The sequence below is a fragment of the Pseudonocardia asaccharolytica DSM 44247 = NBRC 16224 genome (assembly GCF_000423625.1).
GTDB classification, from domain to species: domain Bacteria; phylum Actinomycetota; class Actinomycetes; order Mycobacteriales; family Pseudonocardiaceae; genus Pseudonocardia; species Pseudonocardia asaccharolytica.
Map to the genome: position 1 here is coordinate 53,629 of NZ_AUII01000013.1, position 55,581 is coordinate 109,209.

58 protein-coding genes, 1 tRNA gene and 3 pseudogenes (1 of these 62 only partly in view) are annotated in these 55,581 nt (G+C 71.6%); 27 read left to right on the forward strand and 35 right to left on the reverse strand.

The genetic code is table 11. The features are described 5' to 3' along the window. Nucleotides 1-19 precede the first annotated feature (19 nt). The 4 genes from G567_RS0115370 (at nt 20) to G567_RS0115390 (ending at nt 1,671) form a co-directional block, all read left to right on the forward strand. Nucleotides 20-247: a hypothetical protein gene (locus G567_RS0115370; protein WP_028930685.1), complete on the forward strand. Its 228-nt coding sequence runs from the start codon at nt 20-22 to the stop codon at nt 245-247. Nucleotides 248-347: 100 nt separating this feature from the next. Next, nucleotides 348-530 (forward strand): hypothetical protein, encoded by a 183-nt coding sequence (locus G567_RS0115380; protein WP_028930686.1) that lies wholly within the window; start codon nt 348-350, stop codon nt 528-530. Then, on the forward strand, nt 527-1,414 hold the full coding sequence (locus tag G567_RS32200; protein ID WP_051233127.1) for a hypothetical protein: 888 nt from the start codon (nt 527-529) through the stop codon (nt 1,412-1,414). The genes G567_RS0115380 and G567_RS32200 overlap by 4 nt, the downstream gene beginning before the upstream one ends. 5 nt (nt 1,415-1,419) lie before the next feature. After that, nucleotides 1,420-1,671 carry a hypothetical protein gene (locus tag G567_RS0115390; protein ID WP_037057421.1) on the forward strand — a complete coding sequence of 84 codons (252 nt, stop codon included), beginning with the start codon at nt 1,420-1,422 and terminating at the stop codon, nt 1,669-1,671. Nucleotides 1,672-1,751: 80 nt separating this feature from the next. On the opposite strand, the gene G567_RS32205 is transcribed toward G567_RS0115390, so the two are convergent. From G567_RS32205 to G567_RS0115470, 16 genes are all read right to left on the reverse strand, one after another. Next, entirely contained in the window at nt 1,752-2,471 is a 720-nt protein-coding gene (locus tag G567_RS32205; RefSeq protein WP_051233128.1) for a DUF732 domain-containing protein, read from the reverse strand. A 77-nt stretch (nt 2,472-2,548) separates the two neighbouring features. Further along, nucleotides 2,549-2,761, reverse strand: coding sequence for a hypothetical protein (locus tag G567_RS35545; RefSeq protein WP_211223941.1), 213 nt, complete (start codon nt 2,759-2,761; stop codon nt 2,549-2,551). A gap of 64 nt (nt 2,762-2,825) precedes the next feature. Next, a complete protein-coding gene (locus G567_RS29150; protein WP_147200996.1) occupies nt 2,826-4,982 on the reverse strand; it encodes a UbiA prenyltransferase family protein in 2,157 nt (718 codons plus the stop codon). Next, nucleotides 4,979-5,296: a hypothetical protein gene (locus G567_RS0115410; RefSeq protein WP_028930690.1), complete on the reverse strand. Its 318-nt coding sequence runs from the start codon at nt 5,294-5,296 to the stop codon at nt 4,979-4,981. The genes G567_RS29150 and G567_RS0115410 overlap by 4 nt, the downstream gene beginning before the upstream one ends. After that, nucleotides 5,293-5,937: a DUF2637 domain-containing protein gene (locus tag G567_RS32210; protein ID WP_147200997.1), complete on the reverse strand. Its 645-nt coding sequence runs from the start codon at nt 5,935-5,937 to the stop codon at nt 5,293-5,295. The genes G567_RS0115410 and G567_RS32210 overlap by 4 nt, the downstream gene beginning before the upstream one ends. Then, nucleotides 5,934-6,158, reverse strand: a complete 225-nt coding sequence (locus G567_RS0115420; RefSeq protein ID WP_147200998.1) for a hypothetical protein — start codon at nt 6,156-6,158, stop codon at nt 5,934-5,936. Before G567_RS0115420 ends, G567_RS32210 begins: the two co-directional genes overlap by 4 nt. A gap of 48 nt (nt 6,159-6,206) precedes the next feature. Beyond that, the gene (locus tag G567_RS0115425) at nt 6,207-6,461 is read right to left on the reverse strand and encodes a hypothetical protein (protein ID WP_028930692.1); all 255 of its coding nucleotides are present in this window, start codon (nt 6,459-6,461) and stop codon (nt 6,207-6,209) included. A gap of 188 nt (nt 6,462-6,649) precedes the next feature. Beyond that, nucleotides 6,650-6,724 (reverse strand) — tRNA-Ile (locus tag G567_RS0115430). A gap of 206 nt (nt 6,725-6,930) precedes the next feature. Continuing rightward, nucleotides 6,931-7,365: an SRPBCC family protein gene (locus G567_RS0115435; protein ID WP_028930693.1), complete on the reverse strand. Its 435-nt coding sequence runs from the start codon at nt 7,363-7,365 to the stop codon at nt 6,931-6,933. 13 nt (nt 7,366-7,378) lie between these two features. Beyond that, entirely contained in the window at nt 7,379-8,212 is an 834-nt protein-coding gene (locus G567_RS0115440) for a phosphoenolpyruvate hydrolase family protein (RefSeq protein WP_037057391.1), read from the reverse strand. After that, entirely contained in the window at nt 8,209-9,399 is a 1,191-nt protein-coding gene (locus G567_RS0115445; RefSeq protein WP_028930695.1) for a Tm-1-like ATP-binding domain-containing protein, read from the reverse strand. The genes G567_RS0115440 and G567_RS0115445 overlap by 4 nt, the downstream gene beginning before the upstream one ends. Nucleotides 9,400-9,451: 52 nt before the next feature. Further along, nucleotides 9,452-9,724: a DUF1876 domain-containing protein gene (locus tag G567_RS0115450; RefSeq protein ID WP_028930696.1), complete on the reverse strand. Its 273-nt coding sequence runs from the start codon at nt 9,722-9,724 to the stop codon at nt 9,452-9,454. A gap of 104 nt (nt 9,725-9,828) precedes the next feature. Then, nucleotides 9,829-10,335, reverse strand: a complete 507-nt coding sequence (locus G567_RS0115455; protein ID WP_028930697.1) for a hypothetical protein — start codon at nt 10,333-10,335, stop codon at nt 9,829-9,831. Then, nucleotides 10,332-11,366 carry an ABC transporter substrate-binding protein gene (locus G567_RS0115460; protein ID WP_028930698.1) on the reverse strand — a complete coding sequence of 345 codons (1,035 nt, stop codon included), beginning with the start codon at nt 11,364-11,366 and terminating at the stop codon, nt 10,332-10,334. Before G567_RS0115460 ends, G567_RS0115455 begins: the two co-directional genes overlap by 4 nt. 40 nt (nt 11,367-11,406) lie before the next feature. Further along, the gene (locus tag G567_RS29160) at nt 11,407-12,255 is read right to left on the reverse strand and encodes an ABC transporter ATP-binding protein (protein WP_245585663.1); all 849 of its coding nucleotides are present in this window, start codon (nt 12,253-12,255) and stop codon (nt 11,407-11,409) included. Continuing rightward, nucleotides 12,252-13,238 carry a FecCD family ABC transporter permease gene (locus G567_RS0115470; protein WP_028930699.1) on the reverse strand — a complete coding sequence of 329 codons (987 nt, stop codon included), beginning with the start codon at nt 13,236-13,238 and terminating at the stop codon, nt 12,252-12,254. The genes G567_RS29160 and G567_RS0115470 overlap by 4 nt, the downstream gene beginning before the upstream one ends. Before the next feature lie 204 nt (nt 13,239-13,442). Here G567_RS0115470 and G567_RS0115475 point away from each other — a divergent pair, with 204 nt between their 5' ends. Continuing rightward, the gene (locus G567_RS0115475) at nt 13,443-13,781 is read left to right on the forward strand and encodes a hypothetical protein (protein WP_147200999.1); all 339 of its coding nucleotides are present in this window, start codon (nt 13,443-13,445) and stop codon (nt 13,779-13,781) included. Between the two features lie 6 nt (nt 13,782-13,787). On the opposite strand, the gene G567_RS29165 is transcribed toward G567_RS0115475, so the two are convergent. The 4 genes from G567_RS29165 to G567_RS0115495 are packed head-to-tail and all read right to left on the reverse strand — an operon-like array spanning nt 13,788 to nt 16,719. Then, nucleotides 13,788-14,342 carry a PadR family transcriptional regulator gene (locus G567_RS29165; protein ID WP_051233134.1) on the reverse strand — a complete coding sequence of 185 codons (555 nt, stop codon included), beginning with the start codon at nt 14,340-14,342 and terminating at the stop codon, nt 13,788-13,790. Nucleotides 14,343-14,389: 47 nt separating this feature from the next. Then, nucleotides 14,390-15,688, reverse strand: coding sequence for a PPE domain-containing protein (locus tag G567_RS34310; protein WP_028930701.1), 1,299 nt, complete (start codon nt 15,686-15,688; stop codon nt 14,390-14,392). A 21-nt stretch (nt 15,689-15,709) separates the two neighbouring features. Next, nucleotides 15,710-16,306, reverse strand: a complete 597-nt coding sequence (locus tag G567_RS0115490; RefSeq protein ID WP_028930702.1) for a DUF3558 domain-containing protein — start codon at nt 16,304-16,306, stop codon at nt 15,710-15,712. Continuing rightward, nucleotides 16,303-16,719, reverse strand: a complete 417-nt coding sequence (locus G567_RS0115495; RefSeq protein ID WP_028930703.1) for a PE domain-containing protein — start codon at nt 16,717-16,719, stop codon at nt 16,303-16,305. Before G567_RS0115495 ends, G567_RS0115490 begins: the two co-directional genes overlap by 4 nt. Before the next feature lie 115 nt (nt 16,720-16,834). Between G567_RS0115495 and G567_RS0115500 the strand changes: the two genes are divergently transcribed. From G567_RS0115500 to G567_RS36245, 4 genes and pseudogenes are all read left to right on the forward strand, one after another. Continuing rightward, nucleotides 16,835-17,470: a PadR family transcriptional regulator gene (locus tag G567_RS0115500; protein ID WP_028930704.1), complete on the forward strand. Its 636-nt coding sequence runs from the start codon at nt 16,835-16,837 to the stop codon at nt 17,468-17,470. Nucleotides 17,471-17,682: 212 nt separating this feature from the next. Next, nucleotides 17,683-17,910 (forward strand): annotated as a pseudogene (locus tag G567_RS36870) (ATP-binding cassette domain-containing protein); the annotation flags it as partial. 58 nt (nt 17,911-17,968) lie between these two features. Next, on the forward strand, nt 17,969-18,469 hold the full coding sequence (locus G567_RS36875) for an ATP-binding protein DrrA1-3 family domain-containing protein (RefSeq protein WP_307724131.1): 501 nt from the start codon (nt 17,969-17,971) through the stop codon (nt 18,467-18,469). Further along, entirely contained in the window at nt 18,466-19,215 is a 750-nt protein-coding gene (locus G567_RS36245; protein ID WP_051233136.1) for an ABC transporter permease, read from the forward strand. Before G567_RS36875 ends, G567_RS36245 begins: the two co-directional genes overlap by 4 nt. Before the next feature lie 533 nt (nt 19,216-19,748). Here the strand turns inward: G567_RS36245 and G567_RS36880 are convergent. Next, nucleotides 19,749-20,000, reverse strand: a pseudogene (locus G567_RS36880) (hypothetical protein); the annotation flags it as partial. Nucleotides 20,001-20,069: 69 nt separating this feature from the next. Between G567_RS36880 and G567_RS29190 the strand changes: the two are divergent. Genes G567_RS29190 through G567_RS0115530 form a run of 3 tightly spaced genes read left to right on the forward strand, consistent with a single transcriptional unit; the run spans nt 20,070 to nt 23,296 of the window. Continuing rightward, on the forward strand, nt 20,070-21,080 hold the full coding sequence (locus tag G567_RS29190) for an ROK family protein (protein WP_051233138.1): 1,011 nt from the start codon (nt 20,070-20,072) through the stop codon (nt 21,078-21,080). Between the two features lie 9 nt (nt 21,081-21,089). Beyond that, entirely contained in the window at nt 21,090-22,730 is a 1,641-nt protein-coding gene (locus G567_RS0115525) for an alkaline phosphatase D family protein (RefSeq protein ID WP_037057393.1), read from the forward strand. A gap of 53 nt (nt 22,731-22,783) precedes the next feature. Beyond that, complete coding sequence (locus tag G567_RS0115530) at nt 22,784-23,296, forward strand: GNAT family N-acetyltransferase (protein WP_245585664.1); 513 nt, start codon at nt 22,784-22,786, stop codon at nt 23,294-23,296. Here the strand turns inward: G567_RS0115530 and G567_RS0115535 are convergent. Then, nucleotides 23,286-24,014 carry a TetR/AcrR family transcriptional regulator gene (locus G567_RS0115535; protein ID WP_028930707.1) on the reverse strand — a complete coding sequence of 243 codons (729 nt, stop codon included), beginning with the start codon at nt 24,012-24,014 and terminating at the stop codon, nt 23,286-23,288. The two genes, G567_RS0115530 and G567_RS0115535, sit on opposite strands and share 11 nt — an antisense overlap. A 79-nt stretch (nt 24,015-24,093) precedes the next feature. On the opposite strand from G567_RS0115535, the gene G567_RS0115540 reads away from it, so the two are divergent. Further along, nucleotides 24,094-25,539 (forward strand): MFS transporter, encoded by a 1,446-nt coding sequence (locus G567_RS0115540; RefSeq protein WP_028930708.1) that lies wholly within the window; start codon nt 24,094-24,096, stop codon nt 25,537-25,539. Nucleotides 25,540-25,565: 26 nt separating this feature from the next. On the opposite strand, the gene G567_RS0115545 is transcribed toward G567_RS0115540, so the two are convergent. Continuing rightward, nucleotides 25,566-26,333 (reverse strand): maleylpyruvate isomerase family mycothiol-dependent enzyme, encoded by a 768-nt coding sequence (locus tag G567_RS0115545; protein WP_028930709.1) that lies wholly within the window; start codon nt 26,331-26,333, stop codon nt 25,566-25,568. Nucleotides 26,334-26,384: 51 nt separating this feature from the next. On the opposite strand from G567_RS0115545, the gene G567_RS0115550 reads away from it, so the two are divergent. From G567_RS0115550 to G567_RS29195, 4 genes are all read left to right on the forward strand, one after another. Then, the gene (locus G567_RS0115550; protein ID WP_028930710.1) at nt 26,385-26,648 is read left to right on the forward strand and encodes a hypothetical protein; all 264 of its coding nucleotides are present in this window, start codon (nt 26,385-26,387) and stop codon (nt 26,646-26,648) included. 137 nt (nt 26,649-26,785) lie between these two features. Continuing rightward, nucleotides 26,786-30,031, forward strand: a complete 3,246-nt coding sequence (icmF, locus tag G567_RS0115555; RefSeq protein ID WP_028930711.1) for a fused isobutyryl-CoA mutase/GTPase IcmF — start codon at nt 26,786-26,788, stop codon at nt 30,029-30,031. Between the two features lie 205 nt (nt 30,032-30,236). After that, nucleotides 30,237-30,962 carry a helical backbone metal receptor gene (locus G567_RS0115560; RefSeq protein ID WP_028930712.1) on the forward strand — a complete coding sequence of 242 codons (726 nt, stop codon included), beginning with the start codon at nt 30,237-30,239 and terminating at the stop codon, nt 30,960-30,962. Then, the gene (locus G567_RS29195; protein WP_037057396.1) at nt 30,959-32,005 is read left to right on the forward strand and encodes an enoyl-CoA hydratase/isomerase family protein; all 1,047 of its coding nucleotides are present in this window, start codon (nt 30,959-30,961) and stop codon (nt 32,003-32,005) included. Before G567_RS0115560 ends, G567_RS29195 begins: the two co-directional genes overlap by 4 nt. Before the next feature lie 7 nt (nt 32,006-32,012). Here the strand turns inward: G567_RS29195 and G567_RS0115570 are convergent, their stop codons facing one another. Beyond that, the gene (locus G567_RS0115570; RefSeq protein WP_028930713.1) at nt 32,013-32,585 is read right to left on the reverse strand and encodes an HdeD family acid-resistance protein; all 573 of its coding nucleotides are present in this window, start codon (nt 32,583-32,585) and stop codon (nt 32,013-32,015) included. 152 nt (nt 32,586-32,737) lie between these two features. Here G567_RS0115570 and G567_RS0115575 point away from each other — a divergent pair, with 152 nt between their 5' ends. Further along, nucleotides 32,738-33,082, forward strand: a complete 345-nt coding sequence (locus G567_RS0115575; protein WP_028930714.1) for a DUF3140 domain-containing protein — start codon at nt 32,738-32,740, stop codon at nt 33,080-33,082. Nucleotides 33,083-33,117: 35 nt separating this feature from the next. On the opposite strand, the gene G567_RS0115580 is transcribed toward G567_RS0115575, so the two are convergent. After that, nucleotides 33,118-34,011, reverse strand: a complete 894-nt coding sequence (locus tag G567_RS0115580) for an alpha/beta hydrolase (RefSeq protein ID WP_028930715.1) — start codon at nt 34,009-34,011, stop codon at nt 33,118-33,120. A 144-nt stretch (nt 34,012-34,155) separates the two neighbouring features. On the opposite strand from G567_RS0115580, the gene G567_RS0115585 reads away from it, so the two are divergent. From G567_RS0115585 to G567_RS0115600, 4 genes are read left to right on the forward strand one after another with little or no spacing between them, the layout of a single operon-like run. Further along, nucleotides 34,156-34,809, forward strand: a complete 654-nt coding sequence (locus G567_RS0115585) for a DUF1326 domain-containing protein (RefSeq protein ID WP_028930716.1) — start codon at nt 34,156-34,158, stop codon at nt 34,807-34,809. Further along, nucleotides 34,806-35,633 (forward strand): DUF2182 domain-containing protein, encoded by an 828-nt coding sequence (locus G567_RS0115590; RefSeq protein ID WP_028930717.1) that lies wholly within the window; start codon nt 34,806-34,808, stop codon nt 35,631-35,633. Before G567_RS0115585 ends, G567_RS0115590 begins: the two co-directional genes overlap by 4 nt. 39 nt (nt 35,634-35,672) lie before the next feature. Beyond that, nucleotides 35,673-36,131, forward strand: coding sequence for an NUDIX hydrolase (locus tag G567_RS0115595; RefSeq protein ID WP_028930718.1), 459 nt, complete (start codon nt 35,673-35,675; stop codon nt 36,129-36,131). Nucleotides 36,132-36,184: 53 nt separating this feature from the next. Continuing rightward, nucleotides 36,185-36,715 carry a MarR family winged helix-turn-helix transcriptional regulator gene (locus G567_RS0115600; RefSeq protein ID WP_028930719.1) on the forward strand — a complete coding sequence of 177 codons (531 nt, stop codon included), beginning with the start codon at nt 36,185-36,187 and terminating at the stop codon, nt 36,713-36,715. A gap of 13 nt (nt 36,716-36,728) precedes the next feature. Here the strand turns inward: G567_RS0115600 and G567_RS0115605 are convergent, their stop codons facing one another. The 5 genes from G567_RS0115605 to G567_RS0115625 all read right to left on the reverse strand — a co-directional run bounded on the left by G567_RS0115605 (nt 36,729) and on the right by G567_RS0115625 (nt 41,382). Next, on the reverse strand, nt 36,729-37,580 hold the full coding sequence (locus tag G567_RS0115605; RefSeq protein WP_028930720.1) for a class I SAM-dependent methyltransferase: 852 nt from the start codon (nt 37,578-37,580) through the stop codon (nt 36,729-36,731). Between the two features lie 124 nt (nt 37,581-37,704). Continuing rightward, on the reverse strand, nt 37,705-38,943 hold the full coding sequence (locus G567_RS0115610) for an NAD(P)/FAD-dependent oxidoreductase (protein ID WP_028930721.1): 1,239 nt from the start codon (nt 38,941-38,943) through the stop codon (nt 37,705-37,707). Nucleotides 38,944-39,061: 118 nt separating this feature from the next. Then, nucleotides 39,062-39,724: a GTP cyclohydrolase I FolE gene (gene folE, locus G567_RS0115615; RefSeq protein ID WP_037057398.1), complete on the reverse strand. Its 663-nt coding sequence runs from the start codon at nt 39,722-39,724 to the stop codon at nt 39,062-39,064. A gap of 58 nt (nt 39,725-39,782) precedes the next feature. Continuing rightward, nucleotides 39,783-40,496, reverse strand: coding sequence for a helix-turn-helix transcriptional regulator (locus G567_RS0115620; RefSeq protein WP_028930723.1), 714 nt, complete (start codon nt 40,494-40,496; stop codon nt 39,783-39,785). A gap of 67 nt (nt 40,497-40,563) precedes the next feature. After that, nucleotides 40,564-41,382, reverse strand: coding sequence for a LuxR C-terminal-related transcriptional regulator (locus tag G567_RS0115625; RefSeq protein ID WP_161631708.1), 819 nt, complete (start codon nt 41,380-41,382; stop codon nt 40,564-40,566). A 234-nt stretch (nt 41,383-41,616) separates the two neighbouring features. On the opposite strand from G567_RS0115625, the gene G567_RS29200 reads away from it, so the two are divergent. Beyond that, nucleotides 41,617-42,966, forward strand: coding sequence for an MFS transporter (locus tag G567_RS29200; protein ID WP_051233140.1), 1,350 nt, complete (start codon nt 41,617-41,619; stop codon nt 42,964-42,966). Between the two features lie 238 nt (nt 42,967-43,204). Here G567_RS29200 and G567_RS0115635 read toward each other — a convergent pair whose 3' ends face one another. The 5 genes and pseudogenes from G567_RS0115635 to G567_RS29205 form a co-directional block, all read right to left on the reverse strand. Further along, nucleotides 43,205-44,341 (reverse strand): glycerate kinase, encoded by a 1,137-nt coding sequence (locus tag G567_RS0115635; RefSeq protein ID WP_028930725.1) that lies wholly within the window; start codon nt 44,339-44,341, stop codon nt 43,205-43,207. Nucleotides 44,342-44,357: 16 nt separating this feature from the next. Next, nucleotides 44,358-44,777 carry a P-loop NTPase gene (locus G567_RS0115640; RefSeq protein ID WP_028930726.1) on the reverse strand — a complete coding sequence of 140 codons (420 nt, stop codon included), beginning with the start codon at nt 44,775-44,777 and terminating at the stop codon, nt 44,358-44,360. Between the two features lie 177 nt (nt 44,778-44,954). Beyond that, nucleotides 44,955-47,885, reverse strand: coding sequence for a molybdopterin-dependent oxidoreductase (locus tag G567_RS0115645; RefSeq protein ID WP_037057399.1), 2,931 nt, complete (start codon nt 47,883-47,885; stop codon nt 44,955-44,957). Nucleotides 47,886-47,940: 55 nt separating this feature from the next. Next, nucleotides 47,941-49,248 (reverse strand): 4Fe-4S dicluster domain-containing protein, encoded by a 1,308-nt coding sequence (locus G567_RS0115650; protein ID WP_245585665.1) that lies wholly within the window; start codon nt 49,246-49,248, stop codon nt 47,941-47,943. Nucleotides 49,249-49,991: 743 nt separating this feature from the next. Further along, nucleotides 49,992-50,562 (reverse strand): annotated as a pseudogene (locus tag G567_RS29205) (HARBI1 family protein); the annotation flags it as partial. A gap of 565 nt (nt 50,563-51,127) precedes the next feature. Here G567_RS29205 and G567_RS0115660 point away from each other — a divergent pair. From G567_RS0115660 to G567_RS0115675, 4 genes are all read left to right on the forward strand, one after another. Beyond that, the gene (locus G567_RS0115660) at nt 51,128-52,654 is read left to right on the forward strand and encodes a glycine hydroxymethyltransferase (protein ID WP_037057401.1); all 1,527 of its coding nucleotides are present in this window, start codon (nt 51,128-51,130) and stop codon (nt 52,652-52,654) included. A gap of 2 nt (nt 52,655-52,656) precedes the next feature. Then, nucleotides 52,657-53,262: a phosphoenolpyruvate carboxylase gene (locus G567_RS0115665; RefSeq protein ID WP_084796170.1), complete on the forward strand. Its 606-nt coding sequence runs from the start codon at nt 52,657-52,659 to the stop codon at nt 53,260-53,262. Nucleotides 53,263-53,481: 219 nt separating this feature from the next. After that, a complete protein-coding gene (locus tag G567_RS29210) occupies nt 53,482-54,630 on the forward strand; it encodes a pyridoxal-phosphate-dependent aminotransferase family protein (protein ID WP_211223942.1) in 1,149 nt (382 codons plus the stop codon). A gap of 41 nt (nt 54,631-54,671) precedes the next feature. After that, on the forward strand, nt 54,672-55,581 hold the 5' portion of the coding sequence (locus G567_RS0115675; RefSeq protein WP_028930731.1) for an HpcH/HpaI aldolase/citrate lyase family protein. It continues 41 nt past the right edge of the window; 910 of the gene's 951 nt are visible here — the first part of the coding sequence; it begins with the start codon at nt 54,672-54,674; the stop codon falls past the right edge of the window.

Sequence of the window (55,581 nt, forward strand, 5' to 3'; positions counted from 1 at the left end):
GGACTGATGTGGGTGTCGGATGCGGGTGAGGTACGGGCGGCTGCACGCGACGCTGCTGGTGCTCGGCGGGATGGCCCTGGCCGGCTACGAGGCGGTCGCGGTACCGGAGCCGAGGATGGCGATCCTCGGCCTGGCCGCGGCGATGATGGGGCTTCCGGGTGCGGTGCTGGGGGACCGGCTGATGGCACGGATCCTCGGCGGACAGAAACCGGAGCCGAGCCCGGACCAGAAGCCGGAGGCACCGTGATCGCGCGGGCAGCACGCATGCTGGGCTGCTACCCGATCACCAGCGTGTACGTCGCGCTGTGCACCCTGCTGGTGCTGGCGCTCGCGCAGGGCTGGCTCGGATGACCGCGGCCGAGCCGACCGCGTTCCCCGGCGGCTGGCTGGCCGAGGCCGAGCGGCAGTGGACGCGGCGGGAGACCGCGCTGCGCGCCGCGCTCGACGAGCTCGCGCTGTGGCGGGCACTGGCGCCGCTGCTGCCCTACGCCGTGCCGGTCCCGCGCCGACGACCGCGGAGGCTGCGGTGAGCGCCGTCGACTCCCTCGCGGCGTGGGGCATCCTGCGCGCACCCGAGGTGGCCGCCATCGCCGCCGGGGTCGGTCTCGAGCTCGCGGCCGCGGCGACGCTGCTGGAGAAAGAGAGTGCGGGCGGCCGCAACGTGTGGGGCCACGACAGTGTGTCCACCGGCGGCTACTACGAGAAGGGTGGCCCGGTCACCCGCGAGAACTACACCGCCTGGAAACCGCACCGCGGCCGTCTCGGGTCGCAGGGTGTGGGCCCGTGCCAGCTGACCTGGCCCGGCTACCAGGACCAGGCCGACCGGGCCGGCGGCTGCTGGGACCCGCTGGTCAGCATGCGCGTCGGGTTCGCCGTGCTGGCCGGGCACATCGGCCGCCACGGGCTGCGCGACGGGTTCCGCCGCTACAACGGCAGCGGGCCCGCAGCCGAGCGCTACGCCGACGACGCCATGGCCAAGCTCGCGAAGTGGCGCGACCGGCTCGGCACCCACCACCCATCCCCGGCCCCTCGAGGAGGTCCGCTCATGGCCCTGTCCGACGCCGAGCAAGGCGAGCTGCTCGCGCTGGTGCGCACCCTGCACCACCAGCTGTACGCCGGCGAAGGCGACCCCGCCACCGGCCGCGCCGGCTGGCGCACCTGGGCCGGTGGCACCGACGAGACGCTGACGGTCGTCGACTACCTGCGCCGGGCCAACGTCGAGACCCGCCAGCTCCACCCGAACTTGATCAGCCTGCACCAGAAGGTGGATCGGCTCACGGCGCGGGAGACAGACCGGGCGACGCCGCCGGCGGGGCCTGGCGGCGGGGCGCCGGTGGATCTGGACGCGCTCGCCGCCCGGGTGGTCGAGCTGCTCGCGCAGCGGCTCGCACAGTCCAACAACCAAGAGAGGTGATCGAGATGGGTGAGCATTCCTGGGTGGGCGACGACGCCCCCGACCACGCCCCGCCGGCGGTGGTGGAGGCCAAGGTGTGGGCGTCGACGCTGGTCACGCTCGCCGCGAGCGTGGGGGTGGCGCTGCTCAACGCGGTGCAGGACCAGCCGACGTTGCTGGGCGGGCTCCCGCCGTGGCTACAGACGCTGCTGCTGGCGCTGGTGCCGCCACTGCTGGCGTTCGTGGCCGGCTACGCCAAGCGCTCCAACCGCGTCTGAGAGCCTGAGTCGGTCCGCTCCCCAGCAGGGCACAGCGCCCCTCACCCGCTCCCCCCAACGGCGAGGGGCGCTGTTCCGTGTCAACTGGCCTTCGACCAGGTGCAGCCGCCGTTGGTCTTGAAGTACTTCCCATTCTTCAACGTCACGACGCCGGGCCCGGAGATGTTGTCGTTGTGGTCGATCCCCGACAGGCTCCCGCTGCCGTCCGAGACCTCGAAGTAGCACGAGCCCCCCACTCCCGGGCCCGGCGTCTTGTACTTGCCCGGCGCCATGTCTGGGCCGACCTCGTAGATTCCGTCCGAGACCGACGTCCGCGGACCCGCCGCGGCCGCAGCGGTCGGCTCCGGCGTCCACGCGACCGCCGGAGCCGTCGAGAAGGACCTCTCCGGGCAGTACGAGCGCTCCGCAGCAGCCACCAGAACCTCGGCCACCTGTGGCCCGAACTTCGTCGTCCCCATCGCCCCGACGAGGACCTCACGAGTGACCCCAGGGGTACCGATCGCATCGCACATGCGCCGCCCGAGCTCGATGATCTCGCTATGCGGCATGTCCGTGCTCAGCCCCGGCGTGTCGAGCACGTCCCGGAGGAACCGCTGCCCCGGGTCGGTCGGCGTCCACGGCGGCGGGAACGTCGGCGACGCCGCCGGTGAGGCCGATGGCGCCGCGGCACCGGTGGTCCGCAGCAGCGTGCCCGCGGTCGCCGCCGCGGCGAGCACAGCGATGACGGCGAGCCCGATCAGCCACGGCTTGCGACGCGCCGGGCGGCGCGGCTGGTCGGGGGCAGGGTCAGACGACATCATGGCGCTCCGAACGGTTCAGGGCGGGTATCTGATCGTCGCGCGTCGGGTATGTCGTGTTACGACCCGTGACCGGATCGTCACCAGGGGGGCCGCACCGCCTCGTACGCGCGCCGGCCCCACCGGACCATCTGCCCGTCGCCTCCACACCGCCCGCAGTCGCGATAGCTGCGGGTGATCGGCGACCGCCACCGGCCGCTGCCCGAACACCAGTGGCAGCGTCGGTACGGCCAGACCACGCACTCGATCGCGTACAGGCCGAGCGCGACGACGGCGACGACCCACCACGTCACGACGGGCAACCGAGGTTGACGCCCGGCAACCCGCGCCGGCAACCGCGTGACCTGCGGATACGGCTCATTCGTCCTCCAGGTTGCCGGGATCGCCCGCGTTGCCGTCGTCGTGTTTCCGCAGGTCGGCGGCCCGGACCCCGCTCGTCGTGCGCCCGGCAACCTTGACCTTTCGGACCTGCACGCCGCGGTTGCGCAGCCGCTTGCCCAGCTCGTCAACGTCCAGGCCGGCGTACTCCGGGCGCAGCTCGCCGAGCCACTCGACCAGCTCGACGAGGTGCGCGGTCGGTCGGCTGCGGTCGGCGAGCACGCGCTCGACATCGGCCACCTCGTCGAGCACCACGAACACCGGCTCGTCGTCAGCGGCGGCGCCGGTGAGCATCCCGACGCCTGCGCGGAGCGCCCGCGCCCGTAGCGCCACCTCGTTCGCGGCCGGCGCGTCCAGCCCGTACACCGAGCGCACGATGCGCGGGGCCGCCCCGTCGGCCTTGAGGTAGCCGATGCCCTTGTCGTCGAGGTCGAACATCGTGGCGTCGATGCCGCGCTTGTAGCTCCCGGTGCCGAGGATCCGGTCGTTGGGTTCGTGCCCCTCCAGCTTCATCGCGAATCGGATCACGGCGTTGTTCGCGATCGAGGTGGGGATCGTCGCGTCGTTCACCTGCTGCGTGGCGAGCAGCACGATGATGCCGAGCGCCGGGCCCAGCTTGACCAGCTCGGTGACGCCGGACCGCAGTTCCTGCCGGATGGCCTTGTGGTCCCTGTTGCCGTCGTCGCCGTAGGAGAAGTACGACTGCGTCTCGTCGATGCCTACGACGATCGGTCCGAGGTCGAGGTCGGGTCGGGCGCGCACAAGCTCGGCGGTCACCTTCGACTCCGGGCACTGGTCGAACGGCAGCGCGTCGATGATATCCGCGCGGCGGCCCAGCTCCTTGCGGAGCCAGCGCACCGTGTCGAGGACCTGCGCGATCTGCTCGGGCCGGTCCGGGCGGGCGCCCCGCAGGTAGACGTGGGCGAAGTGCGCGCACGCCGACAGGTCGCCGGTGCCCTTCCCGTCGAGCGCGATGACCTTGGCGGTGACGTCGAGGCCAGCGATGAGCAGCAACTGGCGCAGCACGAACGTCTTTCCGATGCGCGGCACCGCGCCAATGATCATGTTGCTGTAGGCGAGGGTGACTCCGACCCACGCGCCACGCTGGTCGGTGAACGCCGGGACGGGCGCGAACAGGTCGACCTCGCCGCGGCGACGCAGCGGCCACGGCTCCTGCGTCGCCGACGCAAGCGGTTGGTCCGACACGAACAGGGCCAAGTGTCCGGGGTGGCGCGTGCCGACGGCGGGCCAGACCGTGCCGAGCTCGCGGCGCAGGGCGGCGGCGAACTCCTCCCGCTTGCCCTGCACGAACGAGGCGGGCACGGCGGGCGGCAGCTCCAGGTCGACCTGCACGCCGGGGCCGTGGCGGTGCGGGTCGGTGAGCAGGCGGATGGAGTCGGGTTCGCGCATCTTCGAGTTGCCCAGCGTGCACAGCGCCTCGGTGACCATCGGCGCCGTCAGCGGCGGCACGCGGCCACCCTCCGCGACCCCGGGCAGGGTGACGAGTGGGCGGGCGCGCGGGCGGCCCACCCAGCCGAGCACCAGCACCGCCACCGCCCCGGCCAGCCACCACAGCCATCCGGGCGGCACCGGGACCGTGGTCGCCAGCCACGGCGTCGCCAGGTAGGCCAGCAGCGCCAGTCCACCGGCGGCGACCAGCTCGGCGAGCCCGCGCCCGGGGATCAGCTTCACCGTCCACACGAACACCAGCCCGGCGAGCAGCACCCCGAGCGCGCGCGGCGCGGTCCAGGCCAGCACCACTCCCAACACCGCCAGGACGGCCGTGCCGTTGACCATCAGCCGGGCGGTCAGGTTCGCGGAGCGGGCCCGGGAGACGCGCTCGTAGTCGGCGGACTCGCGGGCGCCGGCGTGGTGGGCGCGCAGCTGCGCCGTGTCGTGGTCGCGCAGGTAGCGGGCCCACGCCGCGGTGATGCGGGCGAGCCCGCGGGGGGACCAGGCGAGCAGCAGCGCCACGCTGGCCGGCACCTGGCGCGCCACCCGCCATGCCGTCCAGGCCTGGCGGCGCGTCACCACGGCGGCGCGGACCCGCACGTTGGTCAGGGTCGCGGTGACCCGCTGCCGGGCCGGTGGTCGCACGGTCACCAGCTCGGACTCGGGGCGGCGCGCCACGGTCACCGCACCCACCCCCGCCCGACCGGCGGGAGAACCTCACCGTCGACCACCACCGGCGGGCGCACGGCCCCGACCGGGAGCGACCCGGCGGCATGGACGTGCCGGACGGTCACCACATGCTCGTGGCGCACCACCACCACGACCGGTCCGCCGGGCGCGACGGGCGCGGCCTGCCGGTCGTGGTCCCGGACCGCGAGCCCGGTCCCGACCGGTCCGCGGTGCGGGTGCCGGCACCGCCCCCGGCCCCAGATCAGCGCCACCGGCACGGCGAGCGACGCCCACCCGCCGAACGCGGCGAGGACCTCACCCGGGGTCACGACGCCACCCGGTCGCGCAGGCGGGCGAGCAGCTGCCGCGCCTCGTGCTCGGTGATCTCCAGCTCGCGCGCGATACGCCGCCGGCCGGCACCCTCGGCCACCAGCGCGGCCGCGCGCCCGTCCACGTCGTCTCCCGCCTGCTCGCCCGCGGGTGGCACCACCGCCAGCGGCCGGGCGGTCGCGGGCGCGACGTCGAGCGTGGCCCCCGGCTCGGCGGTCTCCTCGGCGGCGGCGACGTCCACCGGCCGGGGCGACCCGCGCCCGACCAGCACCGCCAGGTGCACCGTCCCGCCGACCACGGCGGGCGGGATCGCCCCCACCACCACGGCCACCCACCACGGCGGCACCACTGCGGCGGCGTGCATGCCCTGGACGGCCGCGTTGCCGGCCACCGTGCACGCCAGCAGCGCCCACGTCATGCCGCGGGCGACCCGGGCGGCATCGGCCGGTGCGCGCCGCGACAGCCACGTCGCGCACGACACCGCGGCCCCGGCGTCCACCGCGATCGGCAGCAGCCACGCCAGGCGCGCCGGGATGCCTGCCGCTACGGCGAGGTCCCGCAGCGCGTGGAACGACAGCACGGCAGCCGCGGCGAGCACCACGGCCAGCCCCGCCCACATCACCACGTCCCGGCGAGTCACCGGATCTCCAAGGTCAAGAGCGCGGCGACGGGGATGCGGAGCTGCTCGCCGTGCCCGTTGGTGAGAACGAGGGCACCGCCGTGGACCTCCACGTCCAGATACCAGGCGGACATGCGGTAGGTGCGCACGATGCCGCCGGCGGCGCGGTAGTGGATGAGCGCGACCCGCTCCGACACGGCGCCACCGACACGGCGGGCGGCGCGGAAGAGGCGGCGGATCACCACACACCCCCGCCAGGGTGGCCGTGCGGGCGGGTGGGCGGTTCGGTCCTACGTGCGACCGGCGGGCGGTCCTGCATCGTCGCGCTCCCTGCCCCGCCGCAGATCGGTGCGGCGGCCCTGCCCGGGTAGGCGGGACCACGCGGCGCGGACCTCGACGGGGCGGTACAGGAGCGCGCCGTGCGGGCCGTAGGTCGCGGTGAGGTGGCCGCGGTCACGCAGGACGCGGAGGCGATACCGTGCGGAGTCCAGGCCTACGCCCATCTCCCGCGCGACGTCCTCGACGCCCCAGAGCGTCTCGCTCACCGGGCGGCTCGCACGGCCAAACCTTCGCATAGCCTGTGTGAAAGTTGCAACGGGCACACCGCGGACGGTAGCGGCGCGGCGCGGCGCGGCTGGGGACGCACGGGGAGCAACACCTACCTTCGCGCAAGATCAGCGCGGCATTTCCGCGGCATGATCTTGGTTCGGCGGTCGGGAAACCGCGTCTGACGTGGGGCGGGTGGGGCTCGAACCCACGACCTGACGGATTATGAGTCCGCTGCTCTGACCAGCTGAGCTACCGCCCCGGTGGGGCGAGCCTAGCGACCCGCCAGATCGGCGAAACAGACTCACCCGTCGAAAGCCCCGACGCGACCTTGTCGTCCGGCTCGATCCTGGGTCGCGCCACGGGCTTGCCGAGTCGCGGCGATCCGACCACCTGGCGCACCGGTTTACCCCGACTCGGTCGCAGAAACACCCCGACTCGCGCACGGAAATACCGCGACTCGCGGGGTCAGGTGGCGAACCGCTTCTGGAGGGCGGCGAGGCCGGCGGCGTAGACGTTGCCGGCGAACAGTTCGGTCAACTGCGCCTCGGCGGCGCCGTCGGCGTCGTACTCCGACCACCACTCGACGAACGCCTGACCGGTGTCGGTCACCGGGGCGACCCGGATCGTGGATACGTAGCGGCGCACCTGGAACGGGTTATCCACGAACTCGTAGGTGTAGCGGCGGTCGGCGTCGTCGAGGATGAGCAGCCGCTCCACGACCACTGCCCCGTCGCCGAGGGTCAGCTTCCGGATCGCACCGACCTCGGCGGCGGAGCCGGCCGTCAACTCGCTGGTCGCGATCGCCGGGTGCCAGCCGGGCAGCCCGTCGAAGTCGCGGACCAGCTGCCAGACCTGGTCGGCGGAGGCGGGGATGACGGCGCTCGCGTAGGGACGGGGCATGAATCCTCCTTGGTCACGTACGGGACAGGCGGGTCTTGAACGCTCGGGTCTGGTCGGTGAGCGCGGTCTCGGTGGGCAGCCGCTCCATGCTGGAGGCGCCGTAGAAGCCGTGACAGTGCCTGGCGCGTTCGAGCACGTAGGCCGCGTCGTCGGGCATCGCGATCGGCCCGCCGTGGCAGAGCACGAGCACATCCTCACGCACTTCGAGCGCTGCCGTCGACCATTCGTCGATCAGCGCGACACAGTCGTCGAGCGATTTCGCGGTCTCGGCGCCGATCGACCCGCCGGTGGTGAGCCCCATGTGGCAGACGACGATGTCGGCGCCGGCCCGGGTCATCGCGTGGGCGTCGGCGGCGGAGAACACATACGGCGTGGTGAGCAGGTCCGCGGCCCGGGCGGCGGCGATGAGGTCGACCTCGAGCCCGTAGCCCATCCCGGTCTCCTCGAGATTGGCCCGGAACATCCCGTCGATGAGCCCCACGGTGGGGAAGTTCTGGATCCCGGCGAAGCCGAGGTCGGCCAGCTCGCGCAGGAACCGATCGGTGATCATGAACGGGTCGGTGCCGTTCACCCCGGCGAGCACCGGCGTGTGCCGCACCACCGGCAGTACCTCGGCGGCCATCTCGACGACGATCTCGTTGGCGTTGCCGTAGGCCAGCAGCCCGGCGAGCGAGCCGCGCCCGGCCATCCGGTACCGCCCGGAGTTGTAGATGACGATGAGGTCGATGCCGCCGGCCTCCTCGCATTTGGCCGAAAGGCCGGTGCCGGCGCCGCCGCCGACGATCGGCTCGCCACGGCGGGCCATGTCCGCGAACCGCTCGACGAGCTCCGCGCGCGCGAACCTCACTTCTGCACCTCCTGCCACGCGGCCACCAGCGCGGCCGCGAACTCCGAATCGTTGAGGTGATGCGGCACCCGGACGACCCTGCGGTGCTCGGTCTGCCGGACCTCGCTCTCCAGGGTGGCGAACAGCGCCTCGTCGGCGTCCGGGTCCCAGAACGGCTGACCCGGCGCATCGAGCGCGGAGACCCCACCGACGGGCAGCAGAAACCACACCGGCCCCTCGCACGCGTTGAGCTTGCGGGCGAGGAACCGCCCGATCGCGACGCATTCGTCCAGGCTGGTCCGCATCAATGTCACCTGCGGGTTGTGCACGTACAGCAGCCGGTCGGCATACCGGGCGGGCACCGTGGCGCGACCGCCGAAGTTGACCATGTCCAGCGCCCCGCAGGACCCCACGTAGGGCACCCGGCGGCGGGCGATTGCGTCCAGCCGGTCCTCCCCCGCGGCCATCACGCCGCCCGCGATCAGATCGCATATCTCGGTGGTGGTGATGTCGAGCACGGAGCTGACCAGGCCGTCGTCCACCAGCTTCTCCATGGCGCGGCCGCCGGTGCCGGTGGCGTGGAAGACGAGCGGGTCGACCAGCTCGCCGAGCGCCTTGGTCACGGCCGTCACGCACGGTGTGGTGACCCCGAACATCGTCAGCCCGACCGCGGGCAGGTCCGCCGCGTCCGGGATCTCGTGGGTGACCATCCCGGCCAGGGCGTGCGCCGCATTGCCCAGCACCTTGCGGGAGATCCGGTTCAGCCCGGCGACATCGGTGACCGAGTACAGCATCGCGACGTCCGCCGCCCCGACATAAGGCGCGACGTCCCCCGACGCGACGGTCGATACCATGACCTTCCCGATCCCCACCGGCAGCGCCCGCATCGCCGGGGTGATCAACGCGGTCCCGCCGGAGCCGCCGAGACCGAGCACACCGGCGACGTCGTCGCGGGAGGACAGGAACCGTTCGAGCGCCACCGACATGGCGGCCACGGCGCTGCCACGATCACCGGTGAACACCGCCGCCTCGCCATCCGGATGGTGTCCGGCAACGGTTTCGGCGCTGACGTCGGCGGCCGGGCCCGACCGGGTCGTGGACACGTCGACGGTCACGACGTCGCCCCCCGCCCCGCGCACCAGATCCGCGACGTAGGTCAGCTCGGCGCCCTTGGTGTCGTACGTGCCGATGACATACGCGAGGCCCATGAGGGCTTTCTAGCGCACGTTCGGTTCCGGCACGAGCAGCCCAGGCCGTCGGTCAGGTCCGCAGATGCGCCGGCCGGTGGGTCACCGCCTCGATCTCGCTCGCGGCCTTGTCGAGCAGTTGGTGCACGAGGTCCGACAACGCTCTCGCCGCCGCGATCTCCTCGCCGATGCGGGGCTGCGCCGGGTCCGCGGGATTGCGCTTGGCCTGTCCGCGCGCTCGCAGCTCGGTTCCGTCCGGCAGCCGCAGCAGCAGCGCGGCCGCGGTGTTGACGTCGCGCTCGTCCTCCTTGAACTCGACCTCGATATGCCATCCGACGGTGGGCATGGCGACTCACCTCCCTGTGCTGGGACAAGGATGCGCCGATCGGCCCCCGCCGACATCCCTTCCCGGCGCATCTCGTCGATGACCGGGGCGGGAGACCGCGGGAATCAGCTCATCGACGAGCAGCCGGGCCGTTGCGCGCACGCTCTCGACCGGTACGGTGCCCATCCACCCGAGGTTGAGTTTGATCGTCTCCGTGCCGAACAGTTCCTCCGCCTGCCCGCCTGCGTGCCCGCAGCACGGCGTCCGGCGCCTGGATGTAGTGCTGGACCAGGGGCATGCCGGCCTCGGCAGTCGCGCGGGGCGGCGTCGATGTCGACGACCTCCCCGCGCAGCAGCCGCCGCACCAGGTCCAGATGCGCGGCAAGATCTTTCCGGATCCGTTCGCCGGGCGCACCGAAGGCGTCGGTGTACGGGCCGGGCCGGTGGGGCGCCACGCCCACCGCGACCCGGCCCGGTGCGAACTCGCACAGGCTGGCGATCTCCTCGTTGACCCAGACGCCGTCGAGTCCCCTCGTCTCGGCGGATTCCAGGAACGCCATCGCCTCCGGCAACGGGAGCGGTTCGAGCCCGGCCTGGCATCCGGCCAGCCCGATCCGCAGCCGATGGCTCACAGCCCGGCGAGGATCTCGTCGACCTGCGCATTGTCGAGTTCGGTCTTGTAGATCTCCGAGTAGAACCGCGAGACCTCGCCCGCCAGGTCGAGGCCCGCCAACTGGTCGGGGTAGAGCTGCTTGGCCGCCCACAACACGGTCAGCGGTTGCTCGCTGGTGCGGTTGCCCCACAGGTGCGCGGCGATCGGCGTCGCGTACACCCGCTTGTTCTGCACCGCCGCGACCCCGGCGAGCCTGGGGTCCTCGATGACCGCGGTGATCTCGGCGGAGCTGCTGACGAAGATGACCTGCGGGTTCCAGGCGAGGATCTGCTCGATGTTCAGCTTCAGCGACTCCTGCTCGGAGCCTTCCGTGACGCTGCGGCCGCCGGCCTGGGTGATCCACCACTCGGCGATCAGATGCGGCCGGGTCATCGCCTTGTGCGACAGGTACAGCGCGGAGGTCCGGTCCGCGGCCGGGACCGCGGCGAGCGCGTCGGCGATCTGCCGGCGGGACCGGTCGAAGTACCCGGTGTAGGCGCGAGCCCGCTCGGGCTGGTCGAGCACCTGGCCGAGCAGGTCCACGACCTTGGTGACGTCCTCGGGGTCGCGCCATTTCAGGGTGACGACCTTCAGTCCGAGCCTCTCCAGGGGCTCCGCGTCCTCCTTGTGCATCGTCAGCACGACGTCGGGCTTCAGGTCGAGGATCTTCTCCGTCGACGGCTGGCGGTCGGCGGACTGGGTGACGGGCTGCTGCTCGATCTGCGGTGCGAAGACGTACTGGTATTTCCAGCGCGGATTGCGGGCGAAGTCGGGCAGGCCGTTGACGATGACCTCGCCCTCGCCGAGCGCGAAGAGGAAGCTGTTGATCACTGGGACCGCCCCGAGCGTCACCACCCGGCTCACCGTGGCCGGGACCTCGACCGTGCGGCCGTTCATATCGGTGATCGTCCGGGTGTCGCCGGCGGTGGCCGTCGCGGCGCCGGACCCGCAGCCGGTCAGGATCAGGGCGAGCACGGCCACCAGCGCGGCGGCCAGGCGTGAGGTTCTCATGGACGGGGCCTTCTGTTTCGGGGGTGGGGAGGCGGCCGGATCAGGAGACCGAGCCGGATGTCTCGGGGGTGACGGCCGGGTCAGACAGGACGGGCACGCATACCGGTGTCGGAACGGGCTGCCCGGGCAACGCGACGGTGCCGACGTGGACCGGCGTGGCATACACCTGCGTGAGGCGCTCGGAGGTGAGCACCACGTCCGGGGCTCCGTCGGCGACGAGCCGCCCGTCGGACAGCAGGATCGCCCGGTCGGCGTAGTGCAGGGCGTGATCGGGCTGGTGGGTCGTCATCACGACCGTGTGCCCGGAGCGGGCGAGCCGGGCCACGGCGTCGAGCACCCGCCGCGCGTTCCCGAGATCGAGCGCCGCGGTGGGCTCGTCGAGGACGAGCACGTGCGCCTGCTGGACCAGTGCCCTGGCGATCAGGACCAGGGATCGTTCGCCCCCGGACAACTGTGCGATCGACCGGTCCGCGAGATGACCGACCCCCAGGTCCTGCAGGACACCGAGCGCCGTCGCGCGGTCCGCCGGGGTCGGCGTCCGTCCCGCCGGCAGATGCGGGGTGCGCCCCATGACGGCGATGTCCAGCGCGGTGAACGGGAACGTCGTGGCGGTCGACTGCGGGACATAGGCGACGTGACGGGCCCGCTGCCGGGCCGGAAGCGCGGCCAGGTCCTCCCCGGCCAGCCGCACGGTCCCGCGGCTCGGGGTCAGCAACCCCAGCAGGCAGCGCAGCAGCGTCGTCTTGCCGGCACCGTTGGGGCCGAGCAGGCAGGCCACCTCGGAGCGTTCGATGCGCAGGCCGATCCCGGCGAGCCGGTGCCGGCCGCCGGAGTGGGCGAACTCGAGCTCTGCGGCCTCCAGGGCCGGGGGGGACGGATTGTGCGTCACGACCATTGACTCCGGACCCGGGCGAGCAGCAGGACGAAGAAGGGGGCGCCGATCACGGCGGTGAGCACACCCAGCGGCAGCTCCATGGTGGACGCGCTGCGCGCGACGTCATCGACGAGCACGAGGAACCCGGCGCCCATCAGCACGGCGGCCGGGAGCAGCCGGTCGAACGAGGGCCCGACGATCATCCGGGCGAGATGTGGGACGACGAGACCGACCCAGCCGACGATGCCGGCGAGGCTGACGGCGGTTGCGGTCAGCAGCGTCGACGCGCCGATCACCACCGCCCAGGTGAGGGCCCGGTTGACGCCCAGGGTGCTCGCCTCGTCGCTGCCCGCGGCCAGCACCGTTACCGGCCAGCGGACGGTGTACAGCGCGGCCAGGCAGATCACGATCAGCACCGCGGCCCCGATCAGGTCCTCGGACCGGATCCGCCCCAGACCACCCATCAGCCAGAACGTGATCGACGGCAGCGTGTCCTCGGGGTTGGCCATGAACTGAGTGATCGAGATGAAGGCCTGGAACAACGTGGAGACCACGACACCGGCCAGGACCAGCACCACCGTCGATCCGCGGCCGAGCAGCCGCGCGATGGTGAGCGCCAGCGCGGCCGCGACGAGCCCGAACACGAACGCCATCGCCTGGATCGCCGGCCACGGCAGCTCGGCCAGCAACCCGAGCGCCGCGCCGAAACCGGCGCCCGCCGAGACCCCGAGGATCGCGGGCGACACCAGCGGGTTGCGGAACATGCTCTGGTAGCCGGCTCCGGCGGCCGCCAGCCCCGCGCCGACCAGGACGGCGCCGATGATCCGCGGCAGCCGGACCTGCGCCACGATCGTCTCCTCGACCGCGCCGGCGCCGTGCCCGGCTCCGGTCACCTTGGCGATCAGGACCCGCAAGACCGTTCCGGTGTCGACGGCGAACGGCCCGAGCGGGAACGACACGAGGACGATCGCGACGAGGCCGGCGAACAGCAGGAACATCCGTATCCGGGTGGAGGTACGGGGAGCCGGCGCACGCGACTCGCCGCGACGGGAGTCCGTCGTGGGTGAAACCTGCATGGCTCTCCGTCGAAGGTCTTAGAAGTCTCAATGTGACTAGTAGTAGTCTAGTTGAGACTAGTAGGTGACCCGGGCGGGGACCAGATCCGGATGGTCGTCGTCCACGCATCGACGCAGGAGGCCCCGATGTGCACCAGCACCAGCACCAGCACCACCCCCACCGAGCCGAACCCCGCCCCGAGCGCGCAGACGTTTCCGAGCACGGAGGCGTTCCTGGCCGCGATCACTCCCGGGATGGAGCTGTGCACCAGCGATTTCACGGGGTGGGCCCAGGTGGAGAACGTGTCCAGGGGGCCGGTGCCGAGCGTGCGCGGGCGCCGCCGCTCCGACTCCCAGATCGTGGAGGTTCCGGCCGGCGAGCTGATCGATCTGCGGGGCGGTCACTGCGTGCGCATCGACCGGGTCCGGGCGACGATCGACCAGCAGGGGTGGGAGGTCCGCAGGGCGGACGACGTGGCGGACTGACCGTCCCTATCGAAGTTCCGACGGCCGGTCGCAGTACAGCCGGACGGCCTCGTCGAGAAACCGCATGACGGCACTGGTGGTCTCGGTCCGCCAGATACCCAGCAGTGCGTCGAATCCCGATTCGGGCGGACGGGGTTCGGTCAGCGCCCGGTGGACCGGGGCCAGCGCGTCGCGCTGCGCCTCGAGCAGCGGCCGCACGCTCCGCCCCAGATCGTCCAGCAGGGCCAGCTTGAGCAGCAGCTCCAGCCGAACATGGCGGACATGACGAACGGGTGTGGCGAGCCAGTCGTCGAGCGCCACGCGACCGGCTACGGTCACCTGTTTCGGCGACCTCGAGGGGCCCAGCGGCGTCGACTCGGGCTCACCGGAGACGACGAGGCCACGCGCCTCGAGGTTGTTGAGGGCGCGGTAGACGAGCGGACGCCGAACCGTGAGGACGCGCCCGATGCGCTGCCCGGGATCGAACTCGCGGGCGAGGGCGAAACCGTGCCTCGGCCGGCGGACGAGCAGGCCCAGCACCGCGCCCTCGGTGAGGGTGAGCGAGGAATCGCCGCCGGACATGCGTCCACGCTAGCCGTCGGCGCCCGCGCGGCTGCGGCCCCGGACCGTCAGTCGGCGCCCGCCGGGTCCCCGCCGATCACGCCCGGTGTGTGGGGCGGAAGATCCGCCAGCCAGATCCCGTCCGGATCGTCCTCGACCAGCCACGACGGCCGGGAGTGTTCGGCGCGACCACCGCGGCCCACCGCGGCGGGCGGCATCATCGGAACTCCGGCATGGCCCGCGGTCGTGCGGGGTGCGGGTCCGGCGTTGCGGACCGGCGCGACGTCCCCCGTCGGGCCGGAGCTGCCGAGGGGTTTCGGCGCCGCCAGACCGCTTCCCGGTCCGCTGCCTCGCACGGGTCCCGAACCCGCGGCCGAGCCCTCACCGGCCGGTCCGGACAGCCGGGGACTCCAGGCCCGGCCGCCCGGCCCGCCGGGCCGGAGCCCGTCGACCGCCTGCCGTGTCCCGACCGACGGTCCGGTCAGGCCCGACCCAGGCACAGACCAGGGAGGCGCGTTGTGCGGGTTGAGCGGCCCGGGCGCCGCTCGGTCGGATCGGAAGCGTGATTCCGGTTCTCGATGCCCACCCCCCGCCGACGAGCCCGAAGGGGCAACCGACGGAGCCGGTGTGATCGGCGGCGGGACGGCGCCCGTACCAGCACCGCTCGCAACGCCGCCGCCACTCGCGACGCCGCCCCCTCCGGCTCCGGCCCCGCCGGCAGAGCTCGGGGCACCGGCACCTCCCGGGGCGCCGCCGGTCGCCGGTGCAACCGGAGCCGCCACACCCGGCTGGGCCGCCGGCCCGCCATCCCCGGCTCCGGCTGCCGGCCACAGTGGGCTCGACGTCCCCGGACCGGTGCGCACATCCGGGACGGGGGCGCGCGGCGGCTCGAAGGCCTGAAACGTCGCGGTGAGATTGTGGTTGGTGTTGCTCTGGTAACGCTCCGCCGCATCGACCGCCGCCACCCGCGCCTCCTCCCGCTGTCCGTCGGCCGGCGTCCGGTTCTCCGGACGGTCCACATCGGTGAGTGCCGCCATGTCGTTGTGAACCCGGGCGTGGAAGGCGGCCTGGTCCTCCAACGCCATCGCCGCCAGCCGGGCCTGTGCCGCCCCGGTCTGTCCCGCGGCGGTCATCTGGATGATGTGCTGGGCGCTCGCGTCCGCCGCCACCCCTTCGTGCGCGGCCTGCGCGGCGCGAAGGACCGCGCTCAGATCATCGGTCGCTTTCTCCAGGGTTTCCGCCAGCACGGTGTAGACGGCGGCCGCGTTCTCCAGCACCCCGCTGCCGGGCCCGGCCAGGACGGGATCGCGGATCTCCTGAAGCGACCAGGTGTGGAACGGCAGTTCGGTCTGCGGATAGTCGGTCACCGAGAATCTCCTCCCGAATACTCACTTCAGCGGCGGCAGGTTCGACAACACCGCCTCGGCCATCCGCCGCGACCGCTCACAGGGGTCCGGTAATGAACCAACCCCGACGTTCCCGTCCACCCACAGCAACCGGTCATCGGCGACCCCGACCCACAGTTCGCAGAACGGACCCGGGTTGAGGTTGGCGCGGACGGAAGGACGGCCAGCGACCTCGCCAGGCTCAAAAACCGCGAACTCGTCGCGACGGAGGTAGGTGCTCTCGAGCCCGCTCGTGATCGCGTCGGTCGCGATCAGCACGCCCGCAACATTGCCGTCGTCGGTCTCCCAGGTGCAGTCCTTGCTGACCCTGCTGTGGGCCGGCCGCGCCGAGTCCGGCTGCAGACCGAGGTCGACGAGCTGTGCTCGGGTGAGCAGATCGCAGGCCGCGATTCCGCGGGCATCCTTGGGATTCCGCACCCGCGGGGCGTGCATCGTGGACGTCGGCGCCGCCGCAGTCGGCGACGCCGACGGCACGGTTCCAGATGTTGTCGCCGAAGCGGCACCGTCGGTCGCCGACCCGCCGCACGCTGTCAGGACGAGCAACGTCGCCGTCGCCAGCAGGCGGATCACCCGGCTCATGCCCGTTCCGCGCGGTTCGCCTGCTCTGCCTGGACATAGGCCTCCAGCTGTTCGCGCAGCGCCTGCTGGGTGGCTTCGATCTGGTTCGCCCAGGCCGCGACGTAGGCGTCGGCACGCCTCGTCATCTCGGCCGCATTCCGCGCCATGTTCACGCTGACGGCATCCTCACTGGGTGCAGAGAGCGCGGCGCGGCGCAGCTGGGGCAACGCGGTCTTCCTGAGATCCTTGACGATCTGCCCCAACTCGTCGATGCACCGCTGCGCGCGTTCCGGATCCACCACCAACGTCCCGGGCGCCACCGGACCCGAGCCCGGCGTGGCGAGGGCCACCAGGATGCGGCGCTCGGCCTCCCGGCCCCGCACCGGCCCCAACCCGAACACCCGATCGATCGCGACATCCCGCGGTCCCGTCATGGTCGGCATCGTCGCAGGACCACCCGGTTCCGCGGGGCCGTTTCAACCGACTCGGTGCAGCTTGACCCCCACCTTCTCCCTCGCGAATACTCGATCTCGAATACCATGAGGAAGGGTGACCGTGACCAAGCGGAAGGTGTCCAACCCCCTGGCCCTGGCGGTGCTGGCGCTGCTGACCGAGCGCTCGATGCACCCGTACGAGATGGCCTCGACGCTGCGCGCGCGGGCCAAGGAGGAGAGCATCAAGCTCAACTACGGGTCGCTCTACTCCGTGGTCGAATCCCTGCAGAAGCACGGGCTGATCGAGGCCATCGAGACCCTCAAGGAGGGCCGGCGCCCCGAGCGCACGATCTACGGGATCACCGAACCGGGCCGGACCGAGTTCGCCGACTGGCTCAGCGAGCTGATCTCCGTCCCGGTCAAGGAGTACACCCGGTTCGAGGCCGCCCTGTCACTGCTTGCCGGGCTCCCACCCGACGAGGTGCTCGGCCTGCTGCAGCTGCGCGCGCACCGGCTGACGATGGAGATCTCAGCGGGCGAGTCGGCGCTGGCACGATCCGCCGAGCAGGGGCTTCCCCGGCTGTTCTCGATCGAGTTCGAGTACCGGATCACCCAGGCCCGCGCCGAACTGACGTTCGTCGAGGCACTGATCGACGAGGTCGCGGACGGCCGGATGGAGGGCTATGAGTTCTGGCGGCGGGTGCACGAGTCGGGCGAGTTCCCCAGCAACGCCGACATCTTCGGCCGCTGACACCAACGACGTCATTGTGACACCATTCTTGACGGCATCACGTTCGTCGTCAGATACTCATCATCGGATATTCGCACTCGCAAAGAGGCCCTGGCCGGGTGCGGCAACACCCGGCCGGGACCACCTCCCAGGTCGGCTCCGCACGCGGACGAACCCAGGCGCACGTTCACGATAGCCGCGGCGCGGACCGGCCTCCGACAGAAGGGGCCGGTATGGAACCGGCGATCAGCGTCGAGGGCCTGACCAAGCGCTACGGCGAGGTCACCGCCCTCGACGGCCTGTCCGTCAGCGCCGCGCCCGGCACCGTGTTCGGCCTGCTCGGCCCCAACGGCGCGGGCAAGTCCACCACCGTCAAGATCCTCACCACGCTCACCTTCCCGGACACGGGACAGGCCCGCGTCGCGGGTCTCGACGTGGTCTCCGCCGCCGCCGAGGTCCGGCGCAGCATCGGGGTCGTCACCCAGAGGTCCGGTACCGATCCGCAAGCTCGACGCCGCGATGGGGCTGATCCACCACCCGCCGGTGCTGTTCCTCGACGAACCGACCACCGGGATCGATCCCGCCGCCCGCGCCGACATGTGGGCGGAGATCGCCGACCTCGCCCGGGGCGGCACGACGGTCCTGCTCACCACGCACTACCTCGAGGAGGCCGACCAGCTCGCCGACCAGGTCGCGATCGTCGACCGCGGGCGAGTCGTCGCCACCGGCACCCCCGACACGCTCAAGAGCGGCCTGCGCGGCGACGCGGTCGTCGTCGAGCTCGCACCGGAGGCCGACCCGGCGCATGCCGAGGCCGTGCTGGTCCGAGCCGGCGCCCGCGAGATCACCGGCGAGGCGCGGATCTTCCGGGCCCGCGTCGACGACGGCGCCCAGGCGGTCCCGGCGTTCCTCGCCGCATTGGAACAGGCGGGCGTGCCGGTCGCGGCGATCACCGTGGCCCGACCGTCGCTGGACGATGTCTACCTGCGTCACACCGGCCGGACGTTGGTGGCGGCATGAGCACCCTCGTCCCGCACACCGCCCATCTCACCGGCCGCAGCCTGCGCGCATTCGCCCGCCAGCCGGTGTTCGTCGTCACGCTCGTGCAGCCACTGATCTGGCTGCTGCTGTTCGGGCAGCTGTTCTCGGGCATCGTGCAGCTGCCGGGGTTCGGGGCCGACTCCTACCTCGACTTCCTCGCGCCCGGCGTCGTGATCATGACCGTGTTGTTCTCCAGCGGCTGGAGCGGCATGGCCTTCAACGAGGACATCGATCGCGGCGTGATGGACCGGATGCTGTCCTCACCGGTGAGCCGCGGCGCGCTGATGGCCTCGTCGGTGGTCTACAACGGGTTCACCACGGTGATCCAGTCGGTGATCATCATCGTGATCGCGCTGATCGCGGGCGCCCGGTTCGACGGCGGGATGCTCGGGGTGCTGGTCCTGCTGGCGGCCGCGATGCTGCTGGCCGCCGCGTTCGGGTCGCTGTCCGACGGGATGGCGCTGCTGCTGCGCACCCGCGAGTCGCTGATCGGGTTCTCGACGACGCTCATGCTGCCGCTGTCGTTCCTGTCCTCCGCTACCAGCGTTCGGTGTGACGGGCCCGAGCCGAGGGATCAGTGCACCGCGGCGACCCGCTTGCGGACGTCGCGCGCTGCCCCCTCCGCCACGACACCCAGCTCGTGGGCCCGAACGGCCAGGTCGCCGCGCAGCTTCGCGGCCTGCGTGGCGGCCTCGGCCGCGAGCGACGACAGCTGCTCGGCATAGCCCGGGCGCTTCCGGCGGGCCCCGGCCAGCGCCTTGTGCGCCTGCTTCTCCCACGCGGCGAACGCGGCCTGCCGCTTGTCGGCCTCCTTGCGCAACGCCTTGGCTCGGTGGCCGGCCTCGGTCTGCCAGTGGGCGGCGCGCTCCTCGAGAGCCTTCCGCCACTCGGCGCCGCGCTTCTCCACCAACTTCTGCAGGTGCTCCCGGCGCCGCTGCGCCTCGCGGGAGACCTCGCCGGCCCGCTCGGAGACCTCGTGGGCGAGCCCGGAGACCTCGTGCGCGAACTCGGTCGCCGCATCCGCCTGCGTGGCGGCCGCGGCGGCGGCGAGCCGGGCCGCCCGCCTGCCGCGCCACGCCAACGACGGCCTGCCCTCGGTGTCGGCGGCGGCGATGAGCAGCCCGCCGAACAGGCTGACATTCTTGATGAACTGGATCCGCTGGGCCTGCCGCTCGGCCTCGTCGTGGATCTCCCAGAACCGGTGACCCGCCAGCGTCGTGGGGATCAGGGTGCCGGCCAGCACGGCCGCGGAGATCCGGGGCAGCACGCCCAGCGCGAGCAGCGAGCCGGCGGCGACCTTGATCGTGGCCTCGGCCTTGATGAGGGTCTCGTCGGAGGGCCGCTGCTCGATGGGGGCCATCTCCACGATCTTGTCGATCGCGGGTGACGCCGCGTCGAGCACGGGCTTGGCCGCCGCGACGTGCCCCTCGGGCGCGCGCAGGGCGTTGATCCCACCGGAGACGAAGATGGCGGCGAGCATGGGTCGGGCAACACGACGCAGGACTGACATGATGACTCCCTTCCCGAGCCGCTCGGGTGGCAAACCCCGCCCGGTCACCGGGTGCGGGATGCTGCGGGGATGACAAGCGTAGGGCACCGGACGGGCGAACGCCGGGCGATCGGCCTCGACATCGGAGGCACCAAGATCGCCGGCGCGGTCGTGCGAGAGGACGGGACGGTCATCGCGGAACTCACCCGGCCGACACCGGAGCACTCCGACACGACGACGACGGGCAAGACCCTGCTGGGCATCACCGAGCGGTTGCACGCCGACCACCCCGAAGTGCTGGCCATCGGGGTCGGAGCGGCAGGCCTCGTCGAATGGCCGCACGGCCTGATCCGCTGGGCACCCAACAGCGCCTACCGCGACTGGCCGGTGCGCGTCGAACTCGAGGACGCCACCGGCCTGCCCACCGTGGTCGACAACGACGCCAACGTCGCCGCGCTCGCCGAGGCGCGGCTGGGTGCCTGCCGCCTCCGGGACATGGTGCTGCTGACCGTCGGGACCGGGGTGGGTGGTGGTGTCCTGCTCGGCGGCCGGATCTACCGTGGGCCCACCGGCCGCGGCGCCGAGCTCGGCCACATGGTCGTCGACCCGGACGGGCCGCGCTGCGGCTGCGGAAACCATGGCTGCCTGGAGGCCCTCGCCTCGGGAACCGCGCTGACCCGAATGGGCCGGGACGCGGCCGCCGACGATCCGGACGGGCTCATCGCGACCCTGGCCCGCGACGAGCCCGGCGGGACCGTGACCGGCGAGACCGTCACGCGCGCGGCGCGGCAGGGCGACCCCACCGCGCAGGCGTTGTTCACCCGGCTGGGCCGCTGGCTGGGGGTGGGCATCGCCTCGCTGGCCAACATCTTCGAGCTGGAGGCCGTGGTCATCGGCGGTGGGCTGGTCGAGACCGGCGACCTGCTGCTCGCCCCGGCCCGTGCCGCCGCCCGCGAGTTCGCCTACGCGCCCGGGGTGCGCGGGGTCGTGCCGATCGGGCCGGCCACGTTCGGCGCCGAGGCCGGTGTGGTCGGCGCCGCGCTGCTGGGCCTGGAGCACGCCGCGTCGAGCAGGCCCGGACGGCACGCCGGCACCCCGTAAGGTGTCGCGATGGTGTCCCTGCTGCTGGGCCCGGTGCTGCGGCACGTCGACGAGACCACCGCCGTGGTCTGGGTGCAGACCGACGCGGCGGCCCGCGTGGAGGTGCTGGGCTGCGCCGCCGACACCTTCGAGATCGCCGGTCACCACTTCGCGCTGGTCGTCGTCACCGGTCTGCTGCCCGACACCCGCACCCCGTACCAGGTGTACGTCGACGGCTCCCGGCTCTGGCCGCCGCCGGCGTCGCCGTTCCCCGGCAGCGTGATCCCGACCCGCGGGCCGGCCTCGGCGGGCCGGCACCGGATCGTGTTCGGTTCCTGCCGGTACGTGAAGATGTCCGACCCCGAGGACGCCGCCCGGTACGGTCTCGACGCCCTCGACGCCTACGCTGCCCGGATGGCCCGGCGCCCGGTCGCGGAGTGGCCCGACGCCCTGTTGCTGCTCGGCGACCAGGTCTACGCCGACGAGCTCACCCCGCAGACCCGCCGGCGTATCGCGGACCGCCGCGACATGCACCCGGAGTGGCCCCCCGACGAGATCGTCGACTTCGCCGAGTACGTCGGCCTGTATCGCGACTCCTGGGCCAACCCGGAGATCCGCTGGATCATGTCGACGGTCCCGACCGCGATGATCTTCGACGACCACGACGTGCGCGACGACTGGAACACCTCGGCCCGCTGGCGGCAGGAGATGGCGCGCGTGCCCTGGTGGCGCCACCGGATCCGGGCGGCGCTGGCGTCCTACTGGGTGTACCAGCACCTGGGCAACCTGTCCCCCGGCGAGCTGGCCGCCGACCCGGACTATCGCAAGATCACCGGACGCGGCGGGGACGTCTGGCCGGTGCTGGCCGGGCTCGGCGATCGTGCCGATGCCGAGGTCGACGGATCCAAGGGAGTCCGGTTCAGCTTCCGCTGGGACCTCGGCCGCAGCCGGCTCGTCATGATCGACTCGCGCAACGGCCGGATCCTCGAGGGCGGGCGCCGCATGCTCGGCGACGGCGAGTTCGGCTGGGTGGAGGACCAGGCGCTGGCGCCCGGCGAGGTCGACCACCTGATCCTCGGCACCTCGGTGCCCTGGTTGCTGCCGCCCGCGATCAGCGACCTGGAGACCCTCAACGAGGCCGCGGCCGACCGCCCGGGGTGGCGCGGGCGGCTCGCCGAGCGGATCCGCCAGCGAGCCGACCTGGAGCACTGGCCCGCGTTCCGGACGTCCTTCGACCGACTCACCCGGCTCGTCGAGGACGTCTCGGCCGGCCGGGGCGGGGCGCCGCGACCGGCGACGGTCAGCGTACTGTCCGGTGACGTGCACCATAGCTACGCCGCCCGCGCGCACCTGGCCCACTCCGGGCACGCCGGGAACACCGCCGTCCACCAGCTCACCTGCTCGCCCGTGCACAACCGCGTCCCGCGGGTGCTCGAGGCCGGCTTCCAGCTCGGCTGGGCACCGGCCACCACCCGGCTGACCCGCCGCATGGCCCGCCGTGCCGGCATCCCCGCACCCGGGGTGCGCTGGGAGCGGCGGGGCGGGCCGCTGTTCGGCAACACGATCGCGACCCTGCTCGTGGACGGTCGCCGCGCCGAGGTCCTGTTCGAGCAGCCGCACAGCGCGGCATCGCTGCACACGGTCGCCCGCCACGAGCTGAGCGCCGGATGACCGGCGGCCACTCCCCCGGCGCGCCCGCGCCGCTGCGCGGTACGGAGCCAACGGTGACCACGGGCAGCGACGCGCTGGCCGGCCAGACCGTTGTGCTGCGCCCGACCGGCCCGCAGCACGTCGCCGCGTTCATCGAGATCCTGCACCACCCCGAAGTCGCCCGCTGGTGGGGCGGCTACGACCTCGAACGGGTCCGCCGCGAACTGCTCGGTCCGCACGGCTACGCCGTCGAGTTGGCCGGTGAGGTCATCGGGCTGGTGATCTTCTACGAGGAGAACGACCCCGACTACCGGCACGCCGGCCTCGACATCGCGCTGCATCCGGACGCACACGGCCAGGGCCTCGGTACCGACGCGATGCGCACCCTGATCCGATACCTGTTCAACCGCCGCGGCCATCACCGCATCGTCATCGACCCCGCGGCGCACAACGAACGCGCCATTCGCAGTTATCGGCGGGTGGGATTCGAGCCCGTCGGGGTGATGCGCCGCTACGAGCGCGGCACGGACGGCAGCTGGCACGACGCCTTGCTGATGGATCTGCTGCGCGAGGAGTTCATCGGGTAGTACGCGCCCGATCGGCCTGGGCCACAAGCCCCTCGACCAGCAGGTTCAGCCCGAAGACGAAGCGCTCCTCGCCGCTGCCCTGCAGCATCAGCGGCGCCAGCGCGGCCATCGTGGGGAACCGGTCGGCCGGCAGCTCGCTCAGGTACCGGCCGACCTGCTCGAAGTAGGCCCGCGGGTCGCGACCCGCGCGCTGCCGGTCGACGTGCACAGCGCCCTCGACCGCGTTCGCGGCGACGAAGAGGCCGACGACGTCGACCGCCCAGGCGACGGTCTGGTCGGGCACCCCGCCCAGCCGCAGCAGCGCCATCGTCGCCTCGGAGACGCGCAGCGCGTTCGGGCCCAGCGGCACCGTCCCGAGCGCGACCCTGGCGATGTCGCCGTGCCGGGCCAGCGCGGCGTGCGAGTCCTTCCACAGCTGCGTGACCTGCTCCTGCCAGCGCCGCGGGTCTGGTTCGGGGACGGGGACCTCGCCCACGACCTCGTCGAAGACGAGCTCGAGCAGCTCGTCCTTGTTGGCGATGTGGGCGTACAGCGATGCGGCACCGGTCCCCAGTTCGGTGGCCACCCGACGCATGCTCACCGCGTCGATGCCCTCGGCGCGCAGCACTTGCAGCGCCACCTCGACGATCACCTCGCGGCTCAGTTGACGGCGGGCGGGCACGGCCTTCCGCGGGGTCCGCCACGGGGGCTCGGGAACAGCATCGGGCGCCGCGGTCATACCGGGACCCTACTTGACACGAACGCCGTTCGTTACTAAAACGCTGTTCGTCAACGAACACCGTTCGAGCGAGGTCTCCATGTCCGACCTGCACACCCCCGCGCCCGCCGACCCCGCCCTCGACGCGCCGCCCTTTCGCTGGCGCTGGCTGGCGCTCGTCGCCGTCCTCACCGCCGAGATCATGGATCTGCTCGATGCCACGGTCGTCGCCGTTGCCGCGCCGTCGATCGAGAACGAGATCGGCGGCGGATCGACCATGATCCAGTGGATCGCCGCGGGTTACACGCTCGCCTACGCCGTCGGCCTGGTCACCGGCGGCAGGCTCGGCGACCGCTACGGCCGGCGCCGGGTCTTCCTCATCGGCCTTGTCGGTTTCGTCGCGACGTCGGCGCTGTGCGGGCTCGCCGTCTCCCCCGCGATGCTCGTGACCTGCCGGATCCTGCAGGGCCTCACCGGCGCCGTGCTCATCCCGCAGGGCTTCGGCATCGTCAAGGCGACCTTCCCGCCCCGGGAACTCGGTGCCGCGTTCGGCTCGTTCGGTCCCGCGATGGGGCTCGCCGCGGTCGGTGGACCCATCCTGGCCGGGGCGCTCATCGGCTGGGACGTCGGTGGCGCGGGCTGGCGGACCGTCTTCCTGATCAACGTGCCGATCGGGCTCGCCTGCCTGGCGCTGGCGTGGCGCGTGCTGCCCGAGTCGCGATCGGAAACCGCGCTTCGACTCGACCCGGTGGGCATGCTGCTGGTCAGCGCCGGTCTGCTGCTGGTCATCTTCCCGCTCGTGCAGGGTCGCGAACTCGGCTGGCCGTGGTGGACGTTCGCGCTGCTCGCCGCGGCGGTTCCGGTACTCGCACTGTTCGGCAGGCACCAGATCCGGCGCGTCCGGGCCGGCCGCTCGCCGCTGGTCGAACCCGCGCTGCTGCACAACCCGGCGTTCCGCGGCGGCCTCGTGGTCGGGCTGGTCTTCTTCGCCGGAATGACCGGCCTGACCCTGACCATCGGGCTCTACCTGCAGATCGGGTTGGGCTACTCCCCGCTACGGGCCGGACTGGCCCTCGCCCCATGGGCGTTCGGCGTGGCCGCCGGGGCGGCCCTGTCCGGCGCCGTGCTCGCCAACCGCTTCGGGCGCGCCGTGATCCAGGCCGGCGCGGTCGTCATGGCGGTGGGCATGGTCGGGGTGATCGCCACCCTCGACCTCGCCGACGGGCCGGTCACCGGCTGGCAACTGGCGCCGGCGCTGGTCGTGTGCGGACTCGGCATGGGGCTGCTCATCGCGCCGTTCTTCGACATCGTGCTCGCCGGCGTGACCCTGCCGATGGTCGGCTCCGCCTCGGGGGTGCTCAATGCGAACCAGCAGCTGGGCGCTTCGGCGGGGGTCGCCGTGCTCGGGACGGTGTTCTTCCAGGTGGCCGCGTCCGGGGACTTCACGGGCGGGATGCGCGCGGTGCTGTGGAGCGCCGCGGGGGCCGTGCTCGCCGCCGGTGCGCTCGCCGTCCTGCTGCCCCGCCGCGCCCGGCCCGAGACCTGAGCACCCCGGACACTCGCGGGTGGGCGTCAGAACGAGGTGTGAGCGAGGAAATGCATCAGGACCTCGCGGTCGCCGAGGACCTCCACCTGGGGGGACTCCGCCGGGATCCGCCGCAGCAGGGTGAGGAAGAGGTCGCTCGCCGCACCGCGGACCGCCACGGTGCCCTTGGCATGCCCGTGCTCCCAGGCGATCAGCTCGTCGGCGGGCCGCACCATCCACTCGCCGGCCGCGCCGAGGCCCTCATCGGTGGCGTGCAGATGCATCGTGGCGCCGGGGGGCAACGGCGCCCCGTCGGCGCCGGGGCGCGGCACCGTGAGCAGGCTCAGCCACTCCGACACGGCGTCGGCGCCGAGTCCGGGCGCCAGGTCGTAGCGGGCACCGAGGGCGAGCGCGGCGTCGGCGCGATGCGCGATGACCTCGTGCAACCGGCGCCGGATCCACCACTCGGCCGGCCGTGGCCCGGTGAAGGTCCAGACCGGGGCGTCCGCCCCGACCTCGTCGACGGCGGCGAGCAGCTCCGCCGCCCCGGTTCGCAGCCAGGTCGCGGCGCCCTCCGGATCGGCGGGTGGTTTCCCGTCGGCGACGGTGCGCGGATCGACCGGCTCGGTCGCCCCGGTCCGCACGATCGTCGCCGACCAGCGCTCACCGCGGCCGACGTGCGTGATCAGGTTCCGGATCGTCCATCCCGGACAGGTCGGGACCGGCGCCTCCGGGTCGGCGTCGCGGGTCAGCTCCGCGAACAGGGCGGTCTGCTCGATGAACGCGGCGCGATGGTCGAGGTCCAGATCGGTCACACCTCGACGTTACCGACGCATTGCCGGGGAGGAAACCGGGTACGAGCAGCCATGGTGTCCGAGCGTGCTGGCTGGTCGTTGCGCGGCCCCCTGCGGGCCCTGGTGTGGTGGCCGCTGGTCGCCTTCGTGCTGCTCGCCGTCCACCCGGCGGCCGGGCCGGTCGTCGTCGCGGGAGCCGGCGGCGCACTCGCCGTGCTCGGGGCGCTCGCCTCGAGTGTCTCGCGCCGGCCGGCGGCGCGCCGGGCGACCGCGGAACCGGATCCGGTCTCGCCGTCTGCCACCGATGCCGCACCCGGCGAGAACCGCGACGCCTGATCGCCCGCACGTACCTGGTCGCCGACCGGGCGGAGTGACGCCGATCGCCTCTATCCGGACAAAGCTTGTACGTCCGATACTAGGATGCCAAACTAAATTTTGGCCGCCATCGCCCCTGTTCCTGCCAGGAGGAACCCATGACAGCGTCGTCCGCGCTGCACGTACCCGCCCACCCGGTTCGGTTCGTCACCGCCGCGAGCCTGTTCGACGGCCATGACGCCGCGATCAACATCATGCGCCGCATCCTCCAGCGGCAAGGTGCCGAGGTGATCCACCTCGGGCACAACCGCTCGGTCGACGAGGTCGTCGCCGCCGCCATCCAGGAGGACGTGCAGGGCGTCGCGATCAGCTCCTACCAGGGCGGGCACGTCGAGTACTTCAGCTACCTGGTCGAGCTGCTGCGCGAACGGGGCGCCGGACACGTACGGGTCTACGGCGGCGGCGGCGGCGTGATCGTGCCGGCCGAGATCGAGCTGCTGCGCTCCCGCGGGGTGTCGCGCATCTTCTCTCCCGAGGACGGGCAGCGCCTCGGCCTGCCGGGCATGATCAACCTCATGATCCGGGAATGCGACGTCGACCTGGCGGCCGCTCCCCCCGCCTCCTACGACGGCCTGTTCACCGGCGAGCACCGCACGCTGGCCCGCGCCCTCACCCTGGCCGAGGCGGGCAGGCTTCCGGACGAGGTCCGCGACCGCATCGCGAGGACCGCCCAACAGCGCCCGGTGCCCGTCCTCGGCATCACCGGAACAGGCGGTTCGGGCAAGTCGAGCCTCACCGACGAGCTGGTCCGCCGGTTCCGGCTCGACCAGGAGGACAAGCTCCGCATCGCGGTCCTCGCCGTCGACCCGACCCGCCGGCGCGGCGGCGGAGCGCTGCTCGGCGACCGGATCCGGATGAATTCGCTCACCGGGGAGCAGGTCTTCTTCCGGTCGATGGGCACCCGCGGTGTCGACGGGCACCTGCCCGAGTTCCTCGCCGACGCGATCGCGGTGCTCAAGGCCGCCGGGTTCGACCTGGTCATCGTCGAAACCCCGGGCATCGGCCAGGGCGACGCCGGCATCGTCCCCTTCGTCGACCGCTCGATGTACGTGATGACACCGGAGTTCGGTGCCGCGTCGCAGCTCGAGAAGATCGACATGCTCGACTTCGCCGACGTCGTGACGATCAACAAGTTCGAGCGCCGCGGCGCCGAGGACGCCCGCCGCGACGTCGCCCGCCAGCTTGTCCGCAACCGGGACGCGTTCGGCACGGCCTGGGAGGACATGCCGGTCTTCGGCACCAGCGCCGCCACCTTCAACGACGACGGCGTCACCGCGCTCTACCAGCACCTCGCCGGGTTGCTCGCCGACAACGGGATGCCCATCGGCGAGGGCAGGCTGCCGAAGCCCGAGAGCAAGACCTCCAGTGACTACGCCGCGGTGATCCCGCCGCAGAAGGTGCGCTACCTCGCCGACGTGGCCGAGACCGTGCGCGGATATCACGCCGACACGGTCGAGCAGGTGGAGGCGGCGCGGCGGCGCCAGCACCTGCGCACGGCGGCCGCGGCCCTCACCGAGGCCCGCGGCGACGCGGGCGGGCTGGCCGAGGTGCTCGAGCAGGCCGAGAAGGCGCTCGACCCGGCCGCCGCCGACCTGCTCGACGAATGGCCGCAGGTCGTCGAGGACTACTCCGGCGACGAGCTGGTCGTGAAGGTCCGCGACAAGGAGCTGCGCACCGCGCTCACCCGCGAGACCCTGTCGGGCAACAAGGTGCCGAGGGTGTCGTTGCCGCGCTACACCGAGGACGCGGAGCTGCTGCGCTTCCTGCGCAACGAGAACCTGCCCGGCAAGTTCCCGTTCACGGCCGGCGTCTTTCCGTTCAAGCGCGATGGCGAGGACCCGGCCCGGATGTTCGCCGGCGAGGGCGACCCGTTCCGCACCAACCGCCGCTTCCACCTGCTGTCCGAGCACTCCGAGGCGAAGCGGCTGTCCACCGCGTTCGACTCGGTGACCCTCTACGGGCGCGACCCGGGCACCCGCCCCGACGTCTACGGCAAGGTCGGCACCTCGGGCGTCTCGATCGCCACGCTCGACGACATGAAGATGCTCTACTCGGGCTTCGACCTGTGCGCACCGAGCACCTCGGTGTCGATGACCATCAACGGCCCGGCCCCGACGATCCTCGCGTTCTTCCTCAACACCGCGATCGACCAGCAGATCGACAAGTTCCGTGAGGCCCACGGCCGGGAGCCCTCGGCCGACGAGCACACGGAGCTGACCGCGTTCGCGCTGCAGAACGTCCGCGGCACGGTGCAGGCCGACATCCTCAAGGAGGACCAGGGCCAGAACACCTGCATCTTCTCCACCGAGTTCTCGCTGCGGATGATGGCCGACATCCAGGAGTGGTTCATCCAGAACAGGGTGCGCAACTTCTACTCGGTGTCGATCTCCGGCTACCACATCGCGGAGGCCGGGGCCAACCCGATCAGCCAGCTGGCGTTCACCCTGGCCAACGGGTTCACCTTCGTCGAGTCCTACCTCGCCCGGGGGATGAACATCGACGACTTCGCCCCGAACCTGTCGTTCTTCTTCTCCAACGGCATGGACGCGGAGTACTCGGTGATCGGCCGGGTGGCGCGGCGGATCTGGGCGGTCGCGATGCGGGACCGCTACGGCGCGAACGAGCGGTCGCAGAAGCTGAAGTACCACGTGCAGACCTCGGGCCGGTCACTGCACGCGCAGGAGATGAACTTCAACGACATCCGCACCACCCTGCAGGCGCTCTGCGCGCTCTACGACAACGCGAACTCGTTGCACACCAACGCCTACGACGAGGCGATCACTACCCCGACCGAGTCGTCAGTCCGCCGGGCGATGGCCATCCAGCTGATCATCAACCGGGAGTGGGGCCTCGCGATGAACGAGAACCCACTGCAGGGGTCGTTCATCATCGACGAGCTGACCGACCTCGTCGAGGAGGCCGTGCTCGCCGAGTTCGACGCGATCGCCGCGCGCGGCGGCGTGCTGGGCGCCATGGAGACCGGCTACCAGCGCGGGAAGATCCAGGACGAGTCGATGCTCTACGAGCACCGCAAGCACGAGGGCACGCTGCCGATCATCGGGGTGAACACCTTCATCAGGCCGGACGCCGAGGACGACGAGCCCCAGGAGATCGAGCTGGCCCGCGCCACCGAGGAGGAGAAGCAGTCTCAGCTGCAGCGGCTGGCCGACTTCCAGGCCCGGCACGCGTCGGAGGCGCCCGCGGCGCTGCGCAGGCTCCAGGATGCCGCGACCGGTAACGGAAACGTGTTCGCCGAGCTGGTCAGCGCCGCCAGGGTCTGCTCGCTCGGCCAGCTGACCGAGGCGTTCTTCGAGGTGGGCGGCCAATACCGGCGCAACATGTGACACCCAGGGACCCCGATGCCCCGTAGGGCGGCGCTCCCATGTCCCGTTTTCGCAGCATGGTGGCTTTGCTCCGGTCCGACCGGAGCAAAGCCACCATGCTGCGGTGAGGTTGCGGTGAAGACTGCGGGTGAAGGAGGCGGGTGAGGGAACCGTGAGCACGATCTGGACAGTCACCGACGACGAGCACCGCGCGGTCGAGGTTCCGATGCCGGTACGCCGGGTGGTGTCGATCGTGCCGTCGCTGACCGAGGCGGTCGCGATATCGGCGCCGGGCCTGCTGGTCGGCATCACCGACTGGTGCACCCACCCCCCCGGGCTCGACGTCACCCGGGTCCGCGGCACCAAGAACCCCGACGTCGAGAAGATCGTCGCGCTCGCGCCCGACCTGGTGCTGGCCAACCAGGAGGAAAACCGGCAGCCCGACCTGGACGCGCTGCGGGCCGCCGGCGTGCCCGTCTACGTCACCGATATCCGCACCCTCGACGGCGAGCACGGCGCGTTCGACTCACTGGGCCGGATGCTCGCCGCCTGCGGGATCGACGAGCCGCCCTGGCTGGTGGAGGCACGCTCGGCGTGGGCGGAGCTCCCCGAACCGCGGCAGCGGCGCCGTGCCGTGATCCCGATCTGGCGCCGGCCGTGGATGGCGGTGGGCCGCGACACGTTCACCGGCGCGGTGCTGAGCCGCTTCGGCATCGACAACGTGCTCGTCGACGGCGGCCCGACCGGTGAGCGCTACCCGCGCTTCGACCCGGACGATCTGCCGCCGCACGATCTCGTGGTGCTACCCGACGAGCCGTACCTGTTCACCGCCGACGACGGCCCCGAGGCCTTCCCGGACGTACCGTCCGCACTGGTCAGCGGCCGGTTGCTGACCTGGTACGGCCCGAGCCTCGTCGAGGCCGCCCGGCAGTTGCCCGCCGCGCTGGGATGAACCCGGTCCTGGTCCGGCGCCAGGGCGCGCTCGGGCGGCTCACCCTCAACCGCCCCGAGGCACTGAACGCGCTGAACCTGCCGATGATCCGGATCCTCGCCGCGGCGCTGGACGCGTGGGAGCACGACGACGCCGTATCGGCGGTGCTCCTCGACGGCGCGGGCGAGCGTGGGCTGTGCGCGGGCGGGGACGTGCGGTTCCTCGCCGACGACGCGGCCGCCGGCGGGGACCAGGCCGCGGTGCTGCTGTCCCAGGAGTACCGGCTCGACGCGCGGATCGCCCGCTACCCCAAGCCGTACGTCGCGCTGATGGACGGCGTGGTGATGGGCGGCGGGGTCGGCGTCTCGGCGCATGGCAGCCTGCGCGTCGTCACCCCGCGCACGGTGCTCGCGATGCCCGAGGTGAGCATCGGCTACGTTCCCGACGTCGGCGGCAGCTGGCTGCTGGGGCACGCCCCCGGTGAGCTCGGCCTGCACCTCGCGCTGAGCGCGACCCGGCTGGGCGCCGCGGACGCGATCGGCTGTGGGCTGGCCGACGTCGCCGTCGCGTCCGAACGGCTGGGCGAGCTGGTGGCCGCGCTCGTCGACGGCGCCGAACCCGCGGCCGCGGTGGCCGGCCTTGCCGTCGACCCGGGGGTCGCTTCCCTTGCCGCACACCGGGAGTGGATCGACCGCTGCTACACCGCGCCCGGCCTGCCCGGAATCCTCGACGCGCTGCGCGACGCCGGGGAGCCCGACGCCGCGCAGGCGGCCGAGGCGATCGGGCGGGCCGCACCGCTGGCGGCGACCATGGCGCTGCGGGCGCTGCGGGCCGCTCGCGAGTTGCCGAGCCTGGAGCGCGCGCTGGAGGCCGAGTACGGGCTCACCCGCTGCTGCGTGCGCTGGCCGGACTTCGCCGAGGGCGTGCGCGCGCTGCTGGTCGAGCGGGACGGGTCCCCGCGATGGGACCCGCCCTGCCCGGAGGATGTCACCGACGAGGTCGTCGCCCGGTTCCTTCGTGGCGTCCGCCCGACGGATCCCCCGCTGGGCCTGCTGCCCGGCTGATACCGGTTCAGCCCCCGAAGGCCCGCACCTCGCGACGGACCCGGATCGCGGCCATGATGACCAGCACGCCGAACACCACCGCGAACACGCCGACCATCCAGAGCAGCGCGAGGAGTCCTGCCCCGGGCATGGCCAGCAGCACGGCACCGAACAGCACCCCGATGACGCCGCTGGCCAGCAACCAGCCCCAGATCTCGGAGCCCCGCTTGCGGGCGGCGAAGGCTTCGACGACCTCCGCGACCCCGTGCACGATGCTCCAGAACGCGATGATCAGCAGGATCGCCAGCGCCGTCACCCCGGGCCACAGCAGCGCGATCACACCGGCGATGAACGACACCAGGCCCTGCACGATCTGCCATCCCCAGTGCCGGTCGACCTGGCGGTGACGCACCCCCAGCACGATCGCGGTGATCCCGTCCACGATGGCGTAGGCCCCGAAGACGATGACCAGCGCGAGCAGCGCCGAGGCCGGCGCGAACAGCGCGAACAGCCCGAACGCGACCGCCAGCACCCCGCGTAGCAGGATCAGCCACCACAGGCTGGTCAGCGCTCCCCGCACGTCCGAACTCGTGATGTCCATACCACTACCCCCACCCGGTCGCGGTTCGATTCCGCAACGGTATCGCCCGGATGCGGAATCCGGATGGGCCTTCGGTCCTGATTGTCCGGTACGAGGGGCCTCGACCTGGGCGGACGTGCGTCGAGCCGCTCTGCCGCGGGTAGTCCCGGGTCATGGCTGAGCATGTCGATGACGAGCTGTGGGACGAGTTCCACCGCGTGGTGAACATGACCTCCCGCGAACTGCGGGAGTGGCTGATGACCCACTCGGCCGGCGAGGACAGCGAGATCGAGCCCGACCACGCCGGCACCCCGACCGGCCGGGAGGTGCTGGACATCCTCGGCAAGCGGCGGGCCGACCTGACCGCCGCCGACGCCCGGACCATGCGCAAGGTCGTCCAGCGGGTGCACGAGCAGCGCCGGGACGACCTGGAGCCGACCGCGGGCCAGACCGCGTGGCGGCACAGGCTCATGCGGATCGGCCACGACCCGCTGCGGCCGGTCGATACGCGTCGCTGACCGGCCGGCTCATTCCGCCAGGATGTGCCGCAGGCTCAGCGAAGGTGCTCGACGAACCAGTCGCGGGCCGGGGCGCTCGCCGCTTCGAACCCGGCGACGTAGGCGTCGAAGTGCCCGCCGGGCAGGATGACGAGCCGCTTCGGCTCGCGGGCCCGCTCGAAGGCGTCGATGGCCAGGTGGGCGGGAGTCAGATGGTCCTCGCGCGCCACGATGAGCAGCAGCGGGGTCGGGCTGATCCGGGCGATATAGCTGCCCGGCTCGTACTCCCCCAGCATCTCGACCGTGCGCAGGGTGACCTCGTTGTGCCAGGCCGGGGCGCGGGTCTTACCGGTCTCGGTGAACCACTGGTACGAGTCCGGGGTGGGCAGCGCGGACGGCGCGAACAGGTCCTCCGCGACCACCGGGACCATGGCGGGCGGGTCGCCGGCGAACCGGGCGGCGCGGTCGGCGTCGAACAGCTCGCGGAACCCTGCGCGGAAGTCCGCGCGTACCAGTTCTGCGAGGTTGGCCGAGCCGCTGACCAGCGGCACCTGAGCGACGACGGCCTTCACCCTGCGGTCGATCGCGCCGAGGACGAGCACGTGACCACCGGAGTAGCTGCTGCCCCAGGCCCCGATCCTGGTCGCGTCGACGTCGTCGAGCGTGCCGGCGTAGGTGATCGCGTGCCGGTAGTCGCGCACCTGCGCCCACGGGTCGATCTCGTAGCGCGGCTCCCCGTCGCTCGCCCCGAAGTTGCGGTTGTCGAACACCAGCACGTTGAGCCCGGCGGCGGCGAACACCTCGGCGAACGAGTCGAGGTACATCTCCTTCACCGCGGAGAACCCGTGAGCCATCACGATCGTCGGGCGCCGGCCCGCGCCTTCGGCCCGGTAGAACCAGCCCCGCAGCGTGGTGCCCTCGGCGTCGAACTCGATGTCGTTTCGGGTCATCCCGGCCTCCTCGCGGTCGCAGGGTGTGCGCCGAGAATAGGTGTCGCGGGTCGCCTTCGGGGAGGACAGCGAGGCCCTGGTGTTCATCGGCAGGCCGCGGGACAGTGAACCCGCCACCGATGGCCGTTTTTGTGGAGGGATCCCATGGCCACTCCCGCAGCTCAACAATGGCATCTCCGGGGCGAGTGGTTCGACGCCTGCAAGTGCTCGATCCCGTGCCCGTGCTCGTGGGCGCAGCCGCCGACCCACGGCGACTGCAACGGCGTGCTGCTGTGGCACATCCGCGAGGGCAGCTACGGCGAGACCGGGCTCGACGGCCTGAACGTCGCCATGCTCGCCTCGTTCGTCGGCAACGTCTGGGCCGAGCACAGCGACGCCTACGCAGCCGTCTTCCTCGACGAGCGGGCCGACGACCAGCAGCGCGAGGCATTGCAGATGATCTTCGGGGGGCAGGCCGGCGGTTGGCCTGCCCAGCTCGGCGAGATGCTCGGTGCCGAGATCCGGGGCATGGAATATGTGCCGATCAACGCCGCCATCGCCGAGGACCTCTCGACGTGGAGTGTCGAGATCCCGGGCAAGGCGGCCGCCACGGTGGAGGCGCTGACCGGGCCGACCACCCCGGAGGGCGCTCGGGTGCAGGTTCACAACCTGCCGGGCGCCGAGGTCGGGCCGGGGCAGGTGGCCACCTGGGGTCGGGCGACGACGGACCGGGCCGACGCCTTCGGCTTCCGCTGGGAGCGCAGCGGCAACTCCAGCAAGCACATGCCCTTCGACTGGAGCGGACCGGACGGGCTATGACGTCGCGGACGGCCACGGGCCGCGACCGCTCGGGCCTGCCGTCCCTGCGGCGCTGGTCGCGCGGCGAGTTCGCGCTCGCCGCGCTGCTGCTCGCCCTGGCGGCGGCGGCCTGGCTGCTCACCCACCGCCTCGCCATGCCGGACATGCGCATCGGCATCCTCACCGGGGCCCACCCCATGGATCAGACGATGAGGGGACCGGGGTGGGCCGAAACCGGGCTGTTCCTCGGCACCTGGTTCGTGATGATGGCCGCGATGATGCTTCCCGCGATCGCGCCGTTCACGGTCGGCATGACCCGGCTCATGCGGGCCGGCGGGACGGGCTGGTCGGGCACCGTCGCGCTGACCATGGGCTACTTCGTGGTGTGGGTCGTCGTCGGCGTGATTGCCTTCGCCGCGGTGCAGGGCCTCGACGCGATCGCCCGCACGTCGCCCGCGCAGGCCGCGCGCGCGGGCGCGGTGATCCTGCTGGCCGCGGGGCTCTACCAGTTCACCCCGCTCAAGCGGGTGTGCCTGCGGCATTGCCGATCCCCCGCGCTGCTCGTGCTGCAGCACGGCCAGCAGGCGGTGCGCAGCCGGTTCGGCGCGTTCCGGGCTGGTCTCGGCCACGGCGGCTGGTGCTTCGGATGCTGCTGGGCGCTGATGGCCGTGCTGCTCGCCGCGGGCGCGATGAGCCTGGTCTGGATGGGCGTGATCGCGGCCGTGGTCGCGGTGGAGAAGGTGCACCGGCACGGCGAGACGATCAGCCGCGTGTTCGGCGGGCTGCTCGCCGTTGTCGGCGTCGTCGTGCTGGTCCAACCGGGCGTGGTGGGCGTGCTGGGCTGACTCGTCGCCTCTGGCCGTCGAGAACGAGATGATGGACCGATGCGGCACAGCGCGGGGATCCTGTTGCACCGGACCGCTGCGGGCGGCGAGCCGGAGGTTCTGCTCGGGCACATGGGCGGGCCGTTCTGGGCGCACAAGGACGAGCACGCCTGGTCCATCCCCAAGGGCGAGCACCCGCCCGACGAGGACCCGCGGGTGGCCGCGGCGCGCGAGTTCGCCGAGGAGCTGGGGTCACCGCCGCCGGACGGGTTCCTTGTGGATCTGGGCAGCGTTCGCGGCTCGGGCAAGCTGATCACCGCGTTCGCGCTGCGCGGCGACCTCGACGCCGACAAGGTCGTCAGCAATCTCTTCGAGCTGGAGTGGCCACCGCGCTCGGGGCGGATGCGGAGCTTTCCGGAGATCGACCGGGCCGCCTGGTTCGACCTGCCCACCGCCCGCACGAAGATCGTCAAGGCACAGGCGGTGTTCCTCGACCGGCTGCTGACCACCCTCGGCTGAACGTTTCCCGCGCACCCGTCCGCGCGCCATCGCCCGCCGCATAGGCTGCGCGAATGCCCGACCAGGAGCGCGACCTGGACTACTGGTCCTTCGTCGACGTCGCGATCGGCCGCACGACCCGAGCGCTGCCCGCCGTCGATGCGCGCGCCATGCGCCTGGTGCTCAGCCTGCATCGCGCGGCGAACGCCATCGTCTACGACCTCGAGTCCACGGTGCACCGGCCGCGGGGCTGGTCGTGGCCGGGGTTCCGGGTGCTGTTCGTCGTGTGGCTGACCACTCCGGTGGAGGCAAAACGGGTCGCGCAGCTGTCCGGGATGAGTCGTGCGGCGGTATCCGCGCTGGTCAACACCCTTGAACGGGACGGCCTGGTCTCCCGGCGGCAGGCCAGCCACGATCGGCGCGCGGTCGAGCTCAGCCTCACCGCCGAGGGCGAACGGGTCTTCGCCGCCGCGTTCGTCGAGCACAACCGCCGCGAGCGGGACTGGGCGGGCGCGCTGGACGACGAGGAGCTCACCACGCTGACCGCGTTGCTGGAGAAGCTGATGGCCAGTCCCGTCGCGGCGGCGGCCAACCGGCGGCGCTGAGGCCGCACCGGCCTCAGCCGCGGTCGGCGGTGACGAGCCAGGCCGCCGAGTCGAAGTTCACCCCCTGCTCGGTGTGGTGCGCCGCGATGGTGGCCCGCAGGGCATCGAGGCCGCGGGCCCGGCCGTCGTCGTCGAGCCCCTCCAGCATCCATCCCAGCAGGCCCAGGAGGAACCGGTAGGTGTCCTCGACACCCGAGCCGAAATACATGGGCTCGTTCACGCTTGCGATCCGTGGCTCGCCGAATCCGGTCCTGGTCAACAGATCGCGTATCCGCTCGGGATCGCTCAGCGAGAACGGTCCCGGGGCGTCCTGCGGGGGTGGCGGCAGGTCGCGTCCGACGGCCAGCGCGGTGCTGAAGGCGATGATCCATTCGTTGCGTGTCGCCGGCTGCCACACGAGCAGGACCAGACGTCCGCCCGGTCGCACCGCGCGGGCGATGTTGCTGAACGCGGTCTGCGGGTCGCCGAAGAACATGGCGCCGGTCCGGCTGATCGCGAGATCGAACGAGCGCTGCGCGAACGGGTGCACCTGCGCGTCGGCCTGCTCGAACCACGCGTTGGTCACGCCCTCACGCTCGGCGATCCGGCGGGCCACCTCGATCATCTGGGACGACAGGTCCACTCCCAGCGCCGAACCGGCACTCGCCCGGCGGGCGGCGTCGCGGGTCGTCTGCCCCGTGCCGCAGCCGATATCGAGCACCCGCGCCGTCGCGGGGATCGCGGCCGCCTCCAGGAAGCGCCGGTGGTGGCGGGCGATCGCGGCATCGAGACGTGCGGCGTGCTCGGCCCAGTAGCCGCCCTCGTCGCCGTCCCAGAAGCGCGCCTGCTCGGCGTTCGACGCGTCGATGCGCATGGAATAGGTCACCGCGATACCCCCGCCCCGTACGCGATCCGGTGCCTGCCGGCGGTGCAGCCGTGGAGCAGCTACGAGCTGGCCCGGCAGATGGACCGCAGCCTAGGACGAAGCCGGACTCGGCATCAGGCCCGGGTCACAGCTCGGACAGCGGGACGCCCGGGTCGGCGAGCCGGTCCGGATCGACCGGTGCGCCCGACCGGACCAGCCGCTGGATGTCGTCGGTGACGTCCCAGACGTTGACGTTCATCCCGGCCAGCACCCTGCCGTCGGAGAGCCAGAACGCGACGAACTCGCGACCGGCGAGGTCGCCGCGCACGACCACCCGGTCGTAGCTGCCGGGCTGGGCGTATCCGGAGTACTCCATGCCGAGGTCGTACTGATCGGAGTAGAAGTAGGGCACCCGGTCGAAGACCACATCCTGGCCGAGCATCGACCGGGCAGCGGCGGGGCCGCCGTTCAGCGCGTTGGCCCAGTGCTCGACCCGGATCCGCCTGCCGAGCAGCGGGTTGTGCGCATTGGCGACGTCGCCCGCGGCGTAGATGTCCGGATCGCCGGTCCGCAGCGACTCGTCGACCAGCACCCCGTTGTCCACCGCCAGGCCGGCGGTCCGTGCCAGCTCGACCGCCGGGGTGATGCCGACGCCGACGACGACCGCGTCGGCGGGGACCGCGGTGTCGTCGTCGAGCAACACCGACGCGACCCGGCCCTCGCTCCCGGTGATCTCCCGGATCCCCGTGCTCAACCGCAGATCGACCCCGTGCGCGGCATGCAGATCGGCGAAGACCTGGGCCATCTCGTCACCGAGCACCCGCCGCAACGGCAACGAGTCCAGCTCGACCAGCACGACCGCGGCGCCGCGCTGGCGGGCCGCCGCGACCTCCAACCCGATCCAGCCGCCACCGATCACGACGATCCGGGCACCCTCGGTGACCACTTCGCGCAGCGCGTCGGACTCCTCGATCCGGCGCAGGTAGTGCACGCCGTCCAGATCGGCGCCGGGAACGGCCAGGCGGCGAACCACCGAGCCGGTGGTGAGCAGCAGCTTGGCGTAGTTCACGGACTCGCCGCCCGCGAGGGTGACGGTGTGCGCCGCCGGGTCGAGTTTCTCGGCTCGTGCCCCGGTGCGCAGCTCGATGCGCTGCTCGTCGTACCAGGAGCGATCGTGGACGAACGCCTTCTCCCGCTCCTCGGCGCCCAGCAGGTAGCCCTTGGACAGCGGCGGTCGCTCGTAGGGGGCTTCGGGCTCCTCACCGATGAGCACCACCCGCCCCGTGAAGCCCTCGGCCCGCAGCGTCTCGGCCGCCTTCGCTCCCGCCAGGCTCGCCCCCACGATCACGAAAGTCCGCTCATCACGCGCGTTCGGTTCGGTCATCGGTCCCACCTTCCTGTCTCCTGCTCGAATGGATGTCCCGTCGAGCAACAACCGACACCGTGTCCACGTTCGCGCATCTCAGCGAGGCCTGTGAGTGCGTAACAGTGTTAGAACACTGTTACGCACTCACGGGGCGGGAGGACGTGCCGGTGAGGGCGAAGAACTCGTTTCGGGAGCGCGCGTCCTCGCGCAGCACGCCGTGCAATGCAGAGGTGATGGTCCGGGATCCGGCGGCGCGGACCCCGCGCAGCGACATGCACATGTGCTCGGCCTCGATCACCACGCCCACACCGCGGGGCGCGAGGTGTTCCTGCAGCCAGTCGGCCACCTGCTTGGTGAGCCGCTCCTGCACCTGCAGGTCGTGGCCGAACAGCTCGACCACCCGGGCGAGCTTGGACAGCCCGAGGATCCGCTGCCCGGGAAGATAGCCCACGTGCGCGACCCCGTGGAACGGCAGCAGGTGGTGCTCGCACAGCGACTGGACCGGCAGATGCGTGGCGACGACCAGCTCGTCGTAGCCCTCATCGTTGGGAAACGTCGTCAGGTCGAACTGGCGGGGCGTCAGCAGCTCGACGAACGAACCCGCGACGCGGCGCGGCGTGTCAGCCAGGTGCACCGAGTCCGGGTCCTTACCCAGCGCGCGCAGCAGGTCAGCGACGGCCCGCTCTGCGGCGGCCACGTCCACCGCCGTGCGGTCGCTGACGACGCGCAGCCGGGGAGCCGCCGGTGGGGCCGGGGAGGACGGCGGCTGACGCGGGGAAGCGGTCACGTCGGCGACCATGGGCCCTCCTTCTAAAGATGAAAGTTCTCGTTATTAGAGACCGGCGGCCGCGACGATGTCAAGATCTGCCGCCCTGGCGTCGGGCCGCGGGATCCAGCCGCACACAGCACCGACCCGGGCCGGGGGCCAGCCGGGCGGTCCACCCCGGATCATCAAGGCCATCGAGCAGCCCCTGCAGCAGCCGCAGGTTCATCCCGCACACGAGGTTCGGGTGCTCCTGCACCAGAGCGTGGAAGGGGCAGTTCACCAGTGCGATACCGCCCCCCTCGGCGCGGGGCTCGAAGCCGTGCTCTCCCAGCACCCGCAACGCGGCCATGCGGCTGTCCACGCAGGCTCCGGCCGAACCCGCCCCGCGGGCGAGCTCCATGCCCAGCCGGTGCGCGCGCCGGCCGAGAACCACCCGCGGCGCCTCACCGGAGCGTCCCACCTCGACGAGCGCCCCGGCCAGCAGCTTCCCGGCCAAGTCGTAGCGGCGCTCGGGCAGCGACACCACAACCTGGCAGGCCGCCCGGCGATAGAGCTTGGCGGGCCGCCCGGCGCCGGGACCGGTCCGCCCGGTGCGCCGCTCGTAGACGACCTCGAGCAGGCCCTCGTCCACGAGCCGATCCAGATGGAACGCCGCGGTCGTGCGGGGCAGCCCCACGGCCGCGGCCGCCTCGTCGCGGCTCACCGATCCGGGCTGGCGCACCACATGGTCATACAGGCGGTGGCGGGTCGGCTCGGCGAGCGCGGCAACCGCAGCGATCTGAGTCCGCCTGCCTTCGTCGTCCATACCGCCATCGTATAATCAACTTTTGTTGACGAAACCCCGTCGAGACCCGGATTCAGAACAGCCGGCTTCACAACAGCCCGGATTCGCGTGCCGTATGCACCGCCGCGGTCCGGTTGTGCACGTTGAGCTTGCGCATCGCGGCGCGCAGGTAGGCCTTGATTGTCTGCGGGCTCAGACCGAGCTCGTGGGCGATCTCGGCGTTGCTCGCGCCGACCGCGGCGAGCCGCAGGGCATCCAACTCGCGTGGCGCGAGCCTGATCGACGAACTCGCCGTGCGGCCCGGATCGCGGTCGCCCAGCTGCCGGCAGACGCGTTCGAGACGAGCGCGCAGCACCGGGTCGTCCGTGGATCGGATGATCATCGTCAGCTCGTCGAGGGCCGCCCGTAGCTTCGGCGTCGAATCGGCCGCCACCTCGGCCGGTCGCCATCCGACGGGCCGATCCCTCCCGAGCAGCCCCTCGATGTCCTTCCCGAGCTTGGACGCCACGACGTTGGCGTGCCGCAAGGCGACGTCACCGATCGACATGTCCGCGCGCACGGCCCCGTAGACCACCCCGCCGACCGTTCCGTGCACCCTGATGGGGACGGCGAACACCGAGGTGAGCCGCTCCGGCGCGACGTGCCGGTCGTAGTCGTGGGTGATCGCACGGCTGCTGGTGTAGTCGTTGACCAGGCAGGGTACGCCGCGCATGATCGCCGTGCCGCCCAAACCCCGGCCCACCGAAACCGATACCCCGTGCAGCGATCTGGTGCGGTTTCCCAGCAGCTGCGTGATGAGCAGATGCTCGCCGGCCTTGCCCCTGCGGGTGGCCCCACCGAACACGACCGGCAATCCGGTGGTCTTGCTCAGCACATCGAGCCGCTGGCGGAGCAGATTCTCGATCATGTCGCGCATAGGGCCGGCATCGACCACTTCCGCTCCCCTCTCCGCAATCATCGTCTTTGCCCGGTTCAGGCGGATGGAAACGATACGCAACGTCAGCGCCGAATCAGCGGAAAGCCCCGCTACCCACTTTTGCGTGTGGTGCGTGGCCGCCGCCGTCGGGGATGGTCTCGCATGCCCGCAGGGCGGTGCCGCTGGTCATGGTGGCGGCGGTTCTCACGATCTAGGAGGACATGGATGTCCACCCACGAGGCGGTGTCGCCGCCGGACGTGCCGATGCGGCGGGTCGCCCTCGCGAGCTGTGTCGGGACGACGATCGAGTTCTACGACTTCTTCATCTACGGCACGGCGGCCGCGCTCGTCTTCCCGAAGGTGTTCTTCCCCGCCCTGGGCCCGACCGCGGGCACGATCGCCTCGTTCGCGACGTTCGCGGTCGCCTTCGTCGCCCGCCCGGTCGGGGCGGTGCTGTTCGGGCATTTCGGCGACAGGATCGGCCGCAAGCGCACCCTCATCTCGACGCTGCTGCTGATGGGGGTCGCCACGATGCTCATCGGGCTGCTCCCCGGTGCCGACACGATCGGGGTGGCCGCCCCGATCATCCTGGTGATCCTGCGGTTCGCCCAGGGCTTCGCGGTGGGTGGCGAATGGGCCGGGGCCACGCTGCTCACGGCGGAGTACGCACCGAAGGCGAAACGAGGGCTCTACGCGGTCTTCCCGCAGCTCGGCCCGGCCTTCGCCTTCGCGCTGTCCAGTGCGACGTTCCTGGTCACGGGCCTGACGCTCGGCGACACCGACCAGGCGTTCCTCGACTACGGATGGCGGGTGCCGTTCCTGCTCAGCGTCGTGCTGGTCGGGGTGGGCCTCTATGTGCGGGTCACGATCGAGGAGACGCCGGTCTTCCGGCAGGCCCAGCAGCAGCGGGCGGCCCGGGCCGATGCAGGGCGCACGCCCTTCCTGGAGGCCATCCGCCGCCAGCCGAAGGAGGTGCTGCTGTCGGCCGGGTCTTTGACGATGTTGTTCGCGTTCTTCTACATGGGCACGGCCTATCTGACCAGCTACGGAACCAACCCGAACGGGACCGGGCTGAGCCGTCCGGTCGTGCTGACGCTGGGCATCGCGGCGGCCGTGGTCTTCGGGCTGGTGATCGTCGCCGCCGGCATCTGGTCGGACCGCATCGGGCGCCGCGGCGTCATCATGACCTCCTGCGCTCTCGGCGCGGTCTGGGCACTGGTGCTGTTCCCGCTGCTCGACACCGGATCTGCCGTCGCGTTCGGTATCGGGCTCACCGTCACGCTCGCCATCTTCGGTGTGTCCTACGGGCCCGCCGGGGCCTTCCTGCCGGAGCTGTTCGAGACTCGTTACCGCTACACGGGCGCCGGCATGGGGTACAACCTGGCGGGTGTGCTCGGCGGCGCGGTCCCGCCGCTGCTGGCGCCGCAGCTCGCCGCGTCCTTCGGCAGCATCGCCATCGGTGTCATGCTCGCCGCGCTGGCGGTGCTGAGCTTCTTCTGCACGCGTGCGCTGGCGGAGACGAAGGACCGCCGGATACAGGACGAGCCCGCCGACGCCGCGGTGGCGGCCGGCTGATCCCCTCGAGCTCCGTGAACTTGGCCTGCGCCGCGGCATCGGTCGGCGCCGTGATCGCAGTCAGCATCACGATCACCTTGACGCTCCGCGGGTCGCGCCCCTGCTCGGCCGCCTGCCTGCGGATGTCGTCGACCGTCGGACGATTCCCACAGCTTGTCATCGAGGCCGCGGCTGGGCGATCCTCCGCTCGTGCGGCGGACCCGGGACCGCACAGATCATCCACGGACCGCCACCGATCTCACGCTGGGCCCGGCACAGGGCCCGACCAGGACCGCACCAGCGCGGCTGTTTCCTCGCGCAGCAACGAGTAGGCATGCCGGTGTGCATGCTCGAGTGAGGGCGCGTGGTCGGCGAGCGCCCGCGTGCCGGAGATCCCGGCCGCGATCAACGCCTCCCGGTCCAGCCGGACTCGGCCCGCGACGGCGAGGACCGGGGTGCGCCGGGCTGAGGCGAGCCCGGCGACGCCGACCGGGACCTTACCGGCCAGGCTCTGGGCATCGAGCGACCCCTCGCCGGTGACGACGAGATCGGCGCGGGCCACCGCAGGGCCAAGTCCGGCCAGCTCGGCCACCAGGTCGAACCCGGACACCAGGCAGGCGCTGAACCCGGCCATCGCTCCGGCCGCGAGGCCACCGCCCGCGCCCGCACCGGGGATCTCGGCGACCTGCCCGGCACCGGCCGCCACCAGCGCGCTCGACCAAGCGTGCAGCGCCCGGTCGAGGATGGTGACGCCTCGGTCCTGTGCGCCCTTCTGCGGGGCGAACACCGCGGCGGCACCACGCGGGCCGAGCAGCGGATTGGTGACATCGGTTGCGACCCGCACCCGTACGCCCGCGCAGCGGCGCCGGACCGGCGCGAGCTCGACGGTGCGCACCCTGGTCAGTGCCTGCCCGCCGAGCCCGACCCGGTTTCCGGCCGCATCGACCACCACGACACCGAGCGCCTGCAACATGCCCGCCCCGCCATCCGTGCTGGCAGTGCCGCCGACGGTGAGCACGATGTCGCTGATGCCCTGGTCCACGGCGTGAGCGAGGAGCTCGCCCACCCCCCAGGTATGCGCCGCGAGCGCCGACCACGGCGTCGGCTCGACGTACCCGAGCCCGCAGGCCTGTGCGGACTCGATATAGGCGACCCCGTCGCACACGGCGTAGCAGGCATCGACCGGATCGGTGACCGGCCCGGCCACCCGCACCTCGACGGGTTTCCCGCCGCCCGCGATCAGGACATCGAGCGTCCCCTCGCCGCCGTCCGCCATCGGGATCTCGACGATCTCGGCGTCCGGCGCCGCCGCGCGCACGCCCTCGCGCATCGCGGCGGCGGCCTGCACCGCGGTCAGGCTTCCCTTGAACTTGTCCGGCGCGACAACGACTCTCATCGACTCGTCCCTCCCGTCAACGGGACACGACGGACAGCGGCAGCGATCGGCCCACCAGCACCGGCCGCGGCGCGGGCAAGATCCCCGCGATCCTCGTCAGCTCGCGAGCGGGTGCGGCCTCCGGCGCGGCGAGCACCACCGGAACGCCCCGGTCGCCCGCCTCACGCAGCTCGATGTCGAGGACCACCTGGCCGAGCAGCGGGGCGCCGGCCTCCGCGGCGAGCACGGCACCACCTCCGGATCCGAAGATCGCTGTGGGCTCTCGACAGCAATGACACACCAATGCGCTCATGTTCTCCACGACACCCGCGACGGTCGCGCCGGTCTCCACCGCCATCCGGACCACCCGCATCGGGCCGCGCCACACGACGGGCCGCTCGTCAGGGACGAAGAAGCCCACCGACATGATGCCGACCCCGCCCTTCCCGCTGGCCACCGCATAGATCCGGGACCGCCGCCGAGCCCGCCCATGATCGGTGGGGTGGTGCGGAGCCGTTCGGCGAGCTCGACCCGCTCGACCACGGACATCGTCGAGAAGCTCACCTCGACCACGCGGACCCCGTCCAGCCCGGACACGGCCGCGGTGTCGATATCGGGCCGGCGGGTCAGCACGTCACGACTCCACCCGGAAGGCGCGTCGGCGGGGCTTGACCGGGCGCATGAGGAACCCCGGACGGCGTTGCCCGCCAGGCCCCAGCGTGGTGTGGGTGCGGGCGAGCCACTCCCGGTAGACCTCCCGCGAGCGTCGCGCGTCCACGTACACGTCGCCGTACTGGTCGCCCGCGTGCGCCTTCTCCATCTTGACCTTCTGCAGCCAGCAGTGCATGCCCGAGTGCGGGTCGGGCTGCACGCCGAACGCGAGGTTCTGGTGCACGCCGGGGTCGGTCCACCAGATGCGCTCGGAGTCGGGGTCGTCGGAGGAGAAGGGCGCGATCCCGCTCTTGTAGCGCAGCATCCAGGAGTCGGGGCCGTCGGGGTGGGTGATGTCGACCAGGCCCTGCACCCAGCGGCTGCCCTCGGTGTCATGCAGCCGCCAGCGCCCCATGTGGTGCGACAACGCGCACACGCCGGGCCGGATGCCCTCGGTGACCCACACCCGCCCGACCAGGTAGCCGATGGAGGTGTTGAGCCGGACCAGATCGCCGGTGGACACCCCGTGGCGGGCGGCGTCGACGGTGTTGAGCCAGGCCGGGTGGCTGTTGGAGATCTCGTTGAGGTACTTCGCGTTGCCCGAGCGGGTGTGGATGAGCGTCGGGAGCCGGAAGGTCGGGACGAGCACGAGCTCGCCCGCGTCGAGGTCGATCTCCGAGCGCGCGACGTGCGAGCGGATGTAGCCGGGGGTGGCGTACTCGGGCCAGCCCCAGTCGCGCATCGCGGTGGAGTAGACCTCCAGCCGACGCGACGGGGTGAGCCAGCCGGCCGTGACCGTGCCGTCGGCGTGCCGGATCCCGACCGCGCCCGCCTCGCCGACCAGCGGAGGCGTGGAGTCGAGGTCGGTGGGCTTGCGCAGTACCCCGGCGGTGTCGGAGCCCTCCGGGTCCGGGACGGCGTCGGCGAACTCGGCCTCGGTGAGCGGGCACTCGTCCTGGCGGTAGAGCGTCTCGGCGACCTCGACCACGCCGTAGCGGCGCATGTAGCCCAGCGGGCTCAGCCCCTCGGCCTCGGCCTTCTCCGGCAGCCCGGGCACCCGGTTCTCGAAGATCCACCGGTAGTACTCGTCCACGGTGACCTTCTCACCGGGCCGGTACGGGGACTCGAAGTGCCTGCGAATCCCCATCGAGCCGTCCGGGTCGATGCGCCAGGACAGTTCGAACCAGAGCTCGGTCTCCTCCCACACCTCCCCGGGGTTGGCGTCGCGGGTGTCGCCGACCGGCATGCCCAGCTTCTCCATCGCGACCCGGCGCACCGGCTGGCGGAAGCCCAGCCACTTGGCGGCGTGGGTCTCGTAGGACTGGGTGTCGTGCCGTTCGGTGGAGTGCCCGACGGGCAGCACGTAGTCGGCGAACTCGGCGGTCTCCGACCAGGTCGGGGTGAGCGCGATGTGCAGCCCCACCTTCTCCGGGTCGGACAGGGCGCGCATCCAGGTGAAGCCGTCGGGGTAGGTCCAGATCGGGTTGAACACCCGGGAGAAGTAGACGTCGATCCGCCCGCGGCCCTCCTCCATGAAGTGCGGCAGCAGGATCGACATCTCGTTGCAGGCCAGCGGGTACTCCGGCGGCCAGGCCAGCTCGTTCCAGTGGTCGTGGGCGGGCACGTCGGGGCCGTGCGGGATGAACTTGTTCCAGCCGTTGGGCTGGGTGCCCCCGACCGTGCCGATCGAGCCGGTGAGGGCGAGCACGAACCACATCGCGCGCGAAACCTGCCAGCCGCCGAGGTTGCCCGCGGCCGCTGAGCGCCAGATGTGTGCGGCGAGCCGGTGGTCGCACTGCGCGATGGGTTCGGCGAGCTCGACCAGCTTCTCGACCGGGATCTGGGACTCCTCGGCCGCGAACCCGAAGGTGTACTGCGCGTAGTCGGCCTCCAGCGTCTCGAGGAACGCCTCGAACGTGGGCTCCGCGCCGGGGTGCAGCTCGCGCAGGTAGACCTCCCAGTTGAACCAGCGCCGCAGGTAGGGCTCGTCGATCCGCCGGGTGCGCAGGAGGTGGGCGGCGACGGCGAGCAGGATCGCGGCCTCGCTGCCCGGCCACGGGGCGAGCCACAGGTCCGCGTGGGAGGCGGTGTTGGACATGCGCGGGTCGACCACGACGACCTTCGCCCCGGACTGCTTGCCCTCCATGATCCGCTGGGCGTGCGGGTTGAAGTAGTGCCCGGTCTCCAGATGCGAGGAGAACAGCAGGATGACCTTGGCGTTGGCGTGGTCGGGCGAGGGCCGGTCGTAGCCGCCCCACAGGGTCTGGCCCAGCCGGGCGCCGGACGAGCAGACCTGGGTGTGGCTGTTGTGCCCGTCGACGCCCCAGGCCTGCAGCACGCGCTCGGCGAACCCGTCCTCGCCGGGCCGCCCGACGTGGTAGGTCACCTCCTCGTGGCGACCCTCCTGGATCGCCGCGCGGATCCGTCCGGCGATGTCCTCCAGCGCGGTGTCCCAGCTGACCCGCTCCCACTGGCCGCCGCCGCGGGCCCCGGTGCGCCGCAGCGGGTGCAGGATGCGCTCCGGGTCGTGGAGCTGGTTGATCGTGGCCGGGCCCTTGGCGCAGTTGCGCCCGCGCGAGCCGGGGTGGGCGGGGTTGCCCTCCACCTTGCGCACCGAAAGGTCGTCCTTGTCGACGTAGGCGAGCAGTCCGCAGGCCGACTCGCAGTTGAAACACGTCGTCGGCACGAGCATGTAGCTGTGCGGCACCTTGCGCGGGTGCGCCTCGGCGTCGTACTCGACGTGGTTGTCCCACTCCGACACCGGCGGGTAGTTGTGCAGGTGCTCGTGGCGGCGGGCACCGGGCAGCGGGTGGCCGACGGGCACGATCGGCGTTTGTGGGGCAGGCACGGTCGGGGCGGCCGCGGTGGGATCGGCCGCGGTGGGATCGGCGGCGGGGCGAACGGTCTCGGTCATGGGGGTCGGGCCTCCGGCGTGGTGGGCGCGGGTCGGACGAGCGGTCGGGGCGCGGCTACGAGAGCGGCACGTCCTGCCCGGCCCGGACGAAGACGGTCTCGTAGGCGAGCAGCGCGACCTGTACCGCGACGCCGGCGACGGCGACGGCGACGGCGACGAGCACGGTGCCCCCGCCGTTCCAGCCGGGGAACGCGACCGCGGCGGCGACGACGGCGAGCGCCACGCCGAGGGTCCAGAACGGGATCGCGTACCGACCGTGGGTGATCATGTGGGCGGCCACGGCGGCCGCCCGGCTCGCGTGCCTGCCGCCGTACTCCAGCAGCAGCATCAGCACGTGCAGGACGGCGGCGGCGGCGAGGAAACGGGCGACGAACGCGGCGCCGTCCGCCGTGGTGTTCACGATCAGCGCGGCGACGGCGAGCGCGCCCGCGCCGACCATGACCGCCGCGACGTTCAGATGCCAGAACAGCAGCGGCGACTGCCACAGGTCGCGGCCTTCCGCCTGCCCGAACAGGAAGGCGGTATAGCCCGCGACCATGACACCGGCCGGGATGCCCAGCACCGCGAGGATCGTCCACACGACTTCGGACGCGGTGAGCAGCCCGGTCTCGACACCGATGCCGTAGAGCAGCCAGACCCCCGACACCGCCGCGTGCGCGGCCAGCGCGTAGGCCCCGAGGACGAGCCAGGAGCCGAAGTTGGACTTGAGCAGGATGTAGAGGAACCGCTCGGGGCGCTTGAGGTCCCACACCAGCAGGGCGCCGGTGACCGCGGTGCCCGCGACGCCGAGCGCGGGCGCCACGATCGTGGTCAGCACCCCGAGGTCGACGCCCAGCAGGATCCCCAGCGAGGCGATCATCAGCGCGCCGCCCCCAAGGCCCTTGGCCCACAGGTAGGTGATGACCCGCCAGCCCCACGGCCGGGTATGCGGGATGTCGAGCGTCGTCTTCGCGCCGCTGACCGGGTCGACCGGCAGGTCGGCCGCGACGGCGGCGCGGTGCGGGTCATCCAGGTCACCGACCCAGATGGAGTGGGTGGGGCAGACGACCACGCAGGCCGGTTCCTTGTCCTGGTCGATGCGGTGCGCGCAGAAGTTGCACTTGGCTGCGGTGTGCGTGTCCTCGTCGATGTAGATCGCGTCGTACGGGCAGCCCTGCATGCAGCTCTTGCAGCCGATGCACCGGTCCCGGTCGAAGTCGACGATCCCGTCGTCGCGGACGAACAACGCCTTGGTGGGGCAGATCTTGACACAAGGGGCGTCGGTGCAGTGATTGCACCGCATCACCCCGAAATCGCGTGTGCTGTCGGGGAAGGTGCCCTGATCGACATACTTCACCCAGGTGCGGAACTGCCCGACCGGCACTTCGTGCTCGGTCTTGCAGGCGACCGTGCACGCGTGACAACCGATACATGTTCGCTGATCGATCGCAAACCCATAACGCATGAAGAAAACTCCCTGTCGGATGTCGGGTGGTCGCCACTCGCCACATACACATCCGTCGTCGTGTCCCACGCAGTGTTCTCGATGGGTCGACCAGGCGTCGATAACTGCGCGCAACGTTGTCAGTATGGGGTTCCGGCCGGTAGCGGCTCGCTGTCGATGGGCTCATAAGTCAGCGCTATGGCGATCAATGCGGTCCGGTCACGACGCCCTCGGGAACCGGCCGGATCGGCCTGCCGCGCGAGTTCTCAGACCGACGAGGCGGCGGCATGCGTTCGCATCCGGTAGGCGTGGGCCGCTGGTAGCCCTGGAACGGCTCGTCCACCACGGCGATACGGGTCAGTCACTTCACGTTGCCCATGCCGTACCTCTTCGAGCGGCCCGCGCAGCCGGGTACCGGTCCACTCCCCGTTCCGACGGGAGCGACCGGATACCGCAGTGCCTCATGCAGGAATCCGTGGTTACGGAGCGTCAGGCCAACCTCCTCCCGCCTCAGGTCGGCCATCGACACCGTCCTCTACGGTCGGCTCCCACCACCGTTCGTGGCAGCTGACGGGCGACTCGACGCCCGCATCCGCCAGCTGCGACAGCCGGGCGATGACGTCGGGGTCCGCGAGCTCGCCCGCCGCGAAGTGCCCATTGAGCGTTTCCCAGTAGCGATTTGATCATGTGGTTCGGCCGTGCTCGGTGTGGAGCAAGATCAGCGCGGCGGCGGTGATCGCACCGATCTGCCAGGGGGCACAGGCTGACCCGGCGCAACGCCTTGAAGGTGGTCTTGAGCAGCGCGTTGCCGCGCTCGGCCAGGGCTCGGGTCGCGGAGTGCATCGCGTTGACCGTGCGTTGCTCAACACTGAGCCGGGCCAGCTTGCTCGGCTTCTTGATCGGACAGGTTAGCCGGTCGGCTTCCCCGAGGTAGCCCCGGTCGGCGAGCACGAGGTGCTCCGAGTCGCTCCAGGCGGTCAGGGCGTCGAGCAGTCCGGAGTGGGTGCGTGCGCAGGTCACGTCGTGCTCACGGCCGGGCCGGACCCGGCCGTGAGACAGCGGCCACCCGTCCGGGGCCGTCACGACCTGCACGTTCCCGCCGTGGTGGTGATGCTTGCCTGACCACCAGAGATCGACCTTGGCCGTAGGCCCGGCGGCCTTGCTGCGATCGGTGCGGATCAACGTGCCGTCCAGCGCCACGTGGGTATGGCCGGCCGCCAGGGCGGCGAGCACGTCGATCGCCTCGTGCAGGTAGAGGTTCTGCACCTCTTCCTGATCATCTGCGTGTCATCGGCGTGTCGCCACCGGTCCCGCTACTGGGAAAGGCCCATTGTTGAGATAGACCGCTCCGGTATCGGATGCCCGTAGAAGAACCCGATGAGCGGTTTGAGCTGGTGCTCGATGGCGAGGAAATGATGGTCCGAGCCGCCGGTGGCTGACGAGCGGCGGGAATACCCGGGCGGGCGGTTGTCCGACACTGTGAACGGCGGCCCTCGCCGAGCCGGTCGGAACACCCCCGATAACCGAACCTTATGTCCGACCCATCAATGAATCCGATGACGGCATTAGGGAATCCGAAGGCCACTACCTTGCCCGTGCCGCGAACAGGCTGATTAACTCCTCTTGCACTCGGCCCTCAGTGGGTGCACCGCCACGGACCGTCGCCGAGAAAGCCCGGCTGACGATCTCCACGAGAACACCGTGCGGGCCTGGCCCGACACTTCAGCCACCAGTGAACGCAGGCAGTCGCCGGCACCGGAGAAGAAGGTGCCGGACACATGCGGATCCCAGAGGAACACGTGGATCACGAGAGGAAGCCGTGGTAGGAGTCCCCGAGGTTCAGGACCCGACGTTAGCCTCCGCCGCACTGCGCCGCTATGTCGCGAGCACCCCGCCCGAGCTGCTGGACCCCGCGGCGATCGCGTTCTTCGGTGCGCTGGACGCGGTCGGCGCCGCGCTTCCCGACATCGCGAGCTCGATCGCCGCGGAGCTGGGCGACCAACGGTCGAACATCAAGCTCATCGCCAGCGAGAACTACTCGTCGCTCGCCGTCCAGCTGGCGCAGGGCACCCTTCTCACCGACAAGTATGCGGAGGGCGTGCCGGGCCACCGCTTCTACGCGGGCTGCGACAACGTCGACGCCATCGAACGCCGCGCCGCCGACCTGGCCCGGAAGGTGTTCGGCGCCGACCACGCCTACGTGCAGCCGCACTCCGGTGCCGATGCCAACCTCGTGGCCTTCCTCGCGGTGCTCTCGCAGACCGTGGAGGCCCCGACGCTGGCCCGCCTCGGGCACACCAACCTCGCCGAGCTCCCCGAGCCGGCGTGGGAGGCGCTGCGCCGGGAGATCGTCGGCCAGCGGCTGCTCGGGATGGATCTGTACTCCGGTGGGCACCTCACCCACGGCTACCGGCACAACGTCTCCGCCCGGCTCTTCGAGGCGCACTCCTACACCGTGGACCGCGAGACGGGGTTCCTGGACTTCGACACCATCGTGCGCCAGGCGCGCGCGCTGCGCCCGCGCATCCTGATGGCCGGCTACAGCGCCTACCCACGACGGATCGACTTCGCCCGGTTCCGGGAGCTCGCCGACGAGATCGGGGCGGCGTTCGTCGTCGATATGGCGCATTTCGCGGGCCTGGTCGCGGGCAAGGTCTTCACCGGCGTGCACGACCCGGTGCCGCACGCCCACATCGTCACCACCACCACGCACAAGACGCTGCGCGGCCCGCGCGGGGGGATGGTCCTCTGCTCGAGCGAGTATGCCGATGCGATCGACAAGGGCTGCCCGCTGGTGCTCGGCGGGCCGCTGCCGCACGCCATCGCGGCCAAGGCGGTCGCGCTGCACGAGGCGGGCCTGCCCGATTTCGGCCGCTACGCGCACGCGGTCGTCGACAACGCCCGCGAGCTCGCCGACCGGCTGCGCGGCCACGGCGGACGGGTGGTCACCGGCGGCACCGAGAACCACCTCGTACTGCTCGACGTCGCCACCAGCTATGGCCTCACCGGCCGGCAGGCCGAGTCCGCGCTCCGCTCCTGCGGCCTCACCCTCAACCGCAACGCGCTGGCGTTCGACCCCAACGGCCCCTGGTACGCCAGCGGCCTGCGGCTGGGCACCGCCGCGGTGACGACGCTGGGCATGGGCGCCGCCGAGATGCACGAGATCGCCGGGATCATCCACGACGTCCTGACACCGGCCCAACCGGTCGACGGCAGCCGCGCAAGGTTCGACCTGCCCGACTCGGCCGTCGCCGCCGCCAGGGCGCGGGTCGCCGTACTGCTCGACCGCCATCCGCTCTATCCCGAGATCGACCTGGGGCTGCTCGCCCCGGGCGTCGCCGGCTAGCCGTGCACGCTGTCGCGACCGCCCCAGGCCCGGCGCACGGCCCCCCGGTCGTGCTGCTCGACGTCGCCGCCCGGCACGGCATCCAGCTGCGGTTGTTCCACGGCCGCGGCGGCGGCCCGACCCGCGACAGCAGCGCCGCCCGCGCCGCGTACCGGGAGTTCCTCTCCCACCTCGGCCTCGGCGAGTTCTTCCGCACCGCAACGCCGGTGGACGAGCTCGGCAGGCTCAACGTCGGGTCCCGGCCCTCGCGAAGGCCCGGCGGCGCCCGGTCGCTGGCCGAGCTGCGCGCGATTCCGTGGGCCTTCGGCTGGACCCAGACCCGGATGATCGTTCCCGGCTGGTACGGCCTCGTCGCGGCCCGCGACGAGGGCCACGGACCGGTCATCGAGGACATGCGCGACTGGACGTTCTTCACCAACCTGCTCGGCAGCTCCGCCTACCTGGAACCGCTGCACCACCTGCAGGTCGAACTGCTCGCCCGGCGTCGCCGGGCGATGGCCGCGGGAACCGAACCCGACCCGGACCTCCGCCGCGCCCTGCTGCTCACCGTCAACGGCATCGCGGCCGGCCTTCGCAACACCGGAGAGAGAACCTTGACCGATCACTGAAGTGTCACCGGAAAGTCTTCATGAGCTCTCAGTAAAAAATTCAGTACAATTGGTATTGATATTTCTTGGTATCCAGGACTGTAATCACCGCTGTTACCCACCAGCCCCTTTAATCCTTCGCATGCGCGTTTGAGAAAGGTGATGACGACGATGTCGAATGGATTCACTCATTTGTTCCTTCCCGGTCCGACAAACGTACCGGAGCGGGTTCGACAGGCGATGAACGTGCCCATGCAGGACCATCGGGCGCCGGATTTCCCCGAGCTGACCCTGCCACTCTTCGCGTCGCTGAAAAAGATCTTCAAGACCGAGACCGGCCGCGTCTTCCTCTATCCCGCCTCCGGAACCGGGGCCTGGGAGGCCGCGATCAGCAACACCCTCAACCGGGGTGACCGGGTGCTGATGTCGCGCTTCGGGCAGTTCTCCCACCTCTGGGTCGACATGGCCGAACGCCTGGGCCTCGACGTGATCTGCGTCGACGTCGAGTGGGGCACCGGGGTGCCGGTGGAGGCCTACCGGCACCACCTCGAGGACGATCCGACGATCAAGGCCGTTTTCGCCACCCACAACGAGACGGCCACCGGTGTCACCTCCGACATCGCGGCGGTGCGCCAGGCGATGGATGCCGCCGGTTCCGACGCGATGCTCTACGTCGACGGCGTCTCCTCGATCGGATCGATCGAGTTCAAGCAGGACGAGTGGGGCGTCGACCTCGCCGTCTCCGGCTCGCAGAAGGGTCTGATGGCCCCCCCGGGGCTGGCCGTTCTCGGCGTGAGCCAGAAGGCGCTGGCCGCGGCCGAGTCCGCCACGATGGAGCGCTGCTACTTCGACTTCGCCGACATGATCGCCTCCAACGACGTGGGCTACTTCCCTTACACCCCACCGATTCCGTTGCTGCACGGCCTGCGCGCCTCGGTTGACATGCTGTTCGTCGAGGGACTGTCGAACGTGTTCGAGCGGCACTTCCGGCTGGCCGAGGGGGTGCGCCGGGGCGTGCACGCCCTCGGCCTGTCGCTCTGTGCCACCGCACCGTACTGGTACTCCGACACCGTCTCGGCGGTCCGGGTGCCCGACGGCGTCGACGGCGCGGAGGTTTGCCGAATCGGCTATCACCGCTACCGCACGTCCTTCGGAGGGGGGCTGAACAAGGTCGCCGGCAAGGTCTTCCGGATCGGCCACCTCGGACACCTCAACGAGGTCTCCTGCCTCGCCGCGCTGGCCAGCGCGGAGATGGCGTTGGCCGACGCCGGCGCCGGCATCGAGCTCGGGGCCGGCGTCGCCGCCGCGCAGGCCTACTACCGCCAGGCCCTCACCGACCGGCAGGACCTGGCCGACCTCGACCTGCTGGCTTCGGCCGCACCGCGCTGAGCAGACCTGCGATATCCGCCAGAACCTAAGGGAGACATGCGATGAGTCATACCCTCTACCCGACGCGCCGGCCGCGCCTGCAACGCAGCGAACTCGCCGTGCCGGGCTCGAACATGCTGTTCATCGACAAGGCCGTGCACAGCGACGCCGACTACATCTTCCTCGACCTCGAGGACGCCGTCGCGCCGCCGGAGAAGGAACAGGCGCGTAAGAACGTGATCTCCGCGCTCAACGAGATCGACTGGGCCGCCGCGGGCAAGACGGTGTCCGTGCGGATCAACGGCCTCGACACGCAGTACATGTACCGCGACGTCATCGACGTGATGGAGCAGGCGGGCGACCGGCTGCACACCATCCTGGTGCCCAAGGTCGGTGTGCCCGCCGACCTGTACCTCGTCGAGGCGCTGATCACCCAGATCGAGACCGCCCGCGGCTATGCGACCAGGGTCGGCACCGAGGCGTTGATCGAGACAGCCCTCGGGATGGCCAACGTCGAGGCGATCGCCGCGGGCGGCGGCCGCCTGGAAGCACTGCACTTCGGTGTGGCCGACTACGCCGCCAGCAACCGGGCCCGCACCGTCAGCATCGGGGGCCTCAACCCGCACTACCCCGGCGACCAATGGCATTTCGCGCTGTCCCGGATGATCGTCGCCTGCCGGGCCTACGGGTTGCGCCCGATCGACGGTCCGTTCGGCGACTTCTCCGACCCCGACGGCTACCTCGACGGCGCCCGCCGGGCCGCTGCGCTCGGCTGTGAGGGCAAGTGGGCGATCCACCCGAGCCAGGTCGAGCTCGCCAACCAGGTGTTCACCCCGCCCGCCGAGGAGGTGACCAGGGCACGCCGGATCGTGGAGGCGCTGCGCGAGGCCGAGGCACAGGGCAAGGGCGCGGCCTCGGTCGACGGCAAGATGATCGACGCTGCCTCGGAACGCATGGCGCGCAACGTGATCG

Bases quoted from the DNA above. Each gene is read 5' to 3' on its own strand.
- folE (WP_037057398.1), bottom strand. From the start codon at position 39,724: ATGGTCGCCGACGTGACCGCTTCCCCGCGTCAGCCGCCGTCCTCCCCG.
- G567_RS29200 (WP_051233140.1), top strand. From the start codon at position 41,617: ATGTCCACCCACGAGGCGGTGTCGCCGCCGGACGTGCCGATGCGGCGG.
- G567_RS0115600 (WP_028930719.1), top strand. From the start codon at position 36,185: ATGCCCGACCAGGAGCGCGACCTGGACTACTGGTCCTTCGTCGACGTC.
- G567_RS36875 (WP_307724131.1), top strand. From the start codon at position 17,969: ATGGGGCTGATCCACCACCCGCCGGTGCTGTTCCTCGACGAACCGACC.
- G567_RS0115490 (WP_028930702.1), bottom strand. From the start codon at position 16,306: ATGAGCCGGGTGATCCGCCTGCTGGCGACGGCGACGTTGCTCGTCCTG.
- G567_RS36245 (WP_051233136.1), top strand. From the start codon at position 18,466: ATGAGCACCCTCGTCCCGCACACCGCCCATCTCACCGGCCGCAGCCTG.
- G567_RS0115590 (WP_028930717.1), top strand. From the start codon at position 34,806: ATGACGTCGCGGACGGCCACGGGCCGCGACCGCTCGGGCCTGCCGTCC.
- G567_RS0115525 (WP_037057393.1), top strand. From the start codon at position 21,090: ATGGTGTCCCTGCTGCTGGGCCCGGTGCTGCGGCACGTCGACGAGACC.
- G567_RS0115610 (WP_028930721.1), bottom strand. From the start codon at position 38,943: ATGACCGAACCGAACGCGCGTGATGAGCGGACTTTCGTGATCGTGGGG.
- G567_RS32205 (WP_051233128.1), bottom strand. From the start codon at position 2,471: ATGATGTCGTCTGACCCTGCCCCCGACCAGCCGCGCCGCCCGGCGCGT.
- G567_RS0115435 (WP_028930693.1), bottom strand. From the start codon at position 7,365: ATGCCCCGTCCCTACGCGAGCGCCGTCATCCCCGCCTCCGCCGACCAG.
- G567_RS0115585 (WP_028930716.1), top strand. From the start codon at position 34,156: ATGGCCACTCCCGCAGCTCAACAATGGCATCTCCGGGGCGAGTGGTTC.
- G567_RS0115390 (WP_037057421.1), top strand. From the start codon at position 1,420: ATGGGTGAGCATTCCTGGGTGGGCGACGACGCCCCCGACCACGCCCCG.
- G567_RS0115495 (WP_028930703.1), bottom strand. From the start codon at position 16,719: ATGACGGGACCGCGGGATGTCGCGATCGATCGGGTGTTCGGGTTGGGG.
- G567_RS0115580 (WP_028930715.1), bottom strand. From the start codon at position 34,011: ATGACCCGAAACGACATCGAGTTCGACGCCGAGGGCACCACGCTGCGG.
- G567_RS29210 (WP_211223942.1), top strand. From the start codon at position 53,482: ATGAACGTGCCCATGCAGGACCATCGGGCGCCGGATTTCCCCGAGCTG.
- G567_RS29165 (WP_051233134.1), bottom strand. From the start codon at position 14,342: ATGTCCGGCGGCGATTCCTCGCTCACCCTCACCGAGGGCGCGGTGCTG.
- G567_RS0115475 (WP_147200999.1), top strand. From the start codon at position 13,443: ATGTGCACCAGCACCAGCACCAGCACCACCCCCACCGAGCCGAACCCC.
- icmF (WP_028930711.1), top strand. From the start codon at position 26,786: ATGACAGCGTCGTCCGCGCTGCACGTACCCGCCCACCCGGTTCGGTTC.
- G567_RS0115575 (WP_028930714.1), top strand. From the start codon at position 32,738: ATGGCTGAGCATGTCGATGACGAGCTGTGGGACGAGTTCCACCGCGTG.
- G567_RS0115380 (WP_028930686.1), top strand. From the start codon at position 348: ATGACCGCGGCCGAGCCGACCGCGTTCCCCGGCGGCTGGCTGGCCGAG.
- G567_RS29190 (WP_051233138.1), top strand. From the start codon at position 20,070: ATGACAAGCGTAGGGCACCGGACGGGCGAACGCCGGGCGATCGGCCTC.
- G567_RS0115540 (WP_028930708.1), top strand. From the start codon at position 24,094: ATGTCCGACCTGCACACCCCCGCGCCCGCCGACCCCGCCCTCGACGCG.
- G567_RS0115370 (WP_028930685.1), top strand. From the start codon at position 20: ATGCGGGTGAGGTACGGGCGGCTGCACGCGACGCTGCTGGTGCTCGGC.
- G567_RS0115460 (WP_028930698.1), bottom strand. From the start codon at position 11,366: ATGAGAACCTCACGCCTGGCCGCCGCGCTGGTGGCCGTGCTCGCCCTG.
- G567_RS0115625 (WP_161631708.1), bottom strand. From the start codon at position 41,382: ATGATCGAGAATCTGCTCCGCCAGCGGCTCGATGTGCTGAGCAAGACC.
- G567_RS0115560 (WP_028930712.1), top strand. From the start codon at position 30,237: ATGCCGGTACGCCGGGTGGTGTCGATCGTGCCGTCGCTGACCGAGGCG.
- G567_RS0115570 (WP_028930713.1), bottom strand. From the start codon at position 32,585: ATGGACATCACGAGTTCGGACGTGCGGGGAGCGCTGACCAGCCTGTGG.
- G567_RS0115450 (WP_028930696.1), bottom strand. From the start codon at position 9,724: ATGCCCACCGTCGGATGGCATATCGAGGTCGAGTTCAAGGAGGACGAG.
- G567_RS0115595 (WP_028930718.1), top strand. From the start codon at position 35,673: ATGCGGCACAGCGCGGGGATCCTGTTGCACCGGACCGCTGCGGGCGGC.
- G567_RS0115645 (WP_037057399.1), bottom strand. From the start codon at position 47,885: ATGACCGAGACCGTTCGCCCCGCCGCCGATCCCACCGCGGCCGATCCC.
- G567_RS0115445 (WP_028930695.1), bottom strand. From the start codon at position 9,399: ATGGGCCTCGCGTATGTCATCGGCACGTACGACACCAAGGGCGCCGAG.
- G567_RS0115620 (WP_028930723.1), bottom strand. From the start codon at position 40,496: ATGGACGACGAAGGCAGGCGGACTCAGATCGCTGCGGTTGCCGCGCTC.
- G567_RS0115635 (WP_028930725.1), bottom strand. From the start codon at position 44,341: ATGAGAGTCGTTGTCGCGCCGGACAAGTTCAAGGGAAGCCTGACCGCG.
- G567_RS29195 (WP_037057396.1), top strand. From the start codon at position 30,959: ATGAACCCGGTCCTGGTCCGGCGCCAGGGCGCGCTCGGGCGGCTCACC.
- G567_RS0115550 (WP_028930710.1), top strand. From the start codon at position 26,385: ATGGTGTCCGAGCGTGCTGGCTGGTCGTTGCGCGGCCCCCTGCGGGCC.
- G567_RS0115470 (WP_028930699.1), bottom strand. From the start codon at position 13,238: ATGTTCCTGCTGTTCGCCGGCCTCGTCGCGATCGTCCTCGTGTCGTTC.
- G567_RS0115535 (WP_028930707.1), bottom strand. From the start codon at position 24,014: ATGACCGCGGCGCCCGATGCTGTTCCCGAGCCCCCGTGGCGGACCCCG.